Annotated in this window: 57 protein-coding genes and 1 tRNA gene (1 of these 58 only partly in view); 34 read left to right on the top strand and 24 right to left on the bottom strand. The window is 52.2% G+C overall.

The features are described 5' to 3' along the window. Nucleotides 1-284, bottom strand: partial view of an ABC transporter substrate-binding protein gene (locus E4T21_RS09055; RefSeq protein WP_149284681.1) — the 5' portion only. 817 nt of this gene lie to the left of the window's left edge; only the first 284 of its 1101 coding nucleotides appear in the window; its start codon is at nucleotides 282-284; its stop codon lies beyond the left edge, outside the window. Between the two features lie 328 nt (nucleotides 285-612). Between E4T21_RS09055 and E4T21_RS09060 the strand changes: the two genes are divergently transcribed. Next, the gene (locus E4T21_RS09060) at nucleotides 613-2319 is read left to right on the top strand and encodes a potassium/proton antiporter (RefSeq protein ID WP_149284682.1); all 1707 of its coding nucleotides are present in this window, start codon (nucleotides 613-615) and stop codon (nucleotides 2317-2319) included. A 63-nt stretch (nucleotides 2320-2382) separates the two neighbouring features. On the opposite strand, the gene E4T21_RS09065 is transcribed toward E4T21_RS09060, so the two are convergent. Then, complete coding sequence (locus E4T21_RS09065) at nucleotides 2383-2643, bottom strand: putative hemolysin (protein ID WP_149284683.1); 261 nt, start codon at nucleotides 2641-2643, stop codon at nucleotides 2383-2385. 510 nt (nucleotides 2644-3153) lie between these two features. Between E4T21_RS09065 and E4T21_RS09070 the strand changes: the two genes are divergently transcribed. The 4 genes from E4T21_RS09070 (at nucleotide 3154) to E4T21_RS09085 (ending at nucleotide 5616) form a co-directional block, all read left to right on the top strand. Next, complete coding sequence (locus E4T21_RS09070) at nucleotides 3154-3351, top strand: hypothetical protein (RefSeq protein ID WP_149284684.1); 198 nt, start codon at nucleotides 3154-3156, stop codon at nucleotides 3349-3351. Between the two features lie 608 nt (nucleotides 3352-3959). Then, nucleotides 3960-4316 (top strand): type II toxin-antitoxin system HicB family antitoxin, encoded by a 357-nt coding sequence (locus tag E4T21_RS09075; protein WP_149284685.1) that lies wholly within the window; start codon nucleotides 3960-3962, stop codon nucleotides 4314-4316. Between the two features lie 225 nt (nucleotides 4317-4541). After that, nucleotides 4542-5255: a 5,6-dimethylbenzimidazole synthase gene (gene bluB / locus E4T21_RS09080; RefSeq protein WP_149284686.1), complete on the top strand. Its 714-nt coding sequence runs from the start codon at nucleotides 4542-4544 to the stop codon at nucleotides 5253-5255. 169 nt (nucleotides 5256-5424) lie between these two features. Continuing rightward, nucleotides 5425-5616 carry a hypothetical protein gene (locus E4T21_RS09085; protein ID WP_149284687.1) on the top strand — a complete coding sequence of 64 codons (192 nt, stop codon included), beginning with the start codon at nucleotides 5425-5427 and terminating at the stop codon, nucleotides 5614-5616. 99 nt (nucleotides 5617-5715) lie between these two features. Here the strand turns inward: E4T21_RS09085 and E4T21_RS09090 are convergent, their stop codons facing one another. Next, nucleotides 5716-6312 (bottom strand): OmpW/AlkL family protein, encoded by a 597-nt coding sequence (locus tag E4T21_RS09090; protein WP_149284688.1) that lies wholly within the window; start codon nucleotides 6310-6312, stop codon nucleotides 5716-5718. Nucleotides 6313-6726: 414 nt separating this feature from the next. Beyond that, nucleotides 6727-8502, bottom strand: coding sequence for an SLC13 family permease (locus E4T21_RS09095; protein WP_149284689.1), 1776 nt, complete (start codon nucleotides 8500-8502; stop codon nucleotides 6727-6729). A gap of 329 nt (nucleotides 8503-8831) precedes the next feature. Between E4T21_RS09095 and E4T21_RS09100 the strand changes: the two genes are divergently transcribed. Further along, entirely contained in the window at nucleotides 8832-9101 is a 270-nt protein-coding gene (locus E4T21_RS09100) for a hypothetical protein (protein ID WP_149284690.1), read from the top strand. A gap of 493 nt (nucleotides 9102-9594) precedes the next feature. Here the strand turns inward: E4T21_RS09100 and E4T21_RS09105 are convergent, their stop codons facing one another. The 3 genes from E4T21_RS09105 to E4T21_RS09115 all read right to left on the bottom strand — a co-directional run bounded on the left by E4T21_RS09105 (nucleotide 9595) and on the right by E4T21_RS09115 (nucleotide 12259). Beyond that, nucleotides 9595-10146 (bottom strand): DUF2231 domain-containing protein, encoded by a 552-nt coding sequence (locus E4T21_RS09105; protein ID WP_149284691.1) that lies wholly within the window; start codon nucleotides 10144-10146, stop codon nucleotides 9595-9597. Between the two features lie 157 nt (nucleotides 10147-10303). Further along, a complete protein-coding gene (locus tag E4T21_RS09110; RefSeq protein WP_149284692.1) occupies nucleotides 10304-11743 on the bottom strand; it encodes an ethylbenzene dehydrogenase-related protein in 1440 nt (479 codons plus the stop codon). A gap of 333 nt (nucleotides 11744-12076) precedes the next feature. Then, nucleotides 12077-12259, bottom strand: coding sequence for a hypothetical protein (locus tag E4T21_RS09115; protein WP_149284693.1), 183 nt, complete (start codon nucleotides 12257-12259; stop codon nucleotides 12077-12079). Between the two features lie 821 nt (nucleotides 12260-13080). Here E4T21_RS09115 and E4T21_RS09120 point away from each other — a divergent pair. The 3 genes from E4T21_RS09120 (at nucleotide 13081) to E4T21_RS09130 (ending at nucleotide 14469) form a co-directional block, all read left to right on the top strand. Next, nucleotides 13081-13314, top strand: a complete 234-nt coding sequence (locus tag E4T21_RS09120) for a hypothetical protein (protein ID WP_149284694.1) — start codon at nucleotides 13081-13083, stop codon at nucleotides 13312-13314. 214 nt (nucleotides 13315-13528) lie between these two features. Then, complete coding sequence (locus E4T21_RS09125) at nucleotides 13529-14047, top strand: HD domain-containing protein (protein ID WP_149284695.1); 519 nt, start codon at nucleotides 13529-13531, stop codon at nucleotides 14045-14047. Between the two features lie 203 nt (nucleotides 14048-14250). Next, nucleotides 14251-14469, top strand: a complete 219-nt coding sequence (locus tag E4T21_RS09130) for a hypothetical protein (RefSeq protein ID WP_149284696.1) — start codon at nucleotides 14251-14253, stop codon at nucleotides 14467-14469. Between the two features lie 505 nt (nucleotides 14470-14974). Here E4T21_RS09130 and E4T21_RS09135 read toward each other — a convergent pair. Together E4T21_RS09135 and E4T21_RS09140 are read right to left on the bottom strand one after the other, a co-directional pair. Then, the gene (locus E4T21_RS09135) at nucleotides 14975-15538 is read right to left on the bottom strand and encodes a CBS domain-containing protein (protein ID WP_149284697.1); all 564 of its coding nucleotides are present in this window, start codon (nucleotides 15536-15538) and stop codon (nucleotides 14975-14977) included. A 91-nt stretch (nucleotides 15539-15629) separates the two neighbouring features. Further along, complete coding sequence (locus E4T21_RS09140; protein WP_149284698.1) at nucleotides 15630-15962, bottom strand: hypothetical protein; 333 nt, start codon at nucleotides 15960-15962, stop codon at nucleotides 15630-15632. A gap of 583 nt (nucleotides 15963-16545) precedes the next feature. On the opposite strand from E4T21_RS09140, the gene E4T21_RS09145 reads away from it, so the two are divergent. The 3 genes from E4T21_RS09145 to E4T21_RS09155 all read left to right on the top strand — a co-directional run bounded on the left by E4T21_RS09145 (nucleotide 16546) and on the right by E4T21_RS09155 (nucleotide 20934). Next, nucleotides 16546-17316: a Hint domain-containing protein gene (locus tag E4T21_RS09145; RefSeq protein ID WP_149284699.1), complete on the top strand. Its 771-nt coding sequence runs from the start codon at nucleotides 16546-16548 to the stop codon at nucleotides 17314-17316. A 405-nt stretch (nucleotides 17317-17721) separates the two neighbouring features. Continuing rightward, nucleotides 17722-18441: a Hint domain-containing protein gene (locus tag E4T21_RS09150; protein WP_149284700.1), complete on the top strand. Its 720-nt coding sequence runs from the start codon at nucleotides 17722-17724 to the stop codon at nucleotides 18439-18441. A gap of 144 nt (nucleotides 18442-18585) precedes the next feature. Next, on the top strand, nucleotides 18586-20934 hold the full coding sequence (locus E4T21_RS09155; protein WP_149284701.1) for a glycosyltransferase: 2349 nt from the start codon (nucleotides 18586-18588) through the stop codon (nucleotides 20932-20934). 679 nt (nucleotides 20935-21613) lie between these two features. Here E4T21_RS09155 and E4T21_RS09160 read toward each other — a convergent pair. After that, nucleotides 21614-22240, bottom strand: coding sequence for a glutathione S-transferase family protein (locus tag E4T21_RS09160; protein ID WP_149284702.1), 627 nt, complete (start codon nucleotides 22238-22240; stop codon nucleotides 21614-21616). Between the two features lie 200 nt (nucleotides 22241-22440). After that, nucleotides 22441-22611 carry a hypothetical protein gene (locus E4T21_RS09165; protein ID WP_187775137.1) on the bottom strand — a complete coding sequence of 57 codons (171 nt, stop codon included), beginning with the start codon at nucleotides 22609-22611 and terminating at the stop codon, nucleotides 22441-22443. Nucleotides 22612-23004: 393 nt separating this feature from the next. Between E4T21_RS09165 and E4T21_RS09170 the strand changes: the two genes are divergently transcribed. The 3 genes from E4T21_RS09170 (at nucleotide 23005) to E4T21_RS09180 (ending at nucleotide 24946) form a co-directional block, all read left to right on the top strand. Beyond that, nucleotides 23005-23250: a hypothetical protein gene (locus E4T21_RS09170; protein WP_149284703.1), complete on the top strand. Its 246-nt coding sequence runs from the start codon at nucleotides 23005-23007 to the stop codon at nucleotides 23248-23250. Nucleotides 23251-23576: 326 nt separating this feature from the next. Next, nucleotides 23577-24320, top strand: coding sequence for a Hint domain-containing protein (locus E4T21_RS09175; protein ID WP_240349343.1), 744 nt, complete (start codon nucleotides 23577-23579; stop codon nucleotides 24318-24320). A 431-nt stretch (nucleotides 24321-24751) separates the two neighbouring features. After that, nucleotides 24752-24946, top strand: coding sequence for a bacteriocin (locus E4T21_RS09180; protein WP_149284705.1), 195 nt, complete (start codon nucleotides 24752-24754; stop codon nucleotides 24944-24946). Nucleotides 24947-25156: 210 nt separating this feature from the next. On the opposite strand, the gene E4T21_RS09185 is transcribed toward E4T21_RS09180, so the two are convergent. Then, nucleotides 25157-25474 (bottom strand): hypothetical protein, encoded by a 318-nt coding sequence (locus tag E4T21_RS09185; protein ID WP_205423478.1) that lies wholly within the window; start codon nucleotides 25472-25474, stop codon nucleotides 25157-25159. A gap of 479 nt (nucleotides 25475-25953) precedes the next feature. Here E4T21_RS09185 and E4T21_RS09190 point away from each other — a divergent pair, with 479 nt between their 5' ends. The 3 genes from E4T21_RS09190 (at nucleotide 25954) to rloA3 (ending at nucleotide 28149) form a co-directional block, all read left to right on the top strand. Then, complete coding sequence (locus E4T21_RS09190; RefSeq protein WP_149284707.1) at nucleotides 25954-26211, top strand: hypothetical protein; 258 nt, start codon at nucleotides 25954-25956, stop codon at nucleotides 26209-26211. A 347-nt stretch (nucleotides 26212-26558) separates the two neighbouring features. Continuing rightward, nucleotides 26559-27338 (top strand): glycosyltransferase family 32 protein, encoded by a 780-nt coding sequence (locus E4T21_RS09195; protein ID WP_149284708.1) that lies wholly within the window; start codon nucleotides 26559-26561, stop codon nucleotides 27336-27338. A 223-nt stretch (nucleotides 27339-27561) separates the two neighbouring features. Then, a complete protein-coding gene (gene rloA3, locus E4T21_RS09200; RefSeq protein WP_149284709.1) occupies nucleotides 27562-28149 on the top strand; it encodes a retropepsin-like aspartic peptidase RloA3 in 588 nt (195 codons plus the stop codon). 185 nt (nucleotides 28150-28334) lie between these two features. Here the strand turns inward: rloA3 and E4T21_RS09205 are convergent, their stop codons facing one another. Next, a complete protein-coding gene (locus E4T21_RS09205) occupies nucleotides 28335-28775 on the bottom strand; it encodes a CBS domain-containing protein (protein ID WP_205423479.1) in 441 nt (146 codons plus the stop codon). A 512-nt stretch (nucleotides 28776-29287) separates the two neighbouring features. On the opposite strand from E4T21_RS09205, the gene E4T21_RS09210 reads away from it, so the two are divergent. The 3 genes from E4T21_RS09210 to E4T21_RS09220 all read left to right on the top strand — a co-directional run bounded on the left by E4T21_RS09210 (nucleotide 29288) and on the right by E4T21_RS09220 (nucleotide 31867). Continuing rightward, a complete protein-coding gene (locus E4T21_RS09210; protein WP_149284710.1) occupies nucleotides 29288-29734 on the top strand; it encodes an SRPBCC family protein in 447 nt (148 codons plus the stop codon). 293 nt (nucleotides 29735-30027) lie between these two features. Continuing rightward, on the top strand, nucleotides 30028-31083 hold the full coding sequence (locus tag E4T21_RS09215) for a L,D-transpeptidase family protein (RefSeq protein ID WP_240349344.1): 1056 nt from the start codon (nucleotides 30028-30030) through the stop codon (nucleotides 31081-31083). 199 nt (nucleotides 31084-31282) lie between these two features. Further along, nucleotides 31283-31867: an NAD(P)H-dependent oxidoreductase gene (locus E4T21_RS09220; protein ID WP_149284711.1), complete on the top strand. Its 585-nt coding sequence runs from the start codon at nucleotides 31283-31285 to the stop codon at nucleotides 31865-31867. A gap of 189 nt (nucleotides 31868-32056) precedes the next feature. Here the strand turns inward: E4T21_RS09220 and E4T21_RS09225 are convergent, their stop codons facing one another. Both E4T21_RS09225 and E4T21_RS09230 read right to left on the bottom strand, forming a co-directional pair. Further along, the gene (locus tag E4T21_RS09225) at nucleotides 32057-32329 is read right to left on the bottom strand and encodes a hypothetical protein (protein WP_149284712.1); all 273 of its coding nucleotides are present in this window, start codon (nucleotides 32327-32329) and stop codon (nucleotides 32057-32059) included. A 303-nt stretch (nucleotides 32330-32632) separates the two neighbouring features. After that, entirely contained in the window at nucleotides 32633-33607 is a 975-nt protein-coding gene (locus E4T21_RS09230) for a zinc-dependent alcohol dehydrogenase family protein (protein WP_205423480.1), read from the bottom strand. Nucleotides 33608-33870: 263 nt separating this feature from the next. Between E4T21_RS09230 and E4T21_RS09235 the strand changes: the two genes are divergently transcribed. From E4T21_RS09235 to E4T21_RS09250, 4 genes are all read left to right on the top strand, one after another. Continuing rightward, a complete protein-coding gene (locus tag E4T21_RS09235; RefSeq protein ID WP_149284713.1) occupies nucleotides 33871-34197 on the top strand; it encodes a YnfA family protein in 327 nt (108 codons plus the stop codon). Nucleotides 34198-34851: 654 nt separating this feature from the next. After that, complete coding sequence (locus E4T21_RS09240; protein WP_149284714.1) at nucleotides 34852-35055, top strand: hypothetical protein; 204 nt, start codon at nucleotides 34852-34854, stop codon at nucleotides 35053-35055. 191 nt (nucleotides 35056-35246) lie between these two features. Beyond that, the gene (locus tag E4T21_RS09245; RefSeq protein ID WP_149284715.1) at nucleotides 35247-35444 is read left to right on the top strand and encodes a hypothetical protein; all 198 of its coding nucleotides are present in this window, start codon (nucleotides 35247-35249) and stop codon (nucleotides 35442-35444) included. A gap of 366 nt (nucleotides 35445-35810) precedes the next feature. After that, nucleotides 35811-36206: a DUF1090 domain-containing protein gene (locus E4T21_RS09250; protein WP_187775138.1), complete on the top strand. Its 396-nt coding sequence runs from the start codon at nucleotides 35811-35813 to the stop codon at nucleotides 36204-36206. 104 nt (nucleotides 36207-36310) lie between these two features. Here E4T21_RS09250 and E4T21_RS09255 read toward each other — a convergent pair whose 3' ends face one another. Continuing rightward, on the bottom strand, nucleotides 36311-36634 hold the full coding sequence (locus E4T21_RS09255; RefSeq protein WP_149284717.1) for a winged helix-turn-helix transcriptional regulator: 324 nt from the start codon (nucleotides 36632-36634) through the stop codon (nucleotides 36311-36313). A gap of 116 nt (nucleotides 36635-36750) precedes the next feature. Between E4T21_RS09255 and gstA the strand changes: the two genes are divergently transcribed. After that, nucleotides 36751-37371, top strand: a complete 621-nt coding sequence (gene gstA, locus E4T21_RS09260; RefSeq protein WP_149284718.1) for a glutathione transferase GstA — start codon at nucleotides 36751-36753, stop codon at nucleotides 37369-37371. A gap of 117 nt (nucleotides 37372-37488) precedes the next feature. Here gstA and E4T21_RS09265 read toward each other — a convergent pair whose 3' ends face one another. Further along, nucleotides 37489-38667, bottom strand: coding sequence for a multidrug effflux MFS transporter (locus E4T21_RS09265; RefSeq protein ID WP_149284719.1), 1179 nt, complete (start codon nucleotides 38665-38667; stop codon nucleotides 37489-37491). Between the two features lie 143 nt (nucleotides 38668-38810). Between E4T21_RS09265 and E4T21_RS09270 the strand changes: the two genes are divergently transcribed. Together E4T21_RS09270 and E4T21_RS09275 are read left to right on the top strand one after the other, a co-directional pair. Continuing rightward, nucleotides 38811-39683, top strand: a complete 873-nt coding sequence (locus E4T21_RS09270; protein WP_149284720.1) for a LysR family transcriptional regulator — start codon at nucleotides 38811-38813, stop codon at nucleotides 39681-39683. Nucleotides 39684-40187: 504 nt separating this feature from the next. After that, a tRNA-Ser gene (locus E4T21_RS09275) sits at nucleotides 40188-40278 on the top strand. A 153-nt stretch (nucleotides 40279-40431) separates the two neighbouring features. Here the strand turns inward: E4T21_RS09275 and E4T21_RS09280 are convergent. The 3 genes from E4T21_RS09280 to E4T21_RS09290 all read right to left on the bottom strand — a co-directional run bounded on the left by E4T21_RS09280 (nucleotide 40432) and on the right by E4T21_RS09290 (nucleotide 42342). Then, nucleotides 40432-41448, bottom strand: coding sequence for a tyrosine-type recombinase/integrase (locus E4T21_RS09280; RefSeq protein ID WP_149284721.1), 1017 nt, complete (start codon nucleotides 41446-41448; stop codon nucleotides 40432-40434). Then, entirely contained in the window at nucleotides 41445-41663 is a 219-nt protein-coding gene (locus tag E4T21_RS09285) for a DUF4224 domain-containing protein (protein WP_149284722.1), read from the bottom strand. Before E4T21_RS09285 ends, E4T21_RS09280 begins: the two co-directional genes overlap by 4 nt. A 97-nt stretch (nucleotides 41664-41760) precedes the next feature. Continuing rightward, a complete protein-coding gene (locus tag E4T21_RS09290; protein ID WP_149284723.1) occupies nucleotides 41761-42342 on the bottom strand; it encodes an IS1 family transposase in 582 nt (193 codons plus the stop codon). Between the two features lie 618 nt (nucleotides 42343-42960). On the opposite strand from E4T21_RS09290, the gene E4T21_RS09295 reads away from it, so the two are divergent. The 5 genes from E4T21_RS09295 (at nucleotide 42961) to E4T21_RS09315 (ending at nucleotide 51265) form a co-directional block, all read left to right on the top strand. Further along, nucleotides 42961-45558, top strand: coding sequence for a type VI secretion system Vgr family protein (locus E4T21_RS09295; protein WP_149284724.1), 2598 nt, complete (start codon nucleotides 42961-42963; stop codon nucleotides 45556-45558). Nucleotides 45559-45579: 21 nt separating this feature from the next. Further along, nucleotides 45580-46470 carry a DUF4123 domain-containing protein gene (locus E4T21_RS09300; protein WP_187775139.1) on the top strand — a complete coding sequence of 297 codons (891 nt, stop codon included), beginning with the start codon at nucleotides 45580-45582 and terminating at the stop codon, nucleotides 46468-46470. After that, nucleotides 46467-49163 (top strand): T6SS effector BTH_I2691 family protein, encoded by a 2697-nt coding sequence (locus E4T21_RS09305; protein WP_149284726.1) that lies wholly within the window; start codon nucleotides 46467-46469, stop codon nucleotides 49161-49163. The genes E4T21_RS09300 and E4T21_RS09305 overlap by 4 nt, the downstream gene beginning before the upstream one ends. A gap of 21 nt (nucleotides 49164-49184) precedes the next feature. Further along, nucleotides 49185-50201: a DUF6708 domain-containing protein gene (locus E4T21_RS09310; protein WP_149284727.1), complete on the top strand. Its 1017-nt coding sequence runs from the start codon at nucleotides 49185-49187 to the stop codon at nucleotides 50199-50201. A 77-nt stretch (nucleotides 50202-50278) separates the two neighbouring features. Further along, the gene (locus E4T21_RS09315; protein ID WP_149284728.1) at nucleotides 50279-51265 is read left to right on the top strand and encodes a DUF6708 domain-containing protein; all 987 of its coding nucleotides are present in this window, start codon (nucleotides 50279-50281) and stop codon (nucleotides 51263-51265) included. A 432-nt stretch (nucleotides 51266-51697) separates the two neighbouring features. Here the strand turns inward: E4T21_RS09315 and E4T21_RS09320 are convergent, their stop codons facing one another. Beyond that, on the bottom strand, nucleotides 51698-51916 hold the full coding sequence (locus E4T21_RS09320) for a hypothetical protein (protein WP_149284729.1): 219 nt from the start codon (nucleotides 51914-51916) through the stop codon (nucleotides 51698-51700). A gap of 83 nt (nucleotides 51917-51999) precedes the next feature. Between E4T21_RS09320 and E4T21_RS09325 the strand changes: the two genes are divergently transcribed. After that, on the top strand, nucleotides 52000-52626 hold the full coding sequence (locus E4T21_RS09325) for an LPD38 domain-containing protein (protein WP_149284730.1): 627 nt from the start codon (nucleotides 52000-52002) through the stop codon (nucleotides 52624-52626). A 194-nt stretch (nucleotides 52627-52820) separates the two neighbouring features. On the opposite strand, the gene E4T21_RS09330 is transcribed toward E4T21_RS09325, so the two are convergent. From E4T21_RS09330 to E4T21_RS09340, 3 genes are all read right to left on the bottom strand, one after another. Further along, nucleotides 52821-53321, bottom strand: a complete 501-nt coding sequence (locus tag E4T21_RS09330; RefSeq protein ID WP_149284731.1) for a hypothetical protein — start codon at nucleotides 53319-53321, stop codon at nucleotides 52821-52823. Nucleotides 53322-54252: 931 nt separating this feature from the next. Beyond that, entirely contained in the window at nucleotides 54253-54477 is a 225-nt protein-coding gene (locus E4T21_RS09335; protein ID WP_149284732.1) for a hypothetical protein, read from the bottom strand. Nucleotides 54478-55075: 598 nt separating this feature from the next. Next, nucleotides 55076-55714, bottom strand: coding sequence for a dihydrofolate reductase family protein (locus E4T21_RS09340; protein WP_149284733.1), 639 nt, complete (start codon nucleotides 55712-55714; stop codon nucleotides 55076-55078). Nucleotides 55715-55895 lie beyond the last annotated feature (181 nt).

Genomic DNA, 55895 nt, shown 5'->3' on the forward strand with positions numbered 1-55895 from the left:
GCGACAATCAGAGCAGCATGCTGCGGGCCTGGGAACCAGTCCAGAACAATATCGACAGGAGTCTCGGGTGGCAGAGCAATCGCCCCCGGTGGGGCTTCTGTGGTAGCCGGTGGGGGCTCGATATCCTGTACTTGCAATGATTCAGCACGTTGGGAGAGTTGGGCAGCAGGTGCCTCAGTAGCGGCAGCCCCCTTGTTCAGGTAGCCGAAGAAAACCACTCCGATGATGAATGCCATGAGCAAGGCAGCATATTGCCAAGGTCGCCGAAGGCGAGTCAACGGCATGACAGATCTCCCAGAAGTCACACGTGGTCACTCAGTGATGAAGCACGTTGTTGTGAGTAAATAGTTGTGAGCGAATAGTTATGACTGCATAGCCGTACCTGCGTCGGTGCAATTGTGAACCGTGCAGTCGTGCCGTGTAGTCGTGAGCCGTGTAGTAGTTAATCACGTGGCAAGTAACAATGAGCAGCCACATGACAATAAAATCGTTACGAGGGCGCTAGTTTAGCCAAGGGCGGTGCCTGCCTGCCAGCACCAAGAACCCGCAGCTCGTCATCGCGCAGTGGGAACTGACATGTGATAATACGCACAGTCTTAGCAAGGAGTGCCCATGGATTCGATCAACACCCTTTTTCTTTTCTGCGGCACCTTGATCGCATTGAGCGTATTGGCCAGTCGTCTCTCGGCAATGGCTGGAGTGCCGTTGCTGTTGCTCTTCCTCGGACTTGGCATGCTGGCCGGGGAAGAAGGGCTTCTGGGCATTGCCTTTGATGACTATTCACTGGCCTTCGTGATTGGCCATTTGGCTTTGGCCATGATTCTGCTCGATGGTGGCCTGCGTACTCGTCTGAAAACTTTCCGCGTGGGCTTCCGCCCAGCTCTTGGCCTTGCCACCATTGGCGTTTTTATTACCAGCGGCATTGTCGGTGTGTTGGCCATGTGGGTGTTCGACCTCACCTTGATGCAGGGCTTGCTGGTTGGAGCCATTGTCGGCTCGACGGATGCCGCAGCAGTATTTTCCATGCTCAGCGGTAGTGGCTTGAATCTCAATGAGCGGGTAGGGGCCACGCTGGAAATCGAGTCCGGTACCAACGACCCTATGGCGATCTTCCTTACCCTGGTGCTGATCGAGGCGTTGGTAGGGGATCTCGGTGGCCCCCTGGATATGCTGTGGTTCTTTATCCAGCAGTTTGCCATGGCCGTGGTCATTGGCTTGGGGGCAGGTTGGTTGAGTGCTCGACTGCTGAGTTATCTCGATCTGGCGCCAGGATTGTATTCCTTGCTGGCCCTGGCGCTGGGCTTCTGTGTATTTGGCCTGACGGCGGCACTGGGAGGCAGTGGCTTCCTGGCGATCTACCTGACGGGACTAATGATCGGCAACCGCCAGGGGCGGCATCTTAATTTCATTCTTCCGGTTCATGATGGCCTTGCCTGGCTGAGTCAGATCGGTCTGTTCCTGGTGCTGGGGCTGCTGGTGACTCCCTCGGCGTTGCTGGAAGTGATTCTGCCGGCCTCTATTGTCGCTCTGGCGCTGATCTTCATCGCCCGCCCATTGGCGGTAGTCCTGACGTTGAAGCCTTTCTTTCATTTTCGTTGGCGGGAAGTGGCTTTTATCTCCTGGGTCGGCCTTCGGGGGGCGGTGCCAATCGTGCTGGCCATTTTCCCGGTCATCGGTGGGGTTGAGCATTCTGCGCTGTATTTCAATGTGGCCTTTGCCGTAGTGCTGCTGTCGTTGTTGATCCAGGGAGGGTCTTTGCCTTGGGTGGCCAGGCGGCTCAAAGTGATGGTTCCTGACCGCGTGACGCCGAACCATCGCGGCCCCTTGGGGGTTCTCCCTGAGAATGATTTTGAGATGTTTGTCTACAGAGTCGAGAATTCGGATCTCGAAGATGTTCCTATCCGCCTGTTGCGGTTCCCCTCCGGGGCGTTGATCTCGGCATTGTTCAGAGAACACGTGATGCTTCACCCCAAGGGAAGTACACGCTTGAGCCAGGGAGATGTCATCTGCGTCATTGGGCGTGATGATGATCTACCCGCGTTGAACCGACTTTTCAATGGTGAGGCGAAGCTGAAACAACAGAGGGCCTTTTTTGGTACCTTCACTCTAGATGCGGAAGCACGGATGGGGGATGTTGCGGATGCCTATGGCCTGACCTTGAGCCCGGGAGAGGCTGCCCTCAGCCTGGGAGATTTCATGGCATTGCGCGTTGGTGGGCATCCTGTGGTAGGAGACGATGTCGACTGGCATGGCATCCATTGGGTGGTCAACGAAATGGAAGGCAACCACATCACCAAGGTAGGCTTGCGTCTTTATTGAGATTGTCGGGCGCAAGCCGAAATGTGTAGAAGTAAGCTGAAGTGTCAGGAGCAAGAATCTAGCTTACTGTGAGGTTTGCTGGGCGTCGGTGTCGCGACGATAGAGCTCCCATGTGTCCACCAGCGTTCCATCTGGCAGGCGGCAATCACTGCTCTCTCCGGCTGCTGTCTGTCGGCGCTCTAGGGTGCCGCCTTTTTCCAGGCAGTGCACGGAGGCAGGGTTGGGCATGCCAATGCTTTTCTGGTTGTCCGGTTGTGGTGGGTTCTGCGCGGCGCATCCTGCTAACGTCAGTGAGCATGCCATTGCTGCTATCCATTCCTTCATGAACTTTCCTCTCTACGGTGAGATACGGCTGCCTATCCGGGCAGCCCCGGAGTGACAAGAGTAGCGAACGTTGAGGGCGGCGCAAAGACATTCGCTCACCCAAAAGCCGGACATGCCTGATTGAAATGTAAAGATATCCTGGCCGTATCATCGACTTTGATGCGGTGATCGGGTTGCCATGGAGGATGACATAAGACTGTTGTTTCAAGCCCAATGCTCATTCACCCGCTGCTTCATGTCTAGAGTGCGCCCTCGATTGGGCTGCCAACCGCAAAGGTATTTCTGCTTCCTTCTGTCTTGCCATGCTGGATGCCCATTATGGCGAGACGTTTGCCATTCATTATGAAGAATTGATGTGGGGTATTGCGCGATGACGCATTTACCACCAGCATAGTATTGTCGGTCAGTGGATCTGGACCGATGTCGCAATGCGAAAGCCAGTGAAAGACGCAGGTGTAGATAAGGCATTTGGGATAAGCATCTTTCCCAATCTGCTGACAGGAGAATGTAATGAATAACTATGAAATCCATGATCTGGCTTCGGAAATGGCTGAGTCTCACAGTGCTTACAAGCTGGCACGTGAGGTGTTGAAATTGCGTGAAACAGTAGCGGGGCTGGAAGCTGAACGTGATGCTCTGACGGTGAGGTGTGAGCAGCTACAGGACGCAATAGGAAAAGTCTTCGGCAATTCGAAGTCGAATGCATGAGCAGTATAGTAAAAAAACACTAGGCTTGTTCATTACAAACCTAATGCTTGTACGATGTTTTCTCTAGTAAACTATGCTGCCATGATATCAGAGGAGGAAATAGAGTAGGCTGGTCGGGCATAGTGGAAAAAATAGCGAGAAGTACGCCCTGAATGGAATCGGGGCGTAAGATGAATTCCAAGTCAGATATTCTCCCCATTATATATCTTGTTTGCTTGTTTTTATGAAATATTCGGCCATATAAACCACGCGCTACATGCTGAGAACGACTATTGGCTGGCATCATTTAAAACTCATGACTCCCGTGTTTATTTTCCTTGCATGTGACGAAATAGAAGGCCTCTAATATGATCGTCCATCGATTATTAGAAGTTCTGCCTTCTCATCGTTCATTCTCGCGTATTCTGGTGCCTGATGAGATCAGGAAGTGGAGGAAGTAGTTTGCTCCCGGTCATTGCTTGCGCGATTTGGCATATAGTGCAAAATGACAGAAGGACTAGCTCTACTTGACCTACCCAAGGGGAGTGGTCGCGATATGCGAGTTCTTGCTGGCTTGAGAAGCAGAGCTGTGAGGCAGTGGTGTCGCCAGGCGTTCAGGGGGATGCGCAATGAACAGGCAGAGGGAACTGATATATGATGTTGGAACTCGTTGCGTCAGCAGCACCCTAGGGCGCTATGAAGCCTTCGCTCCAGATCTCCCCGGCTTTCGTGTTGAGATGGATAGTGAATTTGGTGCTTACAGACAGGCCCAGCAAGCGCTAATCGAGCACCTGGCATCATTGAGTGCAGCAGGAAAGTCGATTCCTGTCCCTCAGATGAATGGTCGTTACCTGGGCGACAAGCACTATGCCGGTGTGGTGTGGCACTTTCTGAAAGTGAACCTCGGACCCAGAAAAGCGGGAACGCCGATGGTGGAGCCAGTGTTTCCTGACTTTCTGGAAGATGAATTTACACATCTGGACTGAAGATGTCATTGCGCTGTCCGGATGATGCATCATCGTGTCACTTTGCACTGAAACGATCGTGTCGGTGCTCCAGAGGTCTAGATTCCGTCAAGCGCCCCTACCTATTGTGCGCTCAATGCTTGCTGGCACAACAAGGATGGCCCGTGTAGCATAACCCTACAATTATTGGCGCCCCGATGATGAGCTTGATCGATAGATGAACTTGATCCGTAAAGGGTTTTTGCAATGAGTGCACCTGAGAACCGCTTTTCTGATGTTGAGCGGCAAGGGCTTTATCGTGCCATTCGTGAGCGACGGGATGTGCGCTCCCAATTTCTCCCAGATCCAGTTCCTCCCGATGTGTTTGCGCGCTTGCTGCAGGCCGCGCACCATGCGCCTTCGGTTGGGTTCATGCAGCCTTGGGATTTCATTGTTATCGAGAGCCTGGAAGTGAGGCGTGCCGTCAAGGCGATTTTTCAGCAGGAAAATCGCAAGGCATCCGAGAATTATGCAGGAGATCAGGCGGCACTTTATCGTGGCCTGAAGCTGGAAGGCATTCTGGAAAGTCCGTTGAATCTCTGCATCACCTGTGATCGTAGGCGGGGTGGTGCTCATGTGCTGGGCCGTAACAGTATTGTGGAAACGGATCTGTTCAGCACTTGCCTGGCAGTTCAGAACCTCTGGCTTGCTGCACGTGCTGAAGGCATTGGAATTGGCTGGGTCAGTATCCTGGACCAGGAGCAGTTGGCAAAAGTCCTGCGGTTGCCTGACGAGGTATATCCCGTAGCCTATTTGTGCCTGGGGTATGTGAGCGAATTTCTTCCCCGGCCTGAGCTTGAGGTGAAGGGATGGCGTTCCCGGCTGCCCTTGCAGGAGCTGGTGCATGGCGACCAGTGGGGGCAGACGCTGGAGAATGACCTGCTGGAATCAATGCTGATGAATGAGCATGACGCTCGTTGAGTTGAACTCAATACCAAGTATGCGAAACGTCTAGCCAGGAAGTCCAACGAACTATCTACGTTGATCGGGCAAAAACAAGCGAGGTTCCAGGCTGCGTGGGCTACGTTAATAGGTATCGATGACTTTCGATGATTGCTGACGCTGAGCCAGCAAGCGGAAGGAGGCGATTATGATAAAACTGATGTGCGCCCATGATCACTGTCCTATTTACCTCAACCCGGTTCATATTGTGTGGATGAAGCGGGAAGAGTCAGAGCATTGCACCAAGATCGTCACGCTGGAGGACCCTGAAGGTTACTATGCCGTGCAGGAAGCACCAGAAGATATTCTTGAGCTGATAGGTGATGAAAGTTTTCGCTGACCACTCATGAACGCACCCGAAACCTGTGAGGATTCAGGTTTCGGGTGTACCTGCTAGCAGTATCAGGCGATAGACAGAGAGGCTAAGGCTCTACCTGTCTTAGAAACGATAAGTGAGGCCCGCCCCGATAACCAGAGGATCGATTTCAATCCCGCCGACATCCTTATCGTTGATAGTGATATCCGGGTCTACTTCAGCGTAGTGCCCATACATGCCTACCAGAATATTTTCGGTGATGCTCAGGTCTACGCCTACCTGAGCGGCAAAGCCCCAGGAATCATCAATGTCCGCATCGAAATTGCTGTCAGTGTCGAAGTTGGTGTAATTGACACCGATACCGGCGTACGGCTGGATGCGTGACACATGTCCACCGAGCGGGAAGTAGTTGAGCATCAAGTTGACCGGGGTGCTCTCGATGGTGCCATGGCCGCTCAGTTCCTGCTTTGCAGTCTGGCTGCCGTTCAATTCCACACCGAAGTTGTTGTGGAACAGGTAGCCTGCGCCATATCCGAAAACGATGTCATCGTCGACACTCTGCTTTTCACTGTCGACCTTGAAGGTGCTCGAAGAAGAATCGGTCTTCTCGAAACCTGCGCGGACATAGATGTCACCAGCCTGGTAAGCCAACGCTGACTGGGCACTGAAAGCAGTCGTCGTCAATAGAGTAATGGCACCTAGCATACGTGCAGTTTTCATTGGGTGATCCCTTCCTCGTGAATGGTTTATGGCGATTGTGCTTATATGCTGAATTTATATGAAGTGCTTATGTTCTTACTTATATGCGTACACATATAAAGTGCTTGTAGATAATGCTTACAATTACATTCGGCATGCTGCCTATTGTAAGGGGGTGGCTATTTTCATAAGCCTTTTACGTGGCGATCCTGCATTTCAAACGCACGTATGTATATTCAAACGCTTGTATGCAGGTGTCGTGAAAATGCCTCATAACCTTAACATAGACTCCATGTCCGCACTCATAAGCGCTACATGCAATTCGAAGCAGCTAGTATGATCAAGAAACCCACATCCGGATGTTGGTTAATTGTCATATGTGGTAACACATGTTGTCGAACTGGTTGGTTTGTGTGGTTTGTGTGGTTCATTTGACTATTTACCCAGTGGCCATCCAAGCAGTAATACTGTCAGTGTCGCTATACCCACGATGGCATTCATTGGCAGGCCAACACGCAGGAAGTCGGCAAAACGATAGTTTCCCGGGCCGTAGACCATCAAGTTGGTTTGGTAACCAAGTGGTGTCGCGAAACTGGCCGAGGCAGCCATCATGATGGCAAAGACAAAAGGCTCACTATTCAATCCTGACTGTTCAGTCAGTTGCAGTACGATGGGCAGCATCAGAATGGCAGCAGCGTTATTGGTAATGACTTCCGTCAGCAGTGATACGGTGACATAGGTCAGTACCAGCAAGAGCCAGGGATGCCCTCCGCTGAGGTTGATGATGCTGGATGCCAGGTACTCGGCGACACCGGTTTGCTCGAGTGCATTCCCCAATGCGAAGGAAGCGGCGATGGTCAGGATCACGCTCAGGTCCAGGCTACGCTCAGCCTGGCTGATCGAACAGCAGCGAGTCATGAGCATGAGGCCTGCGCCGACAAGAGCGGCATTGAGCATGCTGATGACCCCGAAGCTGGCCAAGGATATGACGCCTATCAAGATTGCCCAGGCCAGCCAGGCTCGGCCATGACGCGGCGTTTCTGCATCCAGGTCACTGACCAGGAGAAAGTCCTTGTTGTAGCGCTGGCGGCTGATGAAAGCGGGGCGCGCTTCCAGCAGCAGGGTGTCTCCTGCTTCGAGTCTGATGGTACCTAGGTTGCCACGAACTCGTTCGCCATTTCGGGCGACGGCCAGTACAGCAGCGCCATATCGATCCCTGAAGCGGGCATCACGAATGGCATGGCCTACAGCAGCACAATGGGGAGAGACGACAGCTTCGACAAGACAGCGTTCAGGTCGCTGTTTCATCAATGCCTGTGAATGGCCGTTTTCGGCAGATGGCACGATACCGTGGATTCGCAGCAGGTCAGAAATTGATTCGGTGTCCCCGGCGAAGACCAGGCGATCACCTCCGCGCAGTCGCTCTTCCGAGGAAACCGCTGCGAGCACGTTACCATCACGCTCGATTTCCACCAGATAGACACGCTTGAGGTGACGGAGTCCGGCGGCCTCGATGGTCTTTCCCACCAATGGTCCATCGTGTGCGACGGTGACTTCCAGGGTGAACTCACGAAGATTGGCAAACGCCGACTGGCTTTCATGATTGGGCAGCCAGCGAGGGAAAAACAACCAGATAAAGAAAAGGCCAACCGCAGCCACAGGAAGACTGATAGCCGTAATAGCAAAGATTCCAAAGCCATCGTTTCCGGTCAGGCTCTGATACTGAGCATTGACGATCAGGTTGGTGCTAGTGCCGATCAGGGTCAGGGTTCCGCCAAGGATGGCGCAATAGCTTAAAGGGATCATCAACTTCGATGGTGCAATACCGATCTTGCGCGACCAGGTATGGATGGCCGGGATCATGGTCGCGACGACTGGCGTGTTGTTGAGAAAAGCACTGAGCAGAGTGACCGGGCCGAAAATGCGTAGCAATGCCGTACGCTCATTTCTGGGGGTTCCCAGTGTTCGGTTGACGAGCATGTCCGCGGCACCTGAGGCGTGCATGCCAGCTGCGACCACAAACATGGCAGCGACGGTCATCAGGCCGGAATTGCTGAACCCAGCAAGTACAGCACTGCTATCCAGGATGCCGGATAGGCTCAAGATGGTCAGAACCCCCATCATGACCAGATACGGCTTGATCGGGGTGAAAACCAATGTCAGCAATGCGCTTGCCATCAATGCAAGAGACACCCAGCCTTGCCACTCCATGTCCATTTACCTTCTGCTTGGGAAAGGGCAAGAGTACTGGGTGTCCTAATAACCAAAAATATTAAATCCAGATATTCTTATCAGGAAAAAAGATAAGTGGCTGCCGGAATCAGCATCGCCAATGGTTGGCCTTAGGCGAGAGTGTAGGGGGATTATGATGCATGTGCAGTGGATGATATTAAAAGCATGATGCAAGTTACGTCACGTTACGAAAAGAAAGATAATGATTTAAAACAGAACGATATCCGTTTGACGTCTGCAGTGGCGTCGGCAATAGTCAATCATGCGGTCCAGAAATAATTAATACTAACGCAGCATCTGGAGGGGTTATGTCTGAGTCTACTCTACGTGTTTTGAGTAACGATGAAATCGACGTGGTTGCCGGTGGTATCAGCTTTGATGATGCTTATAGCGACTTCATGCAAGGTGGTGCTCTGCTCGGTGGCGGTGCGGCTAGCCTGATTGCTAGCGCCTACACGGGTATTGCTCTGACACCTGCTCTCATCATCGGGTCTCTGACTGGTCTGCTGGGGAGTCTAGGCGGGCTGACAGGAGGTCTTACAGGTGGCGTGACAGGAGGGCTGCCGCTCCTGTCATAAGCCTTCTGGAGCGTCACTCAAGCACCTGGAATATCATGTAGTTGAAGGCAATGCCCTGGAGGCATTGCCTTCTTTTGTTTCATGAAGTCGTTTGGCCAGGCTTTTCATGAGAGCAAAAGGCATGCAGCGTGATTTGATATACACATCTAGAAAGTTAAGCAGACCTCGATTGCAACCCCCATGATGATGCCAATCATCACTCCCATGGTTGTCCATATCCATAACTTCATTCTGTGTTCTCTGCGTATTGTATTCTCGATATGTCGAAAGCTGCGGCTTCTGTTGGCAGCAGTATATTTTGGGTCTCAGAGTAACCTTCGAAAGTGATGATGCAAAGTGGGGGCGACATTTGATCAACTTGTCCTACCACAATAGAGGTATATCAGTGCATATGCAGAAGGCCCCTTTATTAAGGGGCCTGTATTGGTTTGAAGGAAAGACAGTGAGCTTGCTGCTCTGCCGGTTTCGATGAAAGGATTTTTCGGCTCCGATGTCAAAAAGGCAAAAAGCGCTGCCAGAACCTTTGGAGTGCCAGGACAAGAGCGATGAACAGCATGATGATAATAGCCCAGAGGGGACTGTAGAAAGTGGTGTAGACCTCCCAGCCCATCAGCCCCAGAGCTTCGGAGTACATGGTTGGAGCTCCAGCCAGATGCCCTCCTAGAGTGCCTGCAGCGGCAAATAGAAATACTCCGAGCAGCGCGAGAATCACCAATGCCCAGCGTCGATTGCCATCGAATGCGGCACGACGAGCTCGCCAGACGAGTACAGTGATCATGCTGAAGACGCCAAGCGACCATAGAGACATCAGAATATGGTTTCGCGCCAAGGGGCTGTGAGTGCTGGCCTCCAATGGCCAGATCATGAAGCCCGTAATGATAGCAGCCAGTGCGCCGAGCAAACCGAGGATCAACACTGGAAGCAGGGTGGCGCGGCAGAGCTCGGCAATTCGGCCAGGGAGCAGAGCGCCGACCAGAATCATCAGACTGGCCAGCGCCCAGAACCCCACGGGGAAATGGACGAGCATGTGGTGCATGCCGGTCATGGCCGATGCCCTTTATGGGGGGTAGAAGTGTCAGACCGGACGGGGACACGGCGAGTATTGGTTACCCGGCTGGCGAGCCAGGAACCGGACAGAACCATGAGAGTAGATAGTGCCCAGAACCACGATGGAATGTAGATGAGCACATCATGGATGCTGATCATGGGATGTCTCCTTCATGAGTCGAACGAAAGCCGGGTAGCAAGGCGATCGTCACGCCGAGCATGACGATGAGTCCGGCAATCAGGGTCATCCACCACTGGGTGGTGATGGCATTGTTGAACTCCATTTCCACACCATAGTGAGCTAACTGTTCCTCACTATGGCGAGCGCGCACCGGAGTGCCTTCGGCGATGTCCTTGGCACCGGCATGGGCTGTACTGGTAAGCAGAGGCCAGCTCACTTGCCCCGGGTAGAACAGCGTCATCTTGAACCAAGCATTGCCCCAGGTTGGCGAGCTGCCAGAAAAGACGGTTGCCTGGATATCCGCTTTTCGACCCAACCCCAGAGAGTGCGGAAGGGAAACATAGTGCCAGCGGCTGCCAGTGGCATTGCGATAGACAGCAATGCCGATGTCGTAGAGACCTTGTTCCTTCAGAATCTTGTCATCCAGTGGATTGCCGGTATCCATATCTCGGACCAGTGTCACGTCCCAGAAACCTTTCCCCCAGCGGGCCTGGCCATGGACGGAGATGTTGCCCCGGGATTCTTGAGGAGGGCGTAGCAGGCGGCGGGGGATGACATCACCGTTCTGCCACTGGTGGCTTGGATCGAAATCCGTCGCGATATTCTCGGAGAGATAGTAGAAACTGTCGAAATCGACCTGGTCCGATATCACATCTTCCCAGCGCAAGGCCCGTTGCCCGGTGGTTTGCGGATTGAACATCCAGAGAGGCCTATTGTTGTCACTATCCCAATTGGTGGTGTAAGGGCCCGCACCTTCGTCACTGTTGCGATATTCACCGACCCATTGGTCATCCGAACTGCCGATGGGATTGGAGCGCCCTGCACGCCAGTGCCATAGGTCCAGGAAGTAGCCGGCCTCGCGTTGAGCCGCAAGGAGCTTGCTGTCAACGACACTGCGCCAGTCATTCTGGTCATTTCGAGTCGCAGGCAGGTACTTGCGAACATCCTGATGGCCCATTTTCTGGCCGAGATAGGGGTGCTGTGCGACCTCTTCAGAACTTGCTGAATTACTGAAGAAGCGCATCTGGTCGCCAATAGTGATATAGCCGCCATAACGACCGAATTCGGGAACGCTCCCGTCATCCAGTAGCATGGCAATCCGATCCTCATAGACACCTTCCGGGTTGGGTCCAGGCGTGGAGTCTCCATGACGTATCCACTTGCCGTCCTCGTAGCGCAGCATGTCGTGATAGATATGAGGACGTTTTGCGGGCCAACGATAGCGAATGAAGATCTGGGTGTCGTTATAAGCGGCTTGTACCTGCAGCGGCATGGTCAACTCTGCAGGTATCGATATGTTGCGCTCGAGGTCATCTCCGACGACCCCGTTGCCGTGGGTGATCCATGAAAGTCCCAGCGCGATGGGCAGCCCAAGTACCAGCCAGGGAATGGTGCTCTCATCAAGGCGTTTCATATGGCCTCCCTGCAGCAAGCAGGAGATATCGCTTTCTTCAGACTAGGCCCGATAGAGAGATGGATTGATGTGTCTTAAGAGCATTTGTGATGCAGGTCAAGAAAGTGGTGAAAAAGCCAAGTGCGAGTGCATTATATTGGGAGAGGACCGGGGAGAGAGTAGGAGAGAGAGTAAAAGATCGGTTTGGTAGGTGTGAAGAAAGATATCAGTTCTATTATGCAGCTTATAATGAAAAAGACGATGCATCGTAGCATGATGTGCATTGATGCATCGTCTTCGCTGTAACAGATATCGCAACGGATGTTGCGCGCACTTCCTTGAGATCAGAGGCTCTTAGAAGTTGAAGTCCAGACTGATGTCACTGAAGTTGAAGTTGATGGAAAACTCCGTGTCCAGGAACTCGAGAATGGGTTCAAAGTTGAAGTCCGGGATAGAAAGCTCAAGGCTGTACTTATTGCCACCGGTAACAGCATCGATTTCAGCAGTGTCCAGCGTTCGAATTGTAGAAACGGACATAACACCCTCCATAGCTTTATCAATAGTTTTGACCTGCGAGGTCCATGGTAGGCTGATATAGGGTTAAATCTGTACATTTTTTGTAAATAAGTGGTGAGTCAAGGAGGCCGTGAGAGAAAGATTTTTTCTAAAAGTATTTCCTATGGGGAAATATGATTCCGATGGTTTATTTTTGTCAAATAGTGTTGTCTATGCATGTTGTTGAGGCATGCCTTGCCTTAACATGATGTGAATATATGTATAGACATCAAGTTGTTCTATGATGGTTTTCGGCATGGCAGGTCAGGCGAACCTCCCCGCAGCACGTGAAGTATCTCGATGACAGCACCTACCAGCATATCACTTGCGATGTGCGGCGGAACCCTTGCGTGAGACTGGGCAGAATAAAAGACCCCGGCCTCAGCCGGGGTAAGGTTCGCAGGGAATATCTGAAGGGATACCAGAATATTCATCTGCTATATTAGACGATTACAAGAGATTGGTATGTAAGAAATCTCTTGTTTAACATGTAAGATAATGACGATACGTATATATGGGAAATTTTCTCTATATATGGAAACCTGCATGAGGTGAATGCCTTGGTGTAATAATTCTTGGCTAAGAATTGTTGTTTTAATAAAGTGATAAAGAGAATTATATGCTGCATGTTATTTACTTTTTTCTTTATAAAAATAATTTTATGTTACATGATGGAAAGTATTCTTCTAAAACTAAACAGTTAATGATTGACGTGGACGCTCTGCTCGACAATATTGTGGTAGCCAAGAAAATTTATGGGTCCAACAGCATGGCCATTATTAATTGATATTCTGGAGAACATCATGAATGTATCTGAGATTCGTACCTTAAACGAAGAAGAAATTGGCATGGTCTCTGGTGGTGCAACTTATGATCAGGCTTATGAGTCTTTCATAGACTATGGAAGTCAACTGGGAGCTGCTGTTGGAGCCTTGCTGGCAGGAAGCTATACGTCAACAGCACTAAGCCCAACATTTGCTTTGAACTTTGTTGACAGTTTCGGCGACATTCTGGAAGGTTTTGCCAGTTTCTCATAAGGCCTTGGCATGTCTCAGGCCGATGATAGGGCATTTTTGACAATGCAGTTGTCACGGTGAAATGTCATCAAAAAGGCTTTCATTAGCGTGTTTCCCTGGTAGGTATGCTCTCGCATGCTTTGGACAATGCCTCTTGGCATTGTCTTTTTTTATTGTGCATAGGCTGTGGATGTGTCATCTCTGCTAGTGGTTTTCATTGCGGTGAGGAACTTGCATGAAGTTGATGGATCGAGCAGCCTTGTATAGCCGAGCAGCCCACCAGGCGGTAGGTCAGCAAAGAAAATACACGGGAGAGCCCTATTGGCATCATCCTGCGGCAGTGGCTGAATTGGTCGTGCAGGTAGCGGGGGTGAGTGAGGAGATGATCGCGGCTGCCTACTTGCACGATGTAGTGGAAGACACTTCAGTGACTCATGATGACATCATGTTTGAATTCGGGGTGGTAATCTCAGGGTACGTACTCGAATTGACTGACCATTATGTTGACCCCGAGCTAGGCAACCGTGCCCACCGTAAGGCTCTGGAAAGGGAACGGTTGGCGCGTATATCGTCACAGGCTCAGACCATAAAGTATGCCGATCTGATAGATAACACCCGCTCCATTGTGGATAGAGACCCGGGGTTCGCCAAGATCTACATGGCTGAGAAGCAGGCATTGCTGGGGGGCATGCAGGCTGGTGATGCAGGGCTATATGCTCAGGCAAGAGCGCTGGTAGATGATTTTTATCGGTAACCATGATGCCTTGGCTGCCTCTTCAATGGCCTTCCCCGAAGGGTGATTGTGATAGCTGCTAAACATGTTGGTTGCATGAAGTTACCAATGAACATTGATCATTTGAGAATCAAACAATCTGAGTTTGACTTGGACTGATGCCTCAACAATAGTTGATTGACCATTCCACAATAAGCAACACCTATGCAGGTTCGGAGGGCACAATGAGCAAGTCAACTATGCGTCATTTAAGTGATGATGAAGTCAATGCGGTTTCTGGTGGTGTCACGGTTTCAGCCGGTGCGGAGGTCTCAGTGAGTGTAGGTGTGGATGTCTCATCCAGTGCCGAAGCCGATGTCACTTCCAGTGCCGGGGCAGATGTGTCCGTCAGCGTTGGTACAGGCATGTCATCAGGTACAGGAGCAGGATTTTTGCTGTTCTGATTGATTGGTTCTCGATATACCCCGGTTGGGCTGCATTTTCTGAACCGGTCTCCAGGCAATGCCAGATGGCATTGCCTGTTTGTTTGTGACTATGCAACTCCAGGAAGTACGCAGGTGGCCATCATGGCAGCAACGCCTGGAGATGATGTGCCAGGAATGGCGAATATAGGAAGTTGCCAGAAAAGGCGGGAGACACACATCAGGGGCAAGAGCCATCCATGGCGGGCTAGTATTGCGTCCTGTCGTGACGCGGCTGCCATCCTTGGCACGGTACCCATCCTTGGCACGATACCCATCCTTGGTAGGTCCCCATCCTTGGTGAGCCTTCTACGTCACGCATCTACTTTAGTCTAGTGTTGGTGGTGTCGCTGTAAGACATCGCTGATTTGAGATGTAGGAAAGTGGCGATATTAGGTGGGGATTTTTACAGGTTTTGTGTGGCGGATACCATATGAAGAAGAGCGGGCCCATGGGCCCGCCTGCCTCGCAGCAAGAGATGGAATGCTCAGTTGAGGGTATGGCTCAGGACCTTGAGAACCGAGGACTTTGGCTTGAGCGCTAGCTGTTGATGAAGACGTTCGGAAAGCTCTCGCAGAGAGATCAGCCCACGGATCTGCTGGTATTCATCATTCCGCACCAGGCAGTAGGGTTCGCCAGCTTCCTGCAAAGTGCTCACCAGATCTGCAACGGTGGCTTTTGCCAGATCCTTGTAATCAAGCGCAGGCATGGCCGCACGAGGCAGCATCAGGTCGGCAGCCGTCAGGCTCTCTCGGTTAATACTCAAGGTTGCCTGTGCTGCGAGCAGACTCTGCTCGGAGAGGCGCTCCAGGGTCAATAAGCCAATCAGATTGCGGTGATGGTCGATGACCAGCTTGCCATCCACCTCCTCTGTAGCCATCAACCGGGCTACCCAGAGTGCCGGAGTCTCAGCACTGACAGTATGAGGGCGGTGCTGACGGAAGTCTGTCATGAGACTCAGGGCAGGAGAATCCTGCTCAATATCGTCGAATTCCAAGGGAGTAACCAAGTGGTCTGCAGTGTTGAGTCTTGATAAGGGCAAAATTTTCATATAGCAGCCTCTGCTCCGCCCACGTATTCACGATGGGGCGGCTGTCATGAACCGGCTTGGGGAAAAGCCGGACGTCAGGTGGGGGCAGAAGCTATTGCGGAGGAGCGCGGATGGAATAGCCCGTGCGGTGAGGGCTGCGGTATGCCGGAGGGCGTAATGCATTGCCTATTGCCCTGGCGGACCAGGAGGCTGGGAGAGCGAAACCGATGAGCGCTTCGCTGTCTTCACTCCCTTCGTCGGATAGTGCCGTCGTCGTGAAGGCGTTGTCATATGTGGATGCTGTCAGAGCCTTGCTGGAGACGCGCGCGTCTTCCTCGCCCGCGAATGCGGTCGGTAGCATGACCCAGAAGAGCAGAGCCGTCAGACAGGCGGTCAGGACACGTTGCAACAAGGGCAGCAATCCTTCCTGGTGGACGCGCGACATGCGCATCCATGCCCTTTCACGCTAAAGCACTGATCGAAATAGCACAAGAGGGTTTCATGCAGGCTACATTATCTCAAGCTCGTATCCCTTGGTGTCATCAGGTAAGAGGACATGCGGAATAGAACATTAGTGATATGAAGAACAAAGTGACTGAAACGGTATGAATGAGTCTTTCAAAAAGTTAATTACTGCTGATTTTGTTGTGCGGTTTTCAGGCTTTTATTGGCTAAAATGTCAAACATGTAAAGACAGGTGTATAGACTTTTCTGTGTGAAGGGAAATCCGACTAAAAATCGTGTGACAGATAGTAAATGATCTTATTTTTACATGTCAACTTATTGATATATATGGATAATATATATTTTGCACGCAAATTTACTTAGGATTGGTTTGTTACATCTTTTCAGGTGGTAAATCCAGGATAGGTGCGAAATAAACAGGTGCTAGGGTTGCCATTGGTTGTAAAGGATAGTGATTGATCTTCTGCAACCTCACGCATGCATGTTGCGTGCAAATACAATGGATAAATGTTGCCGTTCAAAATATCTGGACCCCTGGTACTAACCGTGGATGGAGAATAGTCATGGCAGATGAAACAACGAACAACTCAGAGCTGGGAGAGATTCTTCCCTCTGTGACTCCGCCAGAAGTGACTCCCCCTGTTGGTGAGACGCCTCCTGTCGGTGAAACGCCTCCTGTAACCGAAACCCCTCCCAGTGAAACCCCGCCCGTCGAGACCCCTCCGGTTGTTACTCCTCCTGTCATCTGCTTTGCTGCAGGCTCGATGATTGCCACGGCTGAGGGTGAAGTGGCGGTGGAGACATTGGCCATTGGTGACCTGGTGATGACGGCGAGTGGTGAGCGGGTGGCTGTGAAGTGGGTTGGGCGCCAAACCTTCCGCCCCGTGGCTTCCAGTGATGAGAACCTGCAGCCCGTGCGCATCAGCGCAGGTGCTCTGGAAACTGGCAAGCCGAACCGCGATCTCGTTCTGACCGCTAGCCATGGTGTCATCATCGATGGGCTGGTCATCAATGCGGGTGCGTTGGTCAACCAGGGTTCCATTGACTTCGTTGCGTGGAATGAGCTGCCCGATACGGTGACCTATTACCATATCGAGACAGAAAACCATGAGGTCATTCTTGCCAATGGTACTGAGGCAGAGACCTACATCGACTATATCGAGCGCAAGGCGTTCGACAACTACGACGAGTACGTGGCGCTCTACGGTACTGAAACGCGAATCGTCGAGATGCCGCACCATCGTATTTCGGCTCGCCGCCTGGTGCCCCTGGCCCTGCGTCAGCGCCTCGGTATTGAGCTGGATGATTCATCATTGATGGTCAAGACAGCTTAACTATTGGTCGAGTAGAAATCGCTGTATGAAAGCGCCGGTCGGACATCCAGCATATGTCTGTTCGACCGGTGTTTGACTCGTTTTTAATCTATGACAATACTGTAATGCGGAAGAAGAATTATAGGGTATTTGTTACACAAGTTTTCCTTAATATACAGTCATGTAGATACAAGTATATCGTATGCCACAAGTATTCTTAGCCACTGCTGATTATGTCTTCGAGGCGCAAGAAATCTGTAGCAGAGCATGGAAGAATTGATGCTAGGGTATCCTCGGCGCAGATGAATAACTTCTTGTTGAGTGCTTCATTCAGCCGTTGAGCCGGTGATGTTCTCAATACAAAAATGGAAGTGAGTTTGCGCCGATATATAACCCTGATGAGCAAACTAAGGATGGAAATACATTATGGCTAACGAAACAAATAATGGTCAGGCTTTAGGCAAGCCCCCTCATGCTGGTGTGCCGGGCAAGCCCCCTCATGCTGGCGTACCGGGCAAACCTCCTCATGCAGGCAATCCGCATGATGACAAGCCCCCTGTCTGTTTCGCTGCAGGCTCAATGATTGCCACACCTGAGGGTGAAGTGGCAGTGGAAACACTAGCCATTGGTGATCTGGTGATGACGGCGAGTGGTGAGCAGGTGGCCGTGAAGTGGGTCGGGCATCAGACCTTCCGCCCCGTGGCTTCCAGTGATGAGAACCTGCAGCCCGTGCGCATCAGCGCAGGTGCTCTGGAAACTGGCAAGCCGAATCGCGATCTCGTTCTGACCGCTAGCCATGGTGTCATCATCGATGGGCTGGTCATCAATGCAGGTGCGTTGGTCAACCAAGGTTCCATTGACTTCGTTGCGTGGAATGAGCTGCCCGATACGGTGACCTATTACCATATCGAGACAGAAAACCATGAGGTCATTCTTGCCAATGGTACTGAGGCAGAGACCTACATCGACTATATCGAGCGCAAGGCGTTCGACAACTACGACGAGTACGTGGCGCTCTACGGTACTGAAACGCGAATCGTCGAGATGCCGCACCACCGTATTTCGGCTCGCCGCCTGGTGCCCCTGGCCCTGCGTCAGCGCCTCGGTATCGAGCTGAATGAAGCACCGATGGCCAAGACTGCCTAATAAGTATTTGGCAAGGCCTGAAGGTTCACGAGAGTGATACCGACAAAGCACCGGCCGGATACGGTTCATGCCCTTCTGGCCGGTGATCTTTGTCAATGTACCTCTGTGTCGAAAGTACAATGACAGGTTGATGCAAGTGCAGCTATGGACGATGTAACGGTAAAAAGCCGCTCAGGGGATGCCGAGCAGAAAAAGCGTGTTTTCCAGCAGGCACAACGCGCCATGACAGTAGGAGACCTGGACCAGGCAGAAATGCTGGTTGTCCAGGCCATGCGTTCGGGTAGCCCTCATCCTGGCGTGCGGCGCCTATGGGTTCGAAGTGCCTTGCGTCAGGGCAAGGTCGCTGCCGCCAGAATGCGAGCGGAAAGAGCTGCCAAGGCACAGCCGAATGATGCCGAGTTTCTTGTGCTTGCTGCCCAGTCCATGGCAGCGGCTGGCCGTCCTCGCAGGGCCTTGAAACGCCTTGATATAGCCATCTCGCGTTGGCCCGACGACTTTCGGCCACGGCTTTTGAAGTTCAATCTCCTGCAGCGGCTTGGACTCACCTTGCCAGCATTGAAAGTGCTGAAGCGCTTACGCAAGCATTGGGCGGACCAGCCAGATGTGCTGCTGGCTGCTGCTGAGTTCTATCGCAATCATGGTCGTCTCCGTGCTGCGAGGGGACTGCTTGAACATCTACGACACCATCATCCGCAACATCGCCAGGCCCGCGTCGTACGGATGGATCTGGCCAATGTAGCAGCTGACGGTCAAGAGCCGTCTCCATTACCCGACTTGTTGTCGACAGTGCGCGATAGTGCATTGCTTTCATCCGCTGATGCAGCGGAGCTCCTGCAGGCAGTGAAGTTTGCCAAGGTTTCGGAACTTGCATCCTTGTGCGAGGAGGCCTTGGAGCTCCTGGGAGACCGAGTCGACCAACTGCCGGAACAAGATCAACTGATGCTGTTCCGGCAAGCCGAGCGTTTGGGGCATACAGAAGTCGCACATCGAGCTCTCGCCGGGATACTGGATAGTGGCCCACGCCGGGGCCCCGTCGCTCTAGCGCTTTTTCGCAAAGCCATGACCTCGCTGGGTAGCCAACAGGCTGATGTGGTGGCATCGCGTCTATTGCGCTATATCCCGAAGGCCCAGCAGGCTTCGGTTGCGGCAGATTTTGCGCTGCTGGTGGATGGGCCGCATATGGCGCTCGATCGTTTGCGTCGCGATAAACGCCAGCGGCGCTCCCCTCAGGAAGCTCTTCAGCTTGCTCGTTTCCTGCGACTCGGCAATCCTGAGCTTGGCTTGCGCTATCTTCGCTTCTGCCGCAGGCATTGGCCTGATGAGGTTAATCTCAGCTTGTTGCATGCCAAGCTGCTGATGGATGTTGGTCGGCCCAACGCCGCGCGCAGAGTGCTCTCCACGCCGATTCCCGCTGCTCGACACAATGAGTTTACTCAGACGCGAGCTCACAGCCTGTTGGAGAGCGGGCGCTTGCGCGCGACAAGGCAGGAGCTCGAAAAGGCTCGTGACTACATCCCTGACAACGGGATTGTCGCCATGCGTCTGCGAACGCTGATCACGCTTGGACGAGAAGATGATGCACGGTCCCTCATTTCAGAGGCCCAGCGTCGAGGGATGAACAATCGAATTACTTCTGGTCATTTTTCGACTTCCCTACATGGAAGCCTGATGAGTGATCTGGCATTGTATCGCCACGAACAGGCAGCCTTGCCACCAGGTGAATACGATGACTATTTGGCGGCTCGCTACGTCCATGCCGCTAGCACCGTGATCGAGCGTCACTCCGAACACACCACTTCACCTGCCTATACCGGGCAGCGCCTGATACCGCGTCGGGTGTTCCAGTACTGGAATGAGAGTACTCCGCCCGAGACCGTGATGGAGATCATGCAATCCTGGTCCAGTCTGCCGAATGTGGAGTATGTTCGCTTCGATAGCCAACAGGCACGTACCTTCCTGAGAGACACTTTCGGGGCTGATTACGAACGTGCCTTCAGGCTGGCGAATAATACTGCGGAAGGGGCTGACCTGCTGCGTCTTTGCTACCTGCGCCACTATGGTGGTGTCTATGCTGATGCAGATGATCGGATGTGTGGCAAATGGAATGCGCTCATTCCTGCAGGGGTGGGGCTGGTCTGCTTTCAAGAGCCTTTCAATATCCTGGCCAATAACGTCATTGCGGCTGTTCCAGGACATCCTGCGATTGTGCGAGCCTCCGAGATGGCAGCTGAAGCACTGCTGTCGCGCGATAATGAGAATACCTGGAGCAAGACGGGACCTGGGCTGCTGACACGCGCGGTTGCCAGCTATCTGAAGGCGTCCAAGCCTTCACGACCGGAAGAGAAGGTGGCCATCCGGCCAAACTACATACTGCGCAGACAGGCTCAGATCCATATCCAGTTACCGCACAAGAAAACTCGTGGCTACTGGAATGCCGCCAACACGACCGGAGTTGATATGACGTCATTCTTCACTGGGGATGAGCGCGGCTAGCATTTTGCAGCTCTCATTGCTGCCATGCGCCGTGTTCTGCGGAAGCTGAAGTCGGGTAGTTCTTTTTCATTAGAATGAGGAATTACCCGGCTAATGCTTAAGTAATCTTAGAATGTCGTACATTTTTGCCGGTTGTTTATCATGCGTGGTGACTGCATTAATTCTTTTGTGCTACTGATTTCCCTTGCCATGTGCAAGAGGAAATGCAGATGTTGTCCCGTTATGGAGTGACGTCGAGGCCGTTATCGCCTAACACGCCCGACCGCGAGTGGTTAATAGTCGATATGCGAAATTCCTGTCATCACGTATATGCCAGGTTCGCTACAGAGCTTGAAGCCCGTGCCACCGCAGCCCGTTTGTGCTTTGAAGTCGAAATGGAGAGGTTGCGTGGTCCCAGCGAGAACCAGGATGAATAGTGTATGGGAAAGGGGGCTCGGAAAAGAGAAGGCCAGTAGCAGGCTAATTTTCTGGGGGGCGGTATTTTTTGCACCGTTGGGAGGAAGACGGTTGCTTGGAGGGTAGGTGCTTGATAAGGCTGGCAATACTTGCCCAATGAGCACCAGGAGCGTTATCCCTTCGTGGGGTTTATGGACATGAATACATACATGGCCCCGCGAATCTAGCGGGGCCAGTAGAGAGGAAAGCTATCCGGAAAGCGGCGAAGCTGTTTTCCGGATAGCTAGTTTCTCTCCATCGCTGTGAACGCTTGCGCGATGCGTGGCGGTGCAGTGGGGCGCTTATACATGTGTTCCAGATAAGCAAGCAGATAAGGACAATCGGCCAGCAAGTCTTGCTCATTGGCCCAGTCCATCAGATAAGCTGTCACGCAATCTGCAGCCGTGATGCTGTCTCCTGCGATAAAGCGTCGTCCTTCCATGTGCTGGTCCAGTATAGCGGCCATATCGACAAAATCCTGTCTTGCAAGCTCGATGTCAGCAGGTAGTCGCTTGTCTTCCGGATACAGCATGGTATGCCGTGCCATTCTCCATAAGGGCTGTTCGAGCTCTGTCATCGCAAACATGATCCAGCGATAGACTTGCGCCCGTTCCTTCAAGCCTGCAGGCAGTAATCCTTTATCGGGATGCTTTTCCGCTAGATAAAGGACGATAGCCGCGGACTCTGTGAGAATGAGGTCGTCATCTACCAGAACCGGGACCTTTCCTGCCGGGTTGAGGTGGAGGAAGTCAGGATGCAGGTGCTGGCCCTTGACGAGGTTGACCGATATGAACTCGCATTCTATGCCCAGCTCTTCCAAGCCCCAAAGAACACGGAGTGATCGCGTTGGACCAAATCCATACAGCTTCATTGTGATGCTCCTGTAACCAGATTCTATTCATGGTGAAAGAAGGATCTGGCCAAGTAGCTGACCGCACGTTTTTCGGCGTCGTAGCCCAGACCCCTTGCATGACACATGCCGTGCTTTGGTACATGTCATTCACTGTCAGGGTCGAACGAGCCACCGTGGTATCGACATTATTGCCGGCTACCGATCAGGTTCGATGAGTATCACGAAGTCGGCAATTTTTCATCGTCCTTGCGTTCTCGCTGTGCAGCATGGGGTGCAGAAACAATTTCGCGAGCACTTTGGCTCGAGGCATTGATCCTGTTATCGATGTGGTTCAGCAGCACCAGTTGGGCGACAAGGAAGGAAAAGCAGATGAGCAGGCTTTTTAACATGTGAGCATCCATCGTCATGCCAGGGGATTGTTAGCATGCAATGTAACATGATGTTAGCCATGTCGCAGCACGCTTGTTCGACAGCTCTATAACCATCTTTCTTCTTGGCGGGGGGAGTGGTGGTGCCGGGGATTGCGATACATCAGGTCATTGCCGTGGAAAGTCCGCAAGAAGCGTGTTTTTGGTGCACCACGCATGCTCAGGACGCATGAGAATAGAGGAAAGTGTGTTTATATGGTGCATTGAGTCATATTGTAATTCGTTGTTTCAGACTAGATAAGCACTGTTTCATGATAATACAAACTTTGTTTGACGAAATGGCTTTGCCAAACAATAGTTGACTAGCTGTCACTGCTCTAAAAACCATGATCAACGCAGGAATGGGAGAAGGTAATGTCTGAGTCTACTATTCGTACTTTGAGTGAAGACGAAGTTGGTATGGTCGCTGGTGGTATCAGTTTTGATCAGGCCTATTCAGACTTCAAGGAAGGCGGGGCTTTACTGGGTGCAGGTGCAGGTGCATTGATTGCAGGAGCCTATACTGGCATCGCTTTGACGCCAGCATTGATCCTGGGCTCATTGGGTGGCCTTCTGGGGGGAACCTTGGGCTGGGAGCTTCCGAGCGAGGCATATACTTAATCAGCCTGCCCCTGTTATGTATGGGTGGAAATAGGCAATGCATCAAGCATTGCCTGTTTTATTTGAAAAATAATAACAACCTGCCTGACGGGCTTGATAACAACAAAGTCTGTTGGACAAGGCAGGAGTTCGAGGCGTAGTGAACTCGAAGCGCGGTGTCAGACGATCCTGATTAGGATCATCCAGGATGAAGTCGTGCAGTAATTTGAAATAGTTACATGCAATGAATGTCATCCTGAGATAGGGGGTCTGACACTTAACGATAACCCATGGTAATTCCGGTGATCCGGTAATCCATAGGCCAACCCAGTCGAGGAGACATGACAATGAGTACAAGCATCGAGGATATCATCAAGGACATCGTTGAAGATGTCGTCGAGAACATCCAAGACGTGATTGAGGAAGAACTTCTGCCTGCCATCGAGGACGCCGTAGGGGATATTGCCGAACAAGTGCAAGACGCGCTTGAAGAAGCTGGAATCTGTTTTGCGGCGGGCTCAATGATTGCCACACCGGATGGTGAAGTGGCAGTGGAGACGTTGTCTATCGGTGATCGGGTGATGACCGCGAGTGGCGAGCAGGTTGCAGTGAAATGGATTGGTCATCAGACCTTCCGTCCTGTGGCTTCAGGCAGTGAAAAGCTTCGCCCCGTGCGCATCAGCGCAGGTGCCCTGGAGCCTGGCAAGCCGAACCGTGACCTCGTTCTCACCGCCAGCCACGGTGTCATCATTGATGGGCTGGTCATCAATGCCGGCGCACTGGTCAACCATGGCACGATTGACTATGTCTCGTGGAATGAGCTGCCCGATACGGTGACGTATTACCATATCGAGACAGAAAACCATGAAGTCATCCTTGCCAATGGCACTGAAGCGGAGACCTACGTCGATTATATCGAGCGCAAGGCATTCGATAACTACGCTGAATATGTAGCGCTTTATGGCAACGAGACGAGAATCGTCGAAATGCCGCGGCATCGCATCTCCGCACGCCGCCTGTTGCCTTTGGCCCTGCGCCTGCGTCTTGGTATCGACATGGATTCTGTACCTGAGATTGCCAAGACGGCCTGAGCCTCTATTGCATGATCTATAGCACGGCCAGACATGACGCATTGTCTGTCTGGTTGGTGGAGGGCAGCAGACACGGCGCCTACGGACAGAGGTTGTCCAGCGACTCGTCAGCCAGCGCCAATCGCAGAGCCAGGCCAGCAGAAGGGGCGTGTCGTGGTTAGCGCAAGACGAGTCGCCAAGTGATTTGCCAAGGAGTTCTGGTGCCCTTGATCATGTCTTGCCATGAAAGGACATTCCTTGAGCTGCGTGCCAGTGCATGCGGTGGGGCAGCTGCATGACTCAGGCAGAGAGCCAAAGGGCGAGAGGGCAGTTACACCATCTAACTCCTTGTAAATTATTGCTTATCAACTTCACGATTCAAGATTGACCTGAGCTTGGTGGGGCGAAAATAATCGCATTGAACCACCAATATTCCAATTCCGGAGAAAGTCATGAGTGAATCAACGATGCGTACTTTAAGCGATAATGAGCTCGACGCCGTTTCTGGCGGTTTCAGCTTTGAGCCGTCTATCTCAATCAATGGTACTGAGTTTTCATTCGATGAGTTGTCGGGTTTTGCACAGGGAATGCTGGAAGACACGGTAGAGAGCTTCCTGACCGGTTTCCTGGGCAGCTTCTTCCGCTGAGCTGATCTTGGTGCATCGGTGTCAATAGAGGCTCCACTGCAGAGTGGAGCTTTTTATTTGGCCGCTGTGAATTCAGGACCGGCTCCGTATGGCTGACTGACAAGTCACGACTGTGTCACCTGGTGTAGTGGGGAGCAGCCGTTTCTGTGTTGGACCCAGGACCCTCTGTCCGTGGCAGGAGCAAAGTGATCGGTTGAGATGATCGACCTGTCAGGTGGTGCGCTTGGTCTGTTTGCGCAGGGAAAAGAGGCAATCCCAGTCGACATCAATCTCATCGCCAATGAAGCTGACGCGCTGATTATGCTGGCTGGTTACCCCGATGATCCTGACATGGTAGCGGTTGTCAGACAGCAGCCTCAGAACTAACAAGGTGAGAAGCTGGCCGCTCTCGTTCTGTGCATGGGCGAGGTCCCCGGCGGACAGGAACTTGGCATCATCGCTAGGTTCGTCTGCTCGTATCAGCGCATTGTCGTCCACTTTATCGTCCACTTTCTTCACCTCTCGATGACGGTATGAGCCTAGATTCATAGCTCCATGTCATTAGAGTAGCACTGATATCACCCGAACTGAGCTGAGCGCGACCGTCTACATGTGTGCGCATTGTATTGAATCTTCACGTATTTGCCTGGAGATACCGGTTTCACCCTAGCTGCTTTCACAGATCAGTGCGGTCTGTAATGTAACGTTGTGCAGGATAATGTTCTTATATATGAAGTACGGTGTTCTTGTTTTTCTTCTGCGAATGGAAACCTAGATGCAGGGGCGCATGATTTGTCTCTTGGGTTACGTGGAAGAAATGCATGCACCTGCATGAGGCGCTGGGCGCTGTGAGTAGAAAAACCATGAGGTGTTTCCAAAAGACAATCTAAAGTTACATAAAGGACAATGACTCTCAAAAACAACACAATATATTTTTGACTCATGCTGGCTTATCGCCAATATTTTAAAAGCTGTATGTCTTTTCAAAAAAGAAAATCGCAGTCTGCAACGCAAATCTAGGGGGAATCATGTCTGAATCTACACTTCGTATTCTGAATAATGATGAAATTGATGCCGTAGCCGGTGGTATCAGTTTTGACGATGCATATGGTGACTTCATCGAGGGTGGCTCCCTGCTCCTCGGCGGTGCTGCCGCACTGGTCGCAAGTGCCTATACAGGTATTGCCTTGACTCCTGCGCTCATTCTGGGTTCCTTGAATAGCCTGTTGGGAAGTCTGGGTGGCCTCACTGGCGGTGTTACAGGCGGACTTCCGCTGCTCTCTTAAGCTCTTTTCCGGTAGCCAATGAAATATCGATACCTGTAACGATAGCTTCATGATATCGATCGCTTAATGATACCGAGAGTTCAATGATGTAGCTTCAGGCAGTGCCATTGGGCGCTGCCTGTTTTGTTGTGTGAGGATAATACTCAAGGACGGAGGCATCGTCAGGTCGGTCTTGGATAGATGAGTATATTCATCTTTTCTTCATCATTTTCTGTTTATCATCCCGTCAGGCTGACGTCGTCAGTTCCGGATCTGCTTTGGATATCTGACCTGGTTTCCATTCGTGGACAGCATCGGGCGACAGAGGCAAGAGCTGTCGCAGTAGATGAAACAGAGGAAGTACCTCTATGACTTGCACGTTAAGGCTGGCTTCGGGAAGGGTTCTGAAATTCATCGGGGCCATATCCAAGGCCTTTTCGTATGTTTTTCATAGTGTGATGCCTCATCATCGCTTTCGACTTCCTGCACAGTCCAGCGCCATATGGTTGCGTGATAATAAAACAGACCGTATTCCTAGAACTTTGTGGCAGACAAATTACACTGAACGAGTGACCTTGCCAGTATATTTAAATTATCTGGTGAATAGATTTATGGGGTTTAATTTTAACTATCGCTTCATGACCACTGGCGATAGAATGAATTATATTAAAGAGAATTTTTCATCAGATATATACGATTGTTATAGGAAATTACAGATTGGGGCCGCCCAGGCTGATCTATGGCGCCTTCTTGTCATCTACAGGGAAGGTGGGGTTTATATGGATATCGATGCGCATGCCGTATGGCCTATGGAATTACTTTTATCTCAACATCAAGAACTGTTTATCGCTACAAAGAAAGGCGAGTTATCCAATTACTTCCTGGCTGCTCGTCCATACGATCCTCGCATTAAAAGGATCATTGACACTGTCGTTGCCAATATCCGTGAGAATCAGATTTATGGTGTCTTTGACATGACGGGGCCTGGAGCAATGAATGCAGCCTTGTCCTTGGGGGAGGTCAATAGCGTCTCTAATCGTTCGATCTGCATTCAAGGCTCATTCTCAAATGAGTACTTTCAATATATTGATAAGAAAGAAGGGAAATGGACCAGGCAACAAAAAACAACCAGGGTGGTAGGCTCATAGAGCATGGGTGGATAGAGCATGGGTGGATAGGGCATGGATGGACAGGGCATGGATGGAGGCCATGAGAAAGCTTGGCGCGTGCAATATGAACTGAAGATGAATAGGATCTTCATTCTGATGACAGTTCTCTCAGGCATCATTCGGTCACATGTGGATCGGCGAACAGGCCGACAGGACATTTGATGGCCGGGAAAGCTCCGCGCGGTCACCTCAAGGAGAAACAATGTTTAAGTCGACGCGCCATACCTTGACCACATGCCTTGCCGCAGGCCTGATCAGCACGGGGCTGATCAGCAATGTGGCGATGGCCAGTGATGGGAAACACAACACCTATGGCTGGGTGGAGAAAGTGACAATCGAGCCGTCCTGGGGGCCTGAAGTCAAGGCCAAGCTCGATACTGGTGCATTGACATCATCAATGCAGGCGGAAAATATCGAGGAATTCGAGCGCGACGGAGAAGACTGGGTGAGTTTCGATGTCGAAGTGGAAGACGAGGCAACTGACGACAAGGCGTCGAAGACCTTCGAACGAGAGGTCGTGCGCAAACTGGCGCTGAGCGGCGCGGGTGGGGAGGATAGTCGTCCGGCAGTATTGATGACCGTCTGCGTCGGAGGAGAATACTATGAAGAGCAGTTCAGTCTCCGGGACCGTGACGATATGATTTACCCGGTATTGCTGGGGCGGCGTACCATTCAGGATTTGGGGGCAGTCGATGTTACCCAGACATTCATGCATGACGCAGACTGCGATGACGACTCTCCTGTCCATGAGTACAAGGACAAGGAATACGATGAAGATATTGGTGCCTGATCTCTTTGAACTCGGTTAGCCAGGCCATCTCAAGGGACCAGGAGGCGTCAAGGTGACGGCCTCCTGATCTTTTCATGATGAAAAGATACTGCCTATTCCGTACAGCCCATCACCACGGAGAGCCCATGCAGTGCATGCTGCATAGGGCTGCACAAGGAGAGTGGCGCTCTGCCGGCAACAGGCACTCAGTGATGGGCAGTTACTGCTGAAGTAAGCTCTCCACATTGTTCACTGGCCACCATATGTGAAACATCGCCGAGGCTCAGCATTCCCACCATGCGCTTGTTGAAGTTCATCACTGGCATGCGACGCAGGTGCTGTTCCTCCATTAGCTGTATGGCGGTATTCATGTCGTCGTCTTCAAAGCACCACTCGATACCTGCGGTCATTACGTCGCGGGCGGTCAGTGAGGAAATGTCTCCTAGCGCTACGCCACGGCAGACGATGTCTCGGTCGGTCACCATGCCTATCAGCTTATCGTTTTCCCCAATGGGAACCGCACCAATGTCTTCGTCGCGCAGTATTTTAGCGACTTCTGCCAATGACATGTCTGGGTGACACCAGGTACAGCCCTTGTGCATTGCCTGCTTGACGTGCAGGGGCGACATTGCTTGCTTGACTTTCATGACTGCCTCCGGGCGCTACTTGCCGAGTGCAGCTTAGGTTGACTAGATACATCAATTTTCGACTGCACAGGTGCTTCAGTACATGAGTCCCTCATATACAAGAACTCCTCATATACAAGAACTCCTCATATACAAGGACTCCTCATGTACGAAAGCACTTCATGTGCAAAAGATCTCTAAGTGCAACAGCTCTTCAAGTGCATTAGCCCTCTATAAACTCATTCGACTTTACTGTCTGAATTTTAACCATTCCATGTGCTTCGGAATCTTATCGATTCCCCAACTGATCGGAGAACGGACGCTACTCGCCGGATCGTCATCGTGATCAGCTATAGATTGATTTTAGGCCAGTCCACGGGTTTCAACAGTGGAAATCAGTCGCCATGGCGGCGAGGCAGGGTGAGCCGTCGATGTTTCATTCGTGAAGGGGCCAGGTTGTCGAAATCGCACTTGCCTGCTCGACTATAGAAGGTGGTTCCCTTGAAAGCAGTCAATCAGAGGAGTAAAGCGTCATGCCCAGTACCCTTCGCCTTCATCGCGTTCTTCGATCGTCGCCTGAGCGGGTCTATCGAGCGTTCCTTGATCCCGCTGCTTTGGTCAAGTGGCTTCCACCCAACGGCTTTGTCGCCCAAGTGCACCATCTGGACGCTCGTGTCGGTGGTTCCTACAAAATGTCGTTCACCAATTTCACTACAGGCCAGAAGCATTCTTTCGGTGGAGAGTATCTTGAATTAGTGCACGGAGAGCGGATTCGCCATACCGACACCTTCGATGACCCTGGCTTGCCTGGTGAGATGCAGGTGACCGTTGCGCTAACCCCTGTATCATGCGGGACTGAGCTGAATATCACCCAGGAAGGTATTCCCGATCTCATACCTGTAGAGGCCTGTCATGTCGGATGGCAGGAGTCACTGTCCTTGCTGGCACAACTGGTCGAGGCAGAAATTCCCGATGAGTAGGCGGTGTTGAAAGGGGGCGGTCGTGGTACCGCCTTCTGTATCAACGACATCGTGCTGAGGACTCATCTGATGGGGAATAGTGGGCCTTGAGCCGTATTGTCTGTATTTCTGCCATGTCCCTGCACCACACATGTAAAAGCGCTCTTCTCATGAGATGCGCGCATGATGGCCTGGTGTCTGGCGATTGGAGAAGAGCCGACTATGCTTATTGAACCTGCATAAGTGAATCGACATATGGCAGTGAGCGTTCTTTTGCTCTTTGTTGCTTGTGTGGATCCTTTGAGAGGTGTCCCATGATGTTGAAGAGCTTTCTCCGGCCTTTGGCTCGCTTGGCCTGGACGCTGTGTGTGGCCACATTGCTGCTAACCCCATTTGCCATGGCAGAAGAGCTTCGCCGTGGTTACTACCACTTGCCTGAAAACGGTGATGTGATTGGCAACGTCCTGGTCGTCAGGGCCAAGGAAGAAGATACCCTTATCTCTATCGGGCATGAATACGGGCTAGGTTATAACGCCATGGTTCGTGCTAACCCAGAGGTAAGTATCTGGTATCCAGGAGAGGGTACCGAGGTCGTCGTTCCGGGCCGCTTCATTTTGCCGGACACTCCGCGCAAGGGAATCGTGATCAACGTTGCCGAGATGCGCTTGTACTATTATCCGGCCAACCAGCCTGACATCGTTCAGACATATCCCATCGCGGTAGGCCGCATGGACTGGAAGACTCCGCTGGGTACGACGTCCATCACGGACAAGATCAAGAACCCATCCTGGTACCCACCGGCATCCATTCGTCGCGAGCATGCTGAAGCCGGTGACCCGCTTCCTGGCGTGGTTCCGCCAGGCCCGGATAATCCTCTGGGTAGCCGCAAGATGCGCCTGGGCTTTCGGGGTTACTTGATCCACGGTACCAACAAGCCTGAAGGTGTTGGCATGCGCGTGACTCATGGTTGCATACGCTTGCTGCCCGAGGATGTCGAACATCTGTTCGATCAGGTGGCGGTAGGTACTCAGGTACGTATCGTCAATGAGCCAACCAAGTTTGGCTGGTCTGATGGTGTGCTCTACGCGCAGTCCTATCCGGTATTGGAAGAGGAAGAGAGCGAGACGACGGTCCTCAAGCGTGTCGATGAGGCGACCGATAGGGCTGATGCTCTGGCCGAGGATAGTAGTTTCCACATCGATCACGGCATTCTGACTCAGGCGATCAAGGACTCCAGCGGTCGGCCTGTTGCTCTGGTCTCACCTCCTGCGGAGTCTCAACCGTTGCCTGGCTCATTGTATGATCATATCGGCTTGGCAACCGATGGCAGTATCCAGGTTGATTTGTCTCTGGCCGACAACCGGCCATGACAGTTCGAGCTCTCACCTTGAGTGCTTGAACCTTCTTGCGCCTGTATCGCCAGGATTACGCCGCCGTTACTGGCGGCGTATTTTTGCATTTGCTCAAAAAGTCTTTTGCAGACTAACGGGTTTATTCATTCGCCGTGACGCGTCAGACTCGTGACCCATCGTCGCGCAAGAGCGCATGCATTCTAGTTCTGGAGATTTAATGAATATCTTGCTGATCAATGGCGCCAAGGCGTTTGCACACTCTGGAGGGCGTTACAACGACACCCTGCATGAGCTGGCCCGCGGTGAACTCTCCGAGATGGGGCATGTCATCCAGGAAACCCGAGTGGATGATGGTTATGACATCGAAGAAGAGGTCGAGAAGTTCTTGTGGGCCGATGTCGTCATTTATCAAATGCCTGGCTGGTGGATGGGAGCTCCGTGGACCGTCAAGAAGTACATTGATGAAGTCTTCACCGCAGGCCATGGCAAGCTATACGCCAATGACGGTCGCTCACGTACGGACCCAAGCCGTCATTATGGCAGTGGAGGCCTGTTGCAGGGGCGTCGCTATATGTTGTCGCTGACATGGAACGCACCGAAGGAAGCTTTCGATGAGCCCGGTAACTTCTTTGAAGGTCTTGGTGTCGAAGCCGTCTACTTCCCGTTCCATAAGTCACAGGAATTCGTTGGTATGGAAGGCATGCCAACGTTTCTCGCCAACGATGTCATCAAGGCGCCTGATGTCGAGGACGACATGACAGCTTACCGAGAGCACTTGTACAGGTACTTTGCCATTGCCTGAAGTAGCGGCTTCACCCGCTGCTCTCCGGTAGACTATCTGGTAATCAACTTGGTCATTGATATTCAGCTTAGTACTTGATACTCAACTTAGTACTTGGTATTCAACTTAGTACTTGGTATTCAACTAGGTCCTCAATAGGCCGCCTGGGGCATCAGAAGGCTCCCAGGCGGAACTAGCTTAAGCACCATGTCAGGAAATTTTCCAGATCTGTAAGTGAGGCGCTTTCAGACCATTCCAGCGGGCATAGAAGTCAAGCCTGCGCTTGGCATTCGCCATCTCTCCAGGTCCCACTACTTCGTGATAAGTGTGTGCAAGGCAGCCAACCTCGACCTTGTCATGAAGCTGATGTGAGACTTCGGCTCGTGGACGGCGCCAGAACGGCAAGGCATGACGTACGATGCGAGCCTTGGGATAGTGGTGTTTCTCAGAAGGCATGTGGGTCAGCAGCAATGTTCTGTTCATTTTGCATCCCTCCAGATTCCTTGTGGATCCATGGAACTGACTCTTGGTCACTCATTGCTTGAGGGGAAAAGAATGACACCTCTATATCGTTGAGCAGGCACCATCTAATCTTCAGAGTAGTATAAAAACAATGTTCGTAAACACTGTTTTTTAATTTTCATCAAAATGCCTCACACTGTTCATGTCACACGACTCGATGGGTCAGCGGATAAAGAGAACATGATGGAGAGTGTTATGGTGATCCGCTGCAGAAGTTGGCCCGGCGGCATCACATAAGCCTTGAGCAGGGGACAAGAAGCCGCGTCATTCCGAGTATTGAAACGATAAAACCGGCTTGAACCTGCGGCCTGACTGTTGAAAGAGGGTCAGTGCTTCATGCCAGTTCTCCAATGGAATCCTCTCGACTTCAGGAAGACAGGAACCCCGCAGGAGGGACCATATTTCCTGAAACCATGCTTGCCAGGTTGAAGGCTGCAGACCGTCGAATTGATCGCGAATATGAAAGCGTGTCACGGAAGGGCCATGCATGGGGTGGGAAAAAGGCATGCCTGACAGCAGTCCATAGGAAATGAGGTGCGCATGCTTGGGCATGGAACCAAGCAAAATCGTTGCAAGATTTCCCCCTACTGCATCAAAGACCAGGTCAACGGCTCTTGCCCAGCTTGCGACTTCTGCAAGATGGCATGCGTTGACAGGAATGATGCCGTGTTTCTGCAGATCTGGAATATGGCGGGGAGAGCGATATATCCCGACGACATGGGTCGCTCCTAGTGAGAGTGCCCATTGAGCCAGGAGTCCGGCGCACGTTGATCCCGCAGCCGTGACCATCACACTTCGCCCTGCGGGATGCCAGCGTTTAAGCATCAATAGAGCTGCCAGGGGATTGATATAGGCTCGCGCGGCAAGGTGGTCAGGGATATCGTCAGGTACACTGATCAGCCAGTCCGGGACACAATCGACATGATCCTGCCATGTTCCAGGGCCCCGCAATGGGAGCACGCGCTGCCCGACAAGCCGCGTGTGAGTGGGAGGTGCTTCCTTGACGACCCCCAGTCCCTCATATCCTGCTACCAAGGGGGGAATCACGCGATGCCGATAGGCTCCCGTAACAGGAATCAGGTCTGATGGATTGATAGGGGACATGCTCATGCCTACGCGTACCAGCCCAGGCTGCAGTGGTCCTGTCTTGAAAGTCTCCAGTCTCAGCGTCTTTTCCGGTTCACCAAAGGCTCGATATACCAGTGCCCGGTTTTCTACGCTTGCCAGTTCCTGATCCACAATGGATTCCTTTGTGTCGAGCTCGCTGGTTGGACGCCAGGCAGATAGTGTTCATCCCCCTACACATGCCGATGGCTATCCAGCTATGTTCGTATCGAGGCACGTTCGTTTAGTGGCCAGAAGAACACATGGTCATGATAGCGATGGATTGCGATATGCAGAACCTCATGACCAAGGCTGTGGCCAGCGCAGTTGTGAGGCTGGAAAAATATTGAAATCATCGGAACGACGAGACGCACTCTTGAGGAAACGAGATCTTATCAATGTGGACGATTCCAACTTTTTTTGTCGCGGCACTGGCTGAGATTGCAGGGTGCTTTGCTTTCTGGGCCTGGTTGAGGCTAGGAAAATCTGCTGTCTGGCTGATTCCGGGCACTGCCTGTCTTCTGCTGTTTGCCTGGGTGCTGACTCGAGTCGATGTTGATTTTGCGGGTAGGGCCTATGCTGCCTATGGTGGCATTTATATTCTTACGTCGCTGATATGGCTATGGAGCATAGAAGGCCAGCGTCCAGACCGTTGGGACATGGCGGGAGCCATGATCTGTGTACTGGGTGCGCTGGTCATTGTGATGGGGCCCAGAACCGGGTGAGCGTGTGATTTGATCCGTATACGCCTTGGCTGAAGAGGTGTGCATGCAAGATGGGCGCACAAGAAAGCGTTGCAGGAAGCATGCAAACCGCCTGAGTTCGTCCGTTGAACTCAGACGGGCCAGAGATCGTCCGGTGACCTCATATGGCATCGCAGGGTGGGTGCCACTTGCAAGCAAGGGAAGCACCACGGGAAAGGATGTTAGCAGTGTTGGAATGGGCTGCAACTCGGTAAGGCATGGTGATTGAGAAGATCTGAGTGGAGTGATGAAAAATATCTTGATAATCAGTTTGTTATATATGTGAATGAGTAAGAATAAGCTTTCCTTTGCCTAAGAAACCTTGTGTTGAAAAAGTAACAGTTTCCACTGCTCCACAACTTACCTGCATGAAGGTGTCCAGAAATCACATGGGGCCATGGCGACCCATAGGACATTAATCGCACAGCACCTGACAACTACAAAATAAGCCATGCTGTGAAATGCTGCCTACCTCAACATGTTCGATGATCTGGTTTCATTGATGAGTCCGGTAACGGCTTTCAAGAGAAAGCGACGATGCTGGGATAATGGTTTATAGATCGGACAAAACGCTATTGGAAAGAAGGTCAATAAGAATCAAGACTAAGGGCTAGTTCGTTGTGCGGGGACTTTATCATGCCATATAACTATCGTGGTGGATGGGAACTTCGTGAGATTGAATTCAAGCTGTGTCGAAAACATCCTGTCATTGCTGCCAAAATGACTAATGGGAATGAAACCATCAGCCCATCCATTGAACTGCCTGAAAACTATAAGTCACTCACGCTGTGGGATGTGATTGATCTGTTGTGGCGAGAAGCTCCCCGAGAGTTGCCATGACCTTGAGGATAAACGGAGACGTCTCTCAATGTCACTGTGCTGAGATGATGAGTCACCAGAAAGCATAAAAAGAAAATTAACTTTACAAAATCTGAAGGTTGTGCAGCATTTATGTATAAATATACAGTTGCGGTGTGGATCATGCAGAGTAAATCATGACAGCTCACTCATCGTGCCTGGAGTTTATTCTCATGTCGCCAGAAGAAAAGCTGATACACCAAATATCCCTGATGTTTGGTGCCGCATTTAAAGTGCTAAAGGATGTTGAACCCGATAAAACTCGGGAGATGCTGGATGCGGCCATCTCTGAATGCCAGAAGACAGGATGTGGAGACGACTTTCCGCGTTCTGTAAAGACTGTCTTGTTTGGTGGGAATAACCCAGGATAATTCCACCTGGCATCCGGCGGTCAAGGGTTATGACACCTCTGCCGGGTGCCGGACTATTTCATGACAACAGAGTATTCCATGAAGGATGCTGACATCATGAGCACAAACATAGAATTATTTTCCTCAGGTTATGATGGTGAATAATGCAATAAGAAATATCACTTCAAGGCTCTTGTCTGGAAAACAAGAATAAAATATCCGACCTGAAAATAACTGCCTCAATTTTTTCCTACCATGGTGATGATCGACACGATCAAGGTCGAGCTCTCCACAGAAGCATGCCTCCCTGTATGCGGCTGGCCGGGCTGTGCGATCGCTACACGATACGCTATGCTCCCAGACCCATTCCCAGGATACGGATATCGCATGAGAAGTCTGTACAAGTATTTGGCCCCATTGTGCTGTTGTCTTGCATTCGCCAATGGTGCGGTTGCCGATGATTCGGCTTCGCCATGCAGTGACAAAGAAGCAGAAGTGCAGCGTCAGCTGCAAATCGCCAAGGATCATGGTAACGAGGATCAGGTGCGCGGACTTGAACGTGCTCTGGTTGGCATCCAGGAAAACTGCTCCCAAGAGAGTCTCATGGCTGACGCCGAGGAAAAGGTTCGCGAAGGTCAGGAGAAAGTGCGTGATCGTCAGGAAGATCTCGATGAAGCACTGGAAGATGGCGACCTTGAGGACATCCAGGAGCAACGGGAAGAGCTGCAAGAGGCAGTCGACGAGCTCAACTCCCGTATCGAGCAGTTGAAAGTGCTCCAGTAAGCAAGAAGCTCCCCATACTTTCCTACACAGCCCCTGGCAAAGGTTTGCCAGGGGCTGTGTCTTGTCTGGTTCTGGGTGATATGCGGCAAGACGTTGCTCATTGGCTATGGTCTGTCTCTCTCCTTCAGCCATAGACCAAACTCTCGTAGAGCATGAATCACTGGGCGAAGGCGCTGCCCATCATCGGTGAGCCGGTATTCGACTTTCACGGGCACCTCGGCAAAGACGGTTCTCTGGATCAGGCCTGCTTCTTCAAGGGCGCGCAGATCAAGTGTCAGCATGCGTTGAGAGATATTGGGAACATCTCGTCGGAGTTCATTAAATCTTTTAGGTCCTTCCAATAGAAACGAGACAATCAGCATTCTCCAACGTCCGCCAACAAGGAGAATGGCCTCTTCGACTGAGCAGCCAGAAACGCTCTTTTTCACAATGCCATGTCCCTGCAAGTATAAAAAATGTGCCTATATAACAAAATATTTCCTTCTATAAAACAATAACTAAAGAGAGCACACTGAGCTCCTTTCCACCTGAAGGAGGTATTTTCATGAAGTTGTTCTTTGCTCCGGACACGTGCTCTCTGTCTCCTCATATCATCTTGAGAGAGCTGGGTCTCCCTTTCGAGTTGGTTAGGGTCAACAACAAGACGAAGAGAACGGCAGACGGCAGGGACTTTTACACCATCAACCCCAAGGGCTATGTGGCGGCGCTTTTGCTCGACAACGGTGAAGTGCTCACGGAAGGGCCCGCTATCCTGCAATACCTTGCTGATCTGCAGCCGGAAGCGGGTCTGGCTCCGCCCAGTGGAACCTGGGAGCGAGTCCGTCTTCAGGAATGGCTTAATTTCATTACCAGTGAACTACATGGAGGGGCGGGGCCGTTATTCAACAAAGACCTTCCTGATAAAGCGAAGGAGATCTTCAAGGAAAAGCTATTCAAACGGCTAGATCATCTGGAGGTAAGGCTGGACAGCCATCCTTATGTGCTGGGTGAACAATTCAGTATCGCGGATGCTTATCTGTATACCGTATTACTCTGGATGCGCTTTTTCGCTATTGACCTGGGCAAATGGCCAAGCTTGCAGCAGTATCTGGGGCGTATTGGTGAACGTGCATCCGTGAGAGAAGCTATCTCTGAGGAGGCGAAAACCCAGCCAGTACTGAGCTGAGTGTAAAGAGGCATGCGCTGACGTGTCCTGGCAAATCTCAGCTCTGGTAGCCACGACAGTGGTGTACTAGAGCTGAGTGATGCGCAGGAGGAATGCCGGGCCAACCAATCCTTGGTATCAACGACTGGAAACGGCTGTCCGGCAGCACCGTTGCGACAAGCATGTTGCAAGGGCCAGTAATGAGAGAGCCAATACAGAGATGGAGAGTACGGTGCTGCTAGTGCCAAATAGTGCGCTAACGCCCATTGCTACCAGTGCAGCACTGCCAATTTGGCAGCACCCGACCAAACCCGAAGCGGTAGCCGAATGACCATGTTCGCTTGCGATGGCGCCTGATACGGCGAGTGACAACGAAGAACCGTTGGCCAAACTCACGAGACACATCGGTAAGATCATGGCGGTTGTGCTGCATATCTGCAGTGCATCCATGATCACGAATGCAGAACCGCCAAGTACAAAGCTAATGATGCCTGCTGTCACGATGCGCTCGTACGGCCAGCGGTCGAGCAGTTGCTTGGCCAGCAGATTGGCGCCAATGATGCATGCCGTCAGTGGCAAATACAGCCATCCACTCTGTTCTTCGCTCAATCCCTGGCGTGCGAACAGGAAAGGCGACTGAGTCAGGTAAACGAACCAGGCACAGTAGATCGAGCATATCAGTAATGTATAGCGGCGAAATTTCTGGTCGCCGAGTACACGTCCATATCCTGCAAAGGGAGGCGTGTATGCACGAGCTGTCTTGGGGCGTGTCTCGGGTAGAAGTGTTTGTACCATCAGCAGTGCTAGAGCGCCAAAAGCGGCGACAAACAAAAAATCAGTTCGCCAACCGAAAGTGGCCGCTAGATGACCGCCGATAGCTGGCGCCAGAGCCGGTGATAAAGAGACCAGCGGATAGACAATTGCATAAACCTTGGCCGAAGTGTGTTTATCGCAAGTATCGGCGATCAGGGCACGGCCAATGACCAAGCCTGCTGCCGAGCCCGCTGCTTGCAGCATGCGCCATGCCAGGAAAACCGTGTAGTTACTGGTAGTAGCACACCCCAGAGAGCCGATGATGTAGAGCGAAATACCAATAAACAGTACAGGTTTGCGCCCAAAGTTGTCGGACAATGGCCCATAGAGCAGTTGTGATATCGCCAGTATCAATAGGTAAACAGAAACAGTCTGCGGCATTTGCCAATCGCTGATCCCAAGTTCCGTGGTCATGCTGGGCATGGCAGGTAGATAGACATCCGACGCGATCAGCCCAAAGGTGCTGAGCATCGCAACCGTCAGGATGAATGACAATCTTGGCATGGCAGAGCTCCGAGCACGCGGGCAGTGCCTGCGGGCTTCATGATGAGAGAAGGGCAATGTCCCGTTATGGTATGCAGGCTTTCGTCATGTGAAAATGCAGGAATGTGCAGCCAGTGCATGCAAATTTGCAGCTCGGAGGGCGAATGAATTGGGATGATGTACGCATCTTTCTGGCAGTGCAGCGGGCCGGCACTCTACGAGGGGCCGCGCAGTTTCTGAAGGTCGATCAGACAACCGTTGGACGTCGCTTGGCTGGCCTGGAGCATTGTCTTGGAAGCCGACTGTTCTTGCGCACCACAGGAGGGCTTGTTTTAACCGATGCTGGTCGCCAAGTGCTCGAGACGGCTGAGGGGATGGAACGGATGGCCGTTTCCTTCGAGCGTCTTAGTGAAGGCAAGGACAAGCGGGTAGCTGGGGAAGTGAAGGTGACCACGACGGATGCATTGGCAGTGGACTTCGTGGTACCTGCTATCGAAAACCTGAAGGCCCAGTATCCCGAGGTGAAAGTGCTCTTGAATACGTCCACTCGGTTGCTCGACCTGGCTCGTCGCGAGGCTGACATTGCTGTGCGTACTCTGCGCCCAGAACAACCTGACCTGATCGTGCGTCAGCTCGGGAATTGGGAAGTAGGGCTGTATGCGTCTCAACGCTATCTGGAGAGCCATGGCGAACCTCAGCAAGGGGAAGGGTTCAAAGGGCATGATATCGCGCTGTACCAGCAAGGCGTGACGGTACGCCAGGATGACACTCTTGCAGGTGAGCCGTTGGGAGAAGGTCGGGTGGTTGCTGAACTCGATTCCAGCTTGCTGCTGGCGACGTTCGTACGTGCAGGTTTGGCACTGGGGGAGCTACCCAGTTATTTGGCACAGCGCGATCCTGAATTGGTACGAGTCTGGCCGAAGCGCAAACGAACCAATCCCTATGAAGCCTGGATGGTTTTGCATCAGGATTTGGCCCATACCGCTAGGGTGCGGGTAGTGGTAGAAGCGATTGCTGAAGCCTTCACCTCCGCGTGAGCTCACATCCAGCCTGTATTCATTACTCTCCAGGCCTCCTGTCGCCTTTATATAAATTCTTGATACTGCATCGGCCCATTGGCGGATACCAAATGTATCTCGCTACGAGAGAGGTAAAAAAAGCCGCCCGCAGGCGGCAAGTCGTTGCGACTGGCCTGGTTGGCCATGAGTGGTGAATACTGCCGGGCGAAAAGGCTGCATCCACCCCGATGGCCGCTCTGCCAAGGCTGTAGGAAGGGGGCAGGAGATACCTGTCCATTTCCTGTTGGCGATGAGCAGGACGCCCATTCTGGGCTTCTTCCGAGCAGCGGTCTTATCCAAAAACGTCAGTTAAGACCTTATTCTGCCCACTAGAACCTGCAGGCTAAGCATGAGCCCTGCCATATCGCTTTCTAGGACACTCAGACACGCTAGCCGGAGGGCAGAAAAGGATGCTCTAACACATTGATCGGACAGAACTGTTGACGTTTGGAGAAAAGCTGGTAAAGTACACCGCCGTGAGCCGGAGGGATGGCAGAGCGGTTGAATGCACCGGTCTTGAAAACCGGCGTAGGTTAATAGCCTACCCAGGGTTCGAATCCCTGTCCCTCCGCCACCTTATTCAAGGGAATCAGCTACTTAGCTGGTTCCCTTTTTCATTTCTACTGGTCAAAAAACAGCCAAAAGTGCAACGGGTGCAACGATATCCGTTACCCCCTAGCGGTGAGACCAGCAAAGAATAGACTAAAGCCTAATGATTTTGCCTATTTCACCCCTCGAGAAGCCCCTCGATATCTAAGGCAGAAACCTTCAGCACCTGCTTTGCACGTAGGTAGATTTCTGTGGTGCGTCGATCGCTGTGTTGGAGGTTTGCCTGGACATCGAGCCCTTGTCGCTCGGCATCCGTTGCATGCTTGGCTCGCAGGTCATGTTCCGTAAAGCGTTCGATCTTCCCTTCTTTGATGGCCTTCTTCATCCCGTACTGCCAACGGCTGTGGAAGTGATCCTTGTCGTAGGGCTCACCATTCTTTCGGCAGAACAGGGTAGGGCCCTGGTGTCCACGAGCCAGATTGTCAGCCTGTATCTCTGCCTCCAGGCGGCGCAACTCATCATCCCAAGGAATCACAGCCTGTTTCTTGGCCTTGCTCGTGCGCAACGTGATGCCTTGCGGCTGCAGCTGATCAAGGCGCAGGGTTAGCATGTCTCTCTGGCGTAGGCCCGTCTTGTACTTGAACAAGGCATATCGACGCACCCAGGGGGTGGTGTGGCGCAGGAATATGCGGAACTCGTCATCCGTGACATAACGATCCCGGGGCATCAGTTTGAACTTGGAGACGGGGTCCGCTGGATTGCGCTCTGTGATGCCCCAGCGCTGGGCATAGCGAAAGACATGCTTGAGTAGGGCAAGTTCATGGTTGGCCTGGGTCTTCGAGGTGATGCCTCGGGCATCCATGAAGGCGTATATGTCGTGAACGGTGATGTCCTCGATCTCGCATTCCCCAAATACCTGGCGAAGGCGCTTGAGCTCTTGCTTGTTCGCCCGCCGTGTTGCTTCTGATGGCTTAGCAGGGATGATCTCTGCTTCGTAGCGGTCGAATAGCCTTCCCATGCTCGCCTTGGGAAATAGTCTTGCTTCCCAGTCTTTGAAGGCTTCTAGAGCTTCCTCCTTAGTGGTGCCGAGCAAAATCCAACTTTTTCCTACCAGGGCCTTCTGGCGCTGGTTGCACATGTATCGCCAGGCTCCCTTGCGCCAATACACTCTAGGGATGCCGATCGATTCCTTCATCGAGCAAGAACCTCCAAGTTCGGGCGGGTGCGTTTCTGTGGCGTTACTCCTTCGCCGCACAGCACTTGTTCTACATGCCGGCGTCCAACAATCAGACCGCCTGCCGCGTTCATCTTCCAGCGAATCCCCATTCCATCGAGGGTTTCACATTGCTCCTTCCGACGTTTTCGGCCGGTGAGTTCTTCCAGTTCTTCATTGGTAAGGAACAGAGGCATAATCGCTCCTTGAGTGCTGTTCTGCGAGAGATCGCTAGGGCCGTACATACAAGAAAGCCGCCTCGGTGGGCGGCTATTCATTGCGTTTTTTTGAGTACTACAGTGATGTCGGTGTGACTCGTCGTCTTGACCACATCCAGACTGCCCAATGCGCTAAAACCGGCCAGTCTTGCTTCAAGAATTTCATGAAAGCTCGTCGCCACAATTCGGTACGAGATTTATCGAAATCGAAATGCTCCTGAAGCGTGGTGTCGTGATACCCGTTGACCATTAGTTCTAGAAATTTTGGCCATGCATCAATTCTATGAAGGAAGGTAAAAGGTGTTCCTGTGAGATTGTTATAGGATGTCCCGCAACCCGAACAGACATAATCCGTAATGCGCCTGTCTTTCCCTTTCTTTACATACTTTGGGGGTGCATCGCACACAGGGCATGCTCTTTCCTTCGTGTAGCACAGAATGTGCAAAGCTTTCTGACATTCATCCAGTTCCATCTTTACGTGCGGACTAAGTTCGGTCGAGGTCAATGATTGGTGGCTATGCCACCAGTCATGTAGAGGTTTGTCATAGGCTTCCATGACGCGGATGAAGGCCTTATCCCAGTTGAGTGATGCCTTATTGCTTATTTCTACCAGCGATGCGATACGCTCCTGAGATAAGCCGCTGAAGCGATATCGCATCCAATCGCTCCATTTAGCATGGTGCCGCATGAGGCGAAGCGGGGTACCCGTTAAAATATTGAATTGTTTACCGCAGTCTCTGCATAGATAGCTATCTCTCACATTTCCAATCGTATGGGCGGGATATGTCATGTAGATGGACTCACTTCCACACCGGGGGCAGTTGGGAGGTCTACTGAAAGGAAGGGTATCAAGGTACAAAACGAAGCCGCGTGCGGCAGATACCAAGGGTTCTGGTAGAAGCTCAAAAGGTGGGCGCTCCAGAATGAAGGACACTTCATTCATGGTGTTTTTCCGCCTTTCAGGAGCTCGGGAGTGTGTTTCCGAGTGAGCCACCTAATTTCCTCCGCTGCCTATGAATCATCATCAGAAGGGGCTCCTTCCGTGATGCCTGAGTATGCCCTGCTGCAATCCTTCCAAAAGCAAACTGTCACGCTAGCTCTTAAGAATTTCAACTACGACACGGAGATAGCAGCCGTGTAAGAGATGTCGTACAAGCAAATACGCTATTGCTTACATGGCCTGAATGGCCCCTGTTATGGGCTGATATCCGGGTTTCCTGTATTGTGTAGGGCATTTGATAATCATGCGATACAAGCGCGTAGAGGGACATGAACCATGTTCACGGATGATGCCAGTGATTTGTTGGCCCGTATCCTATCGGGGCCGCTATCGCAGCACGAACGCCTGCTGACCCTGAAGCTCGGTGGCACGGATCTGATCCCGCATCGTCTGGTCGGTGAAGAGCGCCTGTCGCGACCGTTTTCCTATACTCTCGATTGCATTTCCCAGCGCGGTGATATCGAGCTCAAGAGTCTGATCGCGCAGCCCGCCGAACTGGGCATCCGCCAGGCCGATGGCCAGTACCGCTCGCTGTCTGGATTGGTGGAGTCGGTCGCCATGCTTGGCGAGGATGGCGGCGTGCATTACTACCAAGTGACCCTGGTGCCATGGATGACCATGCTTCAGTTGGGCCACGACAGCCGCATCTTCCAGGACAAGAACGTCGTCGAGATCCTCGAGACGGTGTTCGAACCGCACGCCATTGCCCAGGGACGCTGGCGCTTTGCTCTGCGGCGTGAGTATCCCGTTCGCTCCTTCGAAGTACAGTATCGCGAGTCAGATTTCCATTTCGTCAGCCGGCTCATGGAACAGGAAGGCCTGTTTTATTATTGGGAGCATGCTGGTCCAGACGCAGAGTTTGATGGACACCGTTTGGTCATTACCGACGATGTGGCCACCTGCACACCAGTGGCACCACAGACGATCCGCTTCCATCGCCAGGATGCCACCGAGACAGAAGACACCATCACCCAATGGGGTGGTCGGCGTCGCCAGCAGCCCAACCGTGTCAGCGTCGGTACTTTCGACTACAAGCAGCCACGCTTGGAGAAGCGGACGGGTCTGGACACCATTCGTGACCAGGGCAACCTGCCGGATATCGAAGTCTACGACTATCCCGGCGAGTACTATTACCACGACTATCCACGTGGAGAGCGCCTGACCGTCAACCGTATGGAAGCCCTGGAGTCCCAGGCCAAGCGGTTTCACGGGGCTGGCGGGGTACGCCAGCTACAGACCGGCCAGTGGTTCGAGCTCAGCCAGCATGCTCGCCATGAGCGCGGTAACGAGAGCGAACGCCAGTTCCTGGTGCTCGGCCTGACCATTCATGCCGAAAATGCACTACCGGTATCGGTGCATCTCAATACTTTGCCAGGCAGCCTACAGCAACAGATAGACGATGCACGCAAGGCACATGGGCTCGAAGACGGCAGCCTGTACCGTGACGACTACCAGCAGGCCGGTACCGGTCATTACCTGGTCGATTTCGAATCTCAGCGCCTCAGTCAGCCGTACCGTTCTTCTCTTGATCACCCGCGCCCGGTGCTGAGCGGCTTGCAGACGGCCATCGTCGTCGGTCCGGAAAACGAAGAGATTCATACCGATCACCTCAACCGGGTGAAGGTGCAGTTCCACTGGGACCGCCAGGGCCAGCGCAATGACCATTCCAGTTGCTGGCTGCGCGTGTCCGAGCCCAATGCCGGGGCCGGCTGGGGCGGCGTGTTCGTGCCGCGTATCGACCAGGAAGTGACGGTCAGCTTTCTCGAGGGCGATCCCTCGCGGCCACTCATCACTGGCCGGGTGTACAACGGCGACCAGACTCCCGAATGGCACAGCAATGGCCTGCTGTCCGGCTTCAAGACCAAGACCTATCGTGGCGGCAAGTACAACGAACTGGTGTTCGACGACGCCACTGATCAGGAGCGGGTACGCCTCAATTCCGAGTATGACAAGAGCCAGCTCAACCTTGGCTATCTGATTCACCAGAACGGCAATACCCGCGGCGCCTTCCGCGGTACCGGCTTCGAACTGCGCTCCGATGCCTACGGCGCCATCCGTGCCAATCAGGGCTTGCTGTTGACCAGTTGGGGCCAGCTCGGCGCTCCTGGCGACCAGCTTGAACTGACGCAGGCCACCGAGCAGCTGTCGAGCGCGCATCGCCTGGCTGACGCCTTGAGTGAAAGCGCCACTCAGCACAATGCCGACGCTCTCGAGTCGCGTACCAACCTCAAGCAGGCCAGTGACGACTCCCAGGGAACATACGGCAGCGCCGATCCTGCCGCGGATCAGGACCAGTCCACTGCTCGTGGCGCCAGTCAGGCCGGGCGCGGCGAAGCCGCACATCTCAAGGCGCCTTGGCTGCACTTGAGCTCACCGGCAGGGATTGCCGCCAGCACACCGGAATCGACCCATCTGGCCCAGGGCAAGTCATTGAGCGTGACCAGCGGTGATGACATCAACCTGGCCGCAGGCAAGAGCCTGATCGGTGCTATCTCCGACAGGATTTCTCTGTTTGTGCAACGTGCCGGCATCAAGCTGTTCGCCGCCAAGGGCAAGGTCGATATCCAGGCCCAAAGCGACGAAATGGCGCTGACCGCCGAGAAGGACGTCAAGATCACCTCGACCGAAAGCAAGGTGCGCATCGAAGCCGCCGAGGAAATCCTGCTCACCAGCGGTGGCGGGTATATCCGCATCAAGGGCGGCGATATCGAAGTGCATTGTCCGGGCAAGGTCGAGATCAAGGGCGCACAGCAAGCCTTTTCCGGCCCGCAAGGGATGGACGGCGCCATACCGGAGTTGCCGGAAGGCGGCTGCGAAACGCAACTGACAGGTGCCGATCAGCAGCGTAGCGGCGCTGCACCGCTAGGGGGTTAAGGCAGGATGCGGCAATACCAAATGCCAGCAGGACAAAGTACGGCCGATACTCTGCCGGAAGACGCCTTGCTGACGCACCAGTACGCCTTGCTCAATCCGTTGAGCGTAGAGGCCGATGCCTGGGCGGACTTGCCTTGTGAGCCGCTGCTCACGCCCAATGTCAACGCTCGCCCGCACTTGTTACCGCAACTGGTGCGCCTGGACGAGATGCCCAAAGACGCGAGATTGGCCCTGCACGAACGGATCGAACGATACCGGCAGCGTGGTGTTGCGTTCTTCTGTGCCCTGCTGGGTAGCCATGCACCGGCGGAGCGGGTCGCCAGGCATCTCATGCACCATCTGGAGCAGCGCCGCCAGGGTGATTCGCGCTATTGGTGGCTGCGGTTCTACGATCCTTATGTTTTTCGTCATTTGTGCTGGCAGCTGGACGCTGAGCAAATGGATGTTCTACTGGGGCCGGTTCATGTATGGTCCTGGCCAGATGACGACGGACGCTGGAATAGCCAGCGCCATCAGTTGAGTGAGGCACCCAAGGTGTATCACTTGTTTCTCAGCAAGGAACAATGGCAGCGCATCGATCGGCTGGCGTTACTCAACAGCACGCTGGAGATACTGATGCTGTCAGCTCCTGACGTGGAACAGAACGCTGTGCTGTGGCAATGGATCGACAACCTGCTTGAGCAGGCAGAACAGTGGCCACTGCCGGGAGACGACGACTGCCAGCTATACGCTGAACAGGCGGTACGCTTCCACTCCAGAATGCATGACCACCCCGTTATTCTGTCTTGCCTGAAGCGCGCGAGAGAGCCGGGGATGACCTATACCCAGGCCTGTGCTGATCTCGATGATGCCAGGATGATGGATCTGGCCGCAGAGCTGGATGACCGTGACATACGCAAGGAGGCTCCATGAGCGAAGCAGACAACAAGACGATAGCGGAGTGCCCGTATTGCCAGAAGAGGGGCCTGCCGATCCTGCCCTTGCGTTATGCCGTCACGCGTACGGACCGCGGCAACGGAGAACCTGCAGGCCCCGCGCTGAGCGAGCCATTTGGCGATGGCGTAACGGATATTGCGCTGCCGGAAGGGCAGGCTTATACCTTGCGCCTGGTGCGCGGCGGGTATCTGTATGTGTTCAATGAAACCCGTGGCAGCTGGTCTGGCTATGTGGTGACGGAAAAAGGTTATCTGTTCCCTTACGTCACGGAAATCAAGCACGATGTGCTGTTGCGCCTGGATCCGAATAAGGCGCAGGGCGGCATCGACAGCAGATTGCAGCCGCCAACCCAGGATGAAGAATTCACCTGCACCTCCAACCCGGAGCATCACTACCCTGGGCGCTGCATTACCATCCCCAATGCGGAACAGGCCGATAATATCTATTTGGCTTTTTCCGATACCGCCTGGACCAAGCGGGTGTGGAAAGAATACGCCGCCAATGCCCAGGTAGACGAAAGCGGCACAAAGCGGCGCGATCATATGCGCAAGCTCTCGCTGGCTGAATGGCGTGGCGGTAGCGCCAAGCATGCTGCGCCAATGGCCGAGCTGGCCGAGCGGGTAGCAGAAGCCAATTATCAGTGGATGTCGCCCAATCTTCCTCCCGTCACCTTGATGCGTAGTGACCTCTACCAATTGATTTCTCCTTTTGGCCACAGTCCCGCATTGATACATGGCATGGACAGTCAGGTTGAGGGCTTGGTGGCCTGGGCCGAAGAGCAGGCCGAACCGCTGGACATGCCACCAGTGATGGTTGCTCTGGATGACCCGGTAGGGATTGCGACAGAGCTGAATGAGCTGGCCAAGATTCGGGCCAACGAATGGGCCGAAGAACCGGAGCGCAAGAAGAAACATCAATCGGCTCTGATGATCGGAGTTTTGCGCCAGGCGGTAGAAAATGGTGCCGAGCATCAGGAAAGCGAACAGCGCAAGGCGCTGATGGCCGCTTGGGGAACCTTTTTTCCGGGGCACTCCGGCATGATGGCGGCTGGGGCACCTAGCCTATCTTACTTGAACGCCCGGGTGGAGCGTGCTGGCCGAATCAATGAATCTGAGCTGGAGGCCATTCACGCGAATGCCTGGGAAAAGTACCTGGATAGGTACGACGAGGAGGCCCGGAATACATATCTCAATGAGACATACCCTGCAGAGTTAGCTGATTTCGAAGGATCAGTGATCAGGCCATTGGATGAGGCATATCTGGCTTGGATGAAGGGAGAGTCACTCAAGAAGTCCTTACTGTGTAATTTTGATCGTCAGGATGTGGAAAGCGGTATCGCATACACCTTGGCACTCTACAGCATGTTGCTCGATGCCTCCGGTCGTAAACCGGTATTTGACTTCCTGAAGGAATGTGCACAGAGCAATCCGTTGGATTCGGCGGCCTTTATCGTCCGGGGGCTGGTATTCAACCAGGATGATTTGGCTGAGCAATGGGTGGAGGCGGCTAATCAGGCCTATGAACCCGAGGGAGGATGGGATGGCATGGCCAGCCATCTGTATGGCACCTTCAAGGACAAATTGGTAAAAGCCCTGGGGAATAACATACAGGATGCAATGACCAACCTGAGCCGTTATGGCTATGAGCTTAGTGCTGTGTTTGTCCATCATTTGAAGCGACTCTACGATTTGGATACTGGGCGCCTCATAGGAAGCGAACGTGAATTTCGTATGGTGGCGATTCTTGGAGTGATGGCCAAACACGATGCTCCCAACCATCGCTTGGTGAGTGTGCGCACGGAGCCGACGCGGTTACAGACACTGAGTATCATGCAGCGAACTACGGCAGCCATGTCTGAGGAAGGGCGCTGGCAAATGGCACCCTCGGAAGAGCTTCGTGGGCTGTTCGACCCGGTGAATAGCGAACGTTATCCGTACCAAGGGCTGCTGCTGGTCGAGGACATTCAAGCAACCCGGCTGGAAATGTCGGGCACCCTCTCCCCAGAGCAGTTTGACCGGCAGATGCAGACAAGCATGCGCATGCAGTCGAACCTGGAGGCCGGTGGCAATCTAGTGGGTGCAATTTTGACCATTGTCACCATAAAGTCGGCATGGGAAAAGCTCGGCAAAGACCCCAGCTTTAAAAACAAGCTGGGGCTAGGGTCCGGTCTGGCCGCATTGGCAGGCGGTCTCTTGGAAAGTGCTGGTGCAGCAGCACGGAATATTAAATGGGGAGCCACACGATTGGCCAAGCCGTTGAGCTTTGGTACAACCAGAATCATGACTCGTGCTGCTGCGTTAGGGTTTATTGGCAAACTGGTTGGTACAGTCGGGGCGGTGATTAGTGGAGCGTTGGCATTTTGGGATGGGGTTGACAACCGTCAAATCAGTCCTGGGTATGGCGGTACCATGATGGTGCTTGGTGGGGGAATGGTTTTGGCTGGTTTTGTAATGCTTTTCGCTGCACCAGCAATAGCTTTAGGTGCTTTTGTACTTTCTTTGGTATTGGCGTTTTTCATGTTTGTTGCCGGATTTATTAAGCCTGATGACATAGAAAAATGGTTAGATCGGACTATTGAATTTGGTCAGAATAAGGCCGGAGACCGCTTCCGGAACATAATAAAACAACGTGAAGCGCTGGAAGCTATAGGTCAAAAAGACGGCGATTAAGCCTCAATGGAAGGATAAACGATGTTTACAGGCTGGTATGTTCCCTTCAAATTGAACCGCCCCCTGGAGAGCGCAGAACGCCATGCGGCTTTGCCTTTCCATCCGCAGCCAGGAGTTATTCCAGACACCTATGGTAGCCTGATTCACTTCAATTCTACCTATACCGATTTTATTGACCGCAAAGATCGGCTACGAGGCATGGTAAGCACCACGGCAGGGTTGGTTGGGATAATTGTTGCCATTATTATGGGAGCGTTTTCCATTGGCCTTTTTATGGTTGACCTTCTCCAAGGGAATGATGTTTTAATCAATATGGCCTTTTCCATTTTGTTTTTATTGATGGTTATTGGTTTCATATGGTTTACTTGGAGCCGTCAACTTAAGAAAGATATGTTCACGTATACTCATTATCCCATCCGTTTTAACCGGAAAACGCGTAAAGTCTATGTCTTCCGTCATAATGGCCCAAATGGTGTATTGACAGTGCCATGGGACGAGGTGTTTTGGCATATCGGGCGTGGCATGCAACAGAAATATCTGTGTGATGTTCGTGGACATGTCATGGATGGTGTGCGAGTGAAGGACACCTTTGCAGTGGGGCAGTATTTTGATGACGGCCAGATAGGCCGTATTCAGGCAACATGGGAATTTATCCGTCGTTATATGGAAGAAGGCCCGGAGACTGTGGCTGAGCACCCTCTTGACCGACTGATCGATAAGTCGGTTACCCCTTCTTGGACTAATTGTTATTTGTGGGTAGGTGCAAGTATGGGGCCGAGCTTTGTGGCTTTGCGTTATGTGCTGTTTCCGTTGTTTTATCCTATAGTCGGCTTGCTTACTCTGGGGCGTTGGCTGACTCTGAATAGCTGCAAGGACCCAGTATGGCCACCGGAGGTAGAAGCGGAGTGCCAGGTCGAGCCGAATGATCCGAACCGTTGGGAGGAGCCCAGTTATCTGTGGGAATTTGCCAACCGGCCAGGTGTTGTGGAACGCAATGAAGAACGCATGCGTCAGCAGAGCGAGAACCTGAAGGGTTGATGGACGGCCTGGTGATGTGCTGCCTTTGCAAGGCAGCACACACTTAACGGTCTATCGATATTGGAGCCGTATTAGGGATGTATACCGGTTGGACCACGCCCTTCAAGCTGGATCGCCCTCTTGAAAGAGAGGAGCGTTATGCAGCACTTCCGCACCAACGGCAAGCTGGCACTATTCCCGATCCGCATAGTAGTTTGTTACATTTTAACTCAACTTATGCTGAGTTCATTGATCGGCGCTATCGCTTGCGCGGGATGGCGACTACTACTTTATGGCTGCTTGCAGGAATTATTTTTCCAGTCATTGGAACTCTTTTTGTTGGATACTTTATTTGGATAGGTAGCTATCTCACTGGCGAAATCAGTGGGAGGTTTGCAACGATAATTTCGATTGCATCTTTCCTTATTTGTTTTGGTGGCCCATGGGTTCTTTGGAAGTTTTTACTTTGTCATGATTTATTTACCTATACACACTATCCAATTCGATTTAATCGTAAAAATCGAAAAGTCTATGTCTTTCGCCATAATGGAGAAGGTGGTGTGCTGACTGTGCCATGGGACGATGTGTTCTGGCATATTGGACGCGGTATGCAGCAAAAGTACTTATGCGATGTACGTGGCCATCTCTTGGATGGAGTAAGAGTCCGTGAGACTTTTGCTGTAGGGCATTACTTTGACGACAGCCGAGTAGATCGCATCCAGGGATTGTGGGAGTTTATTCGTCGTTATATGGAGGAGGGGCCAGAAACTGTGGCTGAACATCCTCTAGATCGTATGATCGAGCTATCAATGACTCCATCCTGGACTAATTGTTATCTTTGGGTTATGGCGAATATAGGAACCGGGTTTACCTCGTTGAGGTTTGTTCTGTTCCCGCTATTCTATCCAATTGTGGGATTGCTTACATTGGGTCGTTGGTTGACCCTCAACAGCTGTAAAGCACCGATATGGCCGCCCGAGGTAGAATCTGAGTGTCAGGTTGACCCAAATGATCCTAATCGTTGGGAAGAGCCTAGTTATCTGTGGGAATTTGCCAATCGACCGGGTGATGTAGGGCGTAATTAGGCCGCTTTACGGTGATTTAGGATCCGTGTACAGACTGCTGACCGCCGACGACTACCATTCCGCTTGGCTCTGCTCTGGACGTCAGTCGGCAACTGCCCTAAGCGTCGGTATACACTGGAAATCGAGATAGGCCTGCCTATGGCAGAAAGGTAGGTAGCCACTTGCGTAGCGGTCATCAATTTAGCTTCGATGCAGTCGGTGATGATAGCGTCAATCTCAGGCCAGTCACTGCGTCGACGCCAGTGCTGATGTTTTCGGCTAGTCAGGCCTAGTCGCTGAGCAGTACCCCGCACAGGAATAACGCCTCTTCCAAGGTCAGTAGCGATTTCAGCATACCGCCAGCCAGCATTCACCAGCTCTTCCAGTCGATCATATTCAGCCCTGGACCAGGGACGATATTTGCGAGTCATGGGAATTTCCTACGTGATGTGGTCAGTGATGGTCGGCAATTCGATAAGCCGTTGTCCGGTCACCAAATAGGTCATTTGCTGCAGGGGCAAGCACTCCGGACTTGGCCAATGACTCCACGGTACGGTGATGAACCGGCGTGCCATCGAATAACCTCCAGCCTCCACCAAGGAGGTGATGCACGAACTGCTGCCGAGCCTTCATCGTCTCCAATAGCCTTTTCTGTGGCTTCGTGAGTGACATAAGCATTACCTCATGGGATTGAGAGGAGGGGCTAAGAGCCCCTGTACCAGGTATCAGGCAGCCATGACCAAGGTCATGCGCTTATGGACCGCTTGTCGCCGGAATTACGTCGCCGGGCCGATACCTCGTCGGTGGCCACGGGTATTAGCCATGTGCTGAACAACACCGTGGGGGCTATTGGGGATCCAGACAAGAACCCGCTGGCGCTCAGTCCGGTGCAAGTGGATCACTTGATTCAGGGATACTTCGGTCAGGTGGGAGCATGGGTAACAGGTGTAGCGGATACCGGTTGGCAAGCTGCCAGTGGTGAGGAACAGCCGGCCAAACGTTGGTACGAGTACCAGCCCATTCGCCGGTTCTACAAGAACCTGGGCGATGAGGATCGCTATACCAAGTACGGGACTGTCTTCTATGAAGGATTGAGAGAGGCGGGAAGGGCGTATTCGGATGTGAAGGAACTGAGGGAAATGGGAAGGCTGGCAGATGCTGCGGAGCTAGTCAAAGACAAGCAAGGCATGCTGGCATTACGGCCTGTCCTCAACCGTGCTCAGCGACGACTGGGCACCCTCAACAAGCAAATCGACTTCATCCGCAAGTCAGCCCTGAGCAGTGAGGAGAAACGTCAGCGTATTGATCGCCTGCAAGCCATCAAGAACCAGGTCCAGCGTGCCCTGGGAGAGCATGTGCTGGAGGTAAGAGCGGCGAGTTGAAATTTACGAATAGCTCAGAGTTATGATGCCACAGGCGGTTTGAGCCTTGGTGCCAATATGGCCGTTCTGCGGGGCGGCCTTTGCAGAGAAAGCACTGCTAGATCATCACAAGTAGGGCTGCAAATGAAAGCACCTGGTAGCGTACAAAACTCAAAAATCCGCGCCTTGGGATAAGGCGCGTCAGGGCCATACTACTAAGATATATAAGGAGGGCGATAAAATGTCACTCCTTCATTTTTTATTATAATCGTAAACTTGGCTTCTGAAAGATTCTTGTTTTTTATATCTTTTGGTGTCTCTTTGGCTATATTTATAGAGTTTATGTGTTTGTTTAAATACACTTGAGACATTGACAAAAATGAGCAGATTTTAGATTTTTTTTCCTCTGAAGAGGATTTTTTCCTGCATGCCGTAAATAAATAAAGCACATTCATTTTCTTCTTATAGGGCTTCAGCGGAGGGAAAGTGGCTATGCTTTCATCACCCTTGTCGAGGCATCGAGAGATTGGCCATCCTTCATTTTCTGCTGCATCTTCGGCTACATTGTTTTCTCCTTGTTTTCTATATGGTTTTTCTGTGGCTCCTTTATCTGTAACAGGAATAAGAATAGGAGTAGGGGACATAAAACCTAAGTATTCAAGAATACTAGAGCATTCTCTAATCTTTGTTGTGAAGTAGTTGGATGATGCGCTCATTTTGGCACCTCATAATTGAGTCATCTGGAAATAAACTATAGTCTTATTGTTATGAAATATCCTCATTAATTTTTCATTATTTTTCACCGTAAATTTAGGAAGGTAGCTATTCTGCTGATTGTCATGACTTTGTTGATTATGATATGTTTTTTTAATTTCTAAACTCCTAACCCCTATTAGGAGAAGCCAGCCCATCAGGTAGTTATCCTTGAAACATTCGGGCCACGCGTGGCTGACTATCTGTTTAGTAAATATCTTGGGCCACTCTTTTACCTTTAAATTCTTCAAAGAGGTGCCTTGCACAGTGCAGCCTGCAGGAGGGCAGAATTATTATGGTTGAGGTTGCAAGGTTCAAACTTACGACCTCTGCTGCTCAATGATATTTCTATATGTCAATTGGTTATACTTTTTTTCGTGAGTTAATGATGATTACGCCTGCCTACATAGGCGGATGCGACGCCATTGTGCACAATGTCACCAGGCGAGTATCGCACGCTATACTGGGGATAGTAGGTTGGTTTGAGGAGGAGAGGGGGAGAAATCGCTCAACGCGCCATCATGTAGCATGGCTGTTGGTATTCTGTTTTCTGTGATACAGGTGAAGTCCATGCAAGACATAAAGCGTCTCGAGGTTGGTATGACGACGCAGGTTGGCACGCATCAGATACAGGGACCTGAGGTAGGAAAGGAATATGTGCGAGCGTTCGATTCAAATAGCTGGCTTCTGTTCACCGAAGATCTGGCTGAGGATCGCACGGTCGTTGTTCGCATTGATAGGATTGAGGGTGATGTGTGCCACTGTACGGTCACAAGAAAGCGAACCTCATGAATTAAAGCAAAATAAGCGCAGCACGTTACGCTATTCGGCACTCTCTCAGGAACACATAGTGCCTATGTCACCGGGGCTCCTGCATGCAAGAGCTCCGGTTTTTCATTTTCTGGCGGCAAAAATTCCCAGAAAGAAGAGGGTTCCGAATAGCAGCACCGGCATGTTCACCATGAGAGCGATGACAACCAGAAAGCCTGGAATCCCCAGGAAACTGATGATCAGCCAGCCCTGGACGTTCTGCCATTCCTTGGGCACACCGATCATAGCAAGCAGACCGAAGAGTGGAAGGGCGATCAGGACAGGCCCGATATGATCAAGAGTGTCCATGGCACCACCCCTTGACGATGTGTTGAAAAGAGCGGGGAAGGGGCGTCTGATGGGTAATGCTAAATGTGGCAAATCTTAGGGGTAACAGCCCCAAATGGGCACGGTGCAACGACATACCGTTGCACCGATGGTGTCTAGTGGATTGATATACAAAAGAAAAAAGCACTTGGCCGCCCCGTCTTGAAAACCGGCAAGGGTTAACGCCCTTCCAGGGTTCGAATCCCTGTCCCTCCGCCACTCACCACAGATTTCTTTAAAGGCATTGGCTACTTGGCCGATGCCTTTTTCTTTGCAGATACTCTTCCATCGACTCCACAACCCTTGCCGGTGATTTAATGTCACAGGAATGTGAGTGGAGCTTTGACACGGCTTTCCGTGCCCGATGGGGAGCGGATGCACATAGCGCTTCGTCACTTCACCCTTGCATGTCTGCTTGATCCCCTTCACGAGTCGCAACGCATCTTCCCAGTGCCGGATCTGGCACCCGGACCGTCCGGCGGGCCAACAGCCGCTTCCTGGAAACTGTCATGACCTGAAATATCAGGTGCTGCCAGGGGCTCGTCTCATCAGAGGGTAAGGGCGCTTGTTAGGTCAGCCCTTAAGCGCGCACATACCGCAAGTGAGTAGCATCTGGAGTATTGAGCACCTCGTCGATACGAAACTGTGGCATGGACCCGTGAAGATTCTCGAACAAGCGCCTTCCACCACCAAACAATACTGGCGCTAGGGCAATTTCTAGTTCGTCAATGACGCCCAGTTTTAAATACTGTTGGATGACGTTCGCGCCGCCCGAGATACGAATATCGCGATCGCCCGCGGACTCTCTAGCCTGCTCAAGGGCACTTTCCAGGCCATCGGTGACGAAATAGAATGTTGTTCCGCCTGGCCGGGCCCAAGGTTCACGCTTTTGGTGGGTAAGAACGTACACGGAAGTGTGAAACGGAGCCTCCTCGGGCCATGAGGCCTCGCCTTGCTCGAACATTCTCTTGCCCATGATGTTAGCGCCACTACGCTCCATGGTGTGACGAAGCATGTCATTAACCGGGCCAGTCTCGCCACCTGGCCCGAACTTGAGGTTCTCGCGGAAATATTGCTGTTTAAGAATCCAGCCCATCAGCGCACCCCATTTTGCCCCCCATTCCTTGTACTCGGGCTTATCCCAGTTCTCGACTGTCATTCCTTCCGGTGCCATGTAACCGTCTAGACTAAGTCCAATGTTTACAAATATTTTGCTCATTGTATTTTTCCTCAATATTTCATGTTGTAGGTAGCACCTAGTCGAGTCTGGCATTGAATAATCGACAAACTAAACAGAATTTTCCGACTGAATCAGACGTATGGTGGCCGAACAGGCGTCAGGCCGCCTGGGGCAGTGGTTGATCGAAGTACACTCGTCGATCAGCTCCAGGTCATGGACC

Source organism: Halomonas binhaiensis, assembly GCF_008329985.2.
In the GTDB taxonomy this organism is placed as follows: domain Bacteria; phylum Pseudomonadota; class Gammaproteobacteria; order Pseudomonadales; family Halomonadaceae; genus Halomonas; species Halomonas binhaiensis.

Bases quoted from the DNA above. Each gene is read 5' to 3' on its own strand.
- E4T21_RS09170 (WP_149284703.1), top strand. From the start codon at position 23,005: ATGTCTGAGTCTACTATTCGTACTTTGAGTGAAGACGAAGTTGGTATG.
- E4T21_RS09150 (WP_149284700.1), top strand. From the start codon at position 17,722: ATGGCTAACGAAACAAATAATGGTCAGGCTTTAGGCAAGCCCCCTCAT.
- E4T21_RS09305 (WP_149284726.1), top strand. From the start codon at position 46,467: ATGAGCGAAGCAGACAACAAGACGATAGCGGAGTGCCCGTATTGCCAG.
- E4T21_RS09315 (WP_149284728.1), top strand. From the start codon at position 50,279: ATGTATACCGGTTGGACCACGCCCTTCAAGCTGGATCGCCCTCTTGAA.
- E4T21_RS09205 (WP_205423479.1), bottom strand. From the start codon at position 28,775: ATGAAAGTCAAGCAAGCAATGTCGCCCCTGCACGTCAAGCAGGCAATG.
- E4T21_RS09070 (WP_149284684.1), top strand. From the start codon at position 3,154: ATGAATAACTATGAAATCCATGATCTGGCTTCGGAAATGGCTGAGTCT.
- E4T21_RS09120 (WP_149284694.1), top strand. From the start codon at position 13,081: ATGAATGTATCTGAGATTCGTACCTTAAACGAAGAAGAAATTGGCATG.
- E4T21_RS09185 (WP_205423478.1), bottom strand. From the start codon at position 25,474: ATGAATCTAGGCTCATACCGTCATCGAGAGGTGAAGAAAGTGGACGAT.
- E4T21_RS09280 (WP_149284721.1), bottom strand. From the start codon at position 41,448: ATGAAGGAATCGATCGGCATCCCTAGAGTGTATTGGCGCAAGGGAGCC.
- E4T21_RS09100 (WP_149284690.1), top strand. From the start codon at position 8,832: ATGTCTGAGTCTACTCTACGTGTTTTGAGTAACGATGAAATCGACGTG.
- E4T21_RS09290 (WP_149284723.1), bottom strand. From the start codon at position 42,342: ATGCGATATCGCTTCAGCGGCTTATCTCAGGAGCGTATCGCATCGCTG.
- E4T21_RS09105 (WP_149284691.1), bottom strand. From the start codon at position 10,146: ATGACCGGCATGCACCACATGCTCGTCCATTTCCCCGTGGGGTTCTGG.
- E4T21_RS09245 (WP_149284715.1), top strand. From the start codon at position 35,247: ATGTCGCCAGAAGAAAAGCTGATACACCAAATATCCCTGATGTTTGGT.
- E4T21_RS09340 (WP_149284733.1), bottom strand. From the start codon at position 55,714: ATGAGCAAAATATTTGTAAACATTGGACTTAGTCTAGACGGTTACATG.
- E4T21_RS09240 (WP_149284714.1), top strand. From the start codon at position 34,852: ATGCCATATAACTATCGTGGTGGATGGGAACTTCGTGAGATTGAATTC.
- E4T21_RS09300 (WP_187775139.1), top strand. From the start codon at position 45,580: ATGCCAGCAGGACAAAGTACGGCCGATACTCTGCCGGAAGACGCCTTG.
- E4T21_RS09125 (WP_149284695.1), top strand. From the start codon at position 13,529: ATGAAGTTGATGGATCGAGCAGCCTTGTATAGCCGAGCAGCCCACCAG.
- gstA (WP_149284718.1), top strand. From the start codon at position 36,751: ATGAAGTTGTTCTTTGCTCCGGACACGTGCTCTCTGTCTCCTCATATC.
- E4T21_RS09115 (WP_149284693.1), bottom strand. From the start codon at position 12,259: ATGTCCGTTTCTACAATTCGAACGCTGGACACTGCTGAAATCGATGCT.
- E4T21_RS09060 (WP_149284682.1), top strand. From the start codon at position 613: ATGGATTCGATCAACACCCTTTTTCTTTTCTGCGGCACCTTGATCGCA.
- E4T21_RS09215 (WP_240349344.1), top strand. From the start codon at position 30,028: ATGATGTTGAAGAGCTTTCTCCGGCCTTTGGCTCGCTTGGCCTGGACG.
- E4T21_RS09265 (WP_149284719.1), bottom strand. From the start codon at position 38,667: ATGCCAAGATTGTCATTCATCCTGACGGTTGCGATGCTCAGCACCTTT.
- E4T21_RS09210 (WP_149284710.1), top strand. From the start codon at position 29,288: ATGCCCAGTACCCTTCGCCTTCATCGCGTTCTTCGATCGTCGCCTGAG.
- rloA3 (WP_149284709.1), top strand. From the start codon at position 27,562: ATGTTTAAGTCGACGCGCCATACCTTGACCACATGCCTTGCCGCAGGC.
- E4T21_RS09225 (WP_149284712.1), bottom strand. From the start codon at position 32,329: ATGAACAGAACATTGCTGCTGACCCACATGCCTTCTGAGAAACACCAC.
- E4T21_RS09330 (WP_149284731.1), bottom strand. From the start codon at position 53,321: ATGAGCGCATCATCCAACTACTTCACAACAAAGATTAGAGAATGCTCT.
- E4T21_RS09190 (WP_149284707.1), top strand. From the start codon at position 25,954: ATGTCTGAATCTACACTTCGTATTCTGAATAATGATGAAATTGATGCC.
- E4T21_RS09140 (WP_149284698.1), bottom strand. From the start codon at position 15,962: ATGTCGCGCGTCCACCAGGAAGGATTGCTGCCCTTGTTGCAACGTGTC.
- E4T21_RS09165 (WP_187775137.1), bottom strand. From the start codon at position 22,611: ATGTTAAAAAGCCTGCTCATCTGCTTTTCCTTCCTTGTCGCCCAACTG.
- E4T21_RS09285 (WP_149284722.1), bottom strand. From the start codon at position 41,663: ATGCCTCTGTTCCTTACCAATGAAGAACTGGAAGAACTCACCGGCCGA.
- E4T21_RS09175 (WP_240349343.1), top strand. From the start codon at position 23,577: ATGAGTACAAGCATCGAGGATATCATCAAGGACATCGTTGAAGATGTC.
- E4T21_RS09295 (WP_149284724.1), top strand. From the start codon at position 42,961: ATGTTCACGGATGATGCCAGTGATTTGTTGGCCCGTATCCTATCGGGG.
- E4T21_RS09320 (WP_149284729.1), bottom strand. From the start codon at position 51,916: ATGTCACTCACGAAGCCACAGAAAAGGCTATTGGAGACGATGAAGGCT.
- E4T21_RS09095 (WP_149284689.1), bottom strand. From the start codon at position 8,502: ATGGAGTGGCAAGGCTGGGTGTCTCTTGCATTGATGGCAAGCGCATTG.
- E4T21_RS09195 (WP_149284708.1), top strand. From the start codon at position 26,559: ATGACTTGCACGTTAAGGCTGGCTTCGGGAAGGGTTCTGAAATTCATC.
- E4T21_RS09310 (WP_149284727.1), top strand. From the start codon at position 49,185: ATGTTTACAGGCTGGTATGTTCCCTTCAAATTGAACCGCCCCCTGGAG.
- E4T21_RS09085 (WP_149284687.1), top strand. From the start codon at position 5,425: ATGATAAAACTGATGTGCGCCCATGATCACTGTCCTATTTACCTCAAC.
- E4T21_RS09160 (WP_149284702.1), bottom strand. From the start codon at position 22,240: ATGAAGCTGTATGGATTTGGTCCAACGCGATCACTCCGTGTTCTTTGG.
- E4T21_RS09145 (WP_149284699.1), top strand. From the start codon at position 16,546: ATGGCAGATGAAACAACGAACAACTCAGAGCTGGGAGAGATTCTTCCC.
- E4T21_RS09270 (WP_149284720.1), top strand. From the start codon at position 38,811: ATGAATTGGGATGATGTACGCATCTTTCTGGCAGTGCAGCGGGCCGGC.
- E4T21_RS09180 (WP_149284705.1), top strand. From the start codon at position 24,752: ATGAGTGAATCAACGATGCGTACTTTAAGCGATAATGAGCTCGACGCC.
- E4T21_RS09065 (WP_149284683.1), bottom strand. From the start codon at position 2,643: ATGAAGGAATGGATAGCAGCAATGGCATGCTCACTGACGTTAGCAGGA.
- E4T21_RS09250 (WP_187775138.1), top strand. From the start codon at position 35,811: ATGAGAAGTCTGTACAAGTATTTGGCCCCATTGTGCTGTTGTCTTGCA.
- E4T21_RS09110 (WP_149284692.1), bottom strand. From the start codon at position 11,743: ATGAAACGCCTTGATGAGAGCACCATTCCCTGGCTGGTACTTGGGCTG.
- bluB (WP_149284686.1), top strand. From the start codon at position 4,542: ATGAGTGCACCTGAGAACCGCTTTTCTGATGTTGAGCGGCAAGGGCTT.
- E4T21_RS09325 (WP_149284730.1), top strand. From the start codon at position 52,000: ATGGACCGCTTGTCGCCGGAATTACGTCGCCGGGCCGATACCTCGTCG.
- E4T21_RS09155 (WP_149284701.1), top strand. From the start codon at position 18,586: ATGGACGATGTAACGGTAAAAAGCCGCTCAGGGGATGCCGAGCAGAAA.
- E4T21_RS09130 (WP_149284696.1), top strand. From the start codon at position 14,251: ATGAGCAAGTCAACTATGCGTCATTTAAGTGATGATGAAGTCAATGCG.
- E4T21_RS09135 (WP_149284697.1), bottom strand. From the start codon at position 15,538: ATGAAAATTTTGCCCTTATCAAGACTCAACACTGCAGACCACTTGGTT.
- E4T21_RS09220 (WP_149284711.1), top strand. From the start codon at position 31,283: ATGAATATCTTGCTGATCAATGGCGCCAAGGCGTTTGCACACTCTGGA.
- E4T21_RS09090 (WP_149284688.1), bottom strand. From the start codon at position 6,312: ATGAAAACTGCACGTATGCTAGGTGCCATTACTCTATTGACGACGACT.
- E4T21_RS09235 (WP_149284713.1), top strand. From the start codon at position 33,871: ATGTGGACGATTCCAACTTTTTTTGTCGCGGCACTGGCTGAGATTGCA.
- E4T21_RS09335 (WP_149284732.1), bottom strand. From the start codon at position 54,477: ATGGACACTCTTGATCATATCGGGCCTGTCCTGATCGCCCTTCCACTC.
- E4T21_RS09075 (WP_149284685.1), top strand. From the start codon at position 3,960: ATGAACAGGCAGAGGGAACTGATATATGATGTTGGAACTCGTTGCGTC.